The 55,531-nt window shown below is 64.4% G+C and carries 58 protein-coding genes and 1 tRNA gene (2 of these 59 running past the window's edge); 38 read left to right on the plus strand and 21 right to left on the minus strand.

Annotated elements, in window-relative coordinates:
- The 26 genes from KHO41_RS23840 to KHO41_RS23965 all read left to right on the plus strand — a co-directional run.
- Positions 1–481: the 3' portion of an ABC transporter ATP-binding protein gene (locus tag KHO41_RS23840; RefSeq protein WP_211955733.1), read on the plus strand. It extends 341 nt beyond the left edge of the window; the window shows 481 of its 822 coding nt (coding positions 342–822); its start codon lies off the left edge, out of view; the stop codon is at positions 479–481.
- Positions 478–1,254, plus strand: coding sequence for a lipid asymmetry maintenance ABC transporter permease subunit MlaE (gene mlaE, locus KHO41_RS23845; RefSeq protein WP_211955734.1), 777 nt, complete (start codon positions 478–480; stop codon positions 1,252–1,254). Before KHO41_RS23840 ends, mlaE begins: the two co-directional genes overlap by 4 nt.
- A gap of 52 nt (positions 1,255–1,306) precedes the next feature.
- Positions 1,307–1,828 carry an outer membrane lipid asymmetry maintenance protein MlaD gene (mlaD, locus tag KHO41_RS23850; RefSeq protein ID WP_211955735.1) on the plus strand — a complete coding sequence of 174 codons (522 nt, stop codon included), beginning with the start codon at positions 1,307–1,309 and terminating at the stop codon, positions 1,826–1,828.
- Positions 1,825–2,736 carry an MlaA family lipoprotein gene (locus KHO41_RS23855; protein ID WP_211955736.1) on the plus strand — a complete coding sequence of 304 codons (912 nt, stop codon included), beginning with the start codon at positions 1,825–1,827 and terminating at the stop codon, positions 2,734–2,736. Before mlaD ends, KHO41_RS23855 begins: the two co-directional genes overlap by 4 nt.
- Before the next feature lie 213 nt (positions 2,737–2,949).
- Positions 2,950–3,579: an MlaC/ttg2D family ABC transporter substrate-binding protein gene (locus KHO41_RS23860; RefSeq protein ID WP_211955737.1), complete on the plus strand. Its 630-nt coding sequence runs from the start codon at positions 2,950–2,952 to the stop codon at positions 3,577–3,579.
- A 140-nt stretch (positions 3,580–3,719) separates the two neighbouring features.
- Complete coding sequence (locus tag KHO41_RS23865; RefSeq protein ID WP_211955779.1) at positions 3,720–4,004, plus strand: STAS domain-containing protein; 285 nt, start codon at positions 3,720–3,722, stop codon at positions 4,002–4,004.
- Positions 4,005–4,232: 228 nt separating this feature from the next.
- Entirely contained in the window at positions 4,233–5,183 is a 951-nt protein-coding gene (locus KHO41_RS23870) for an ABC transporter ATP-binding protein (RefSeq protein WP_211955738.1), read from the plus strand.
- Positions 5,180–6,001, plus strand: a complete 822-nt coding sequence (locus KHO41_RS23875) for an ABC transporter permease (protein WP_211955739.1) — start codon at positions 5,180–5,182, stop codon at positions 5,999–6,001. Before KHO41_RS23870 ends, KHO41_RS23875 begins: the two co-directional genes overlap by 4 nt.
- Before the next feature lie 32 nt (positions 6,002–6,033).
- Positions 6,034–6,282 (plus strand): BolA family protein, encoded by a 249-nt coding sequence (locus KHO41_RS23880; RefSeq protein WP_211955740.1) that lies wholly within the window; start codon positions 6,034–6,036, stop codon positions 6,280–6,282.
- A gap of 110 nt (positions 6,283–6,392) precedes the next feature.
- Complete coding sequence (gene murA / locus KHO41_RS23885) at positions 6,393–7,643, plus strand: UDP-N-acetylglucosamine 1-carboxyvinyltransferase (protein ID WP_211955741.1); 1,251 nt, start codon at positions 6,393–6,395, stop codon at positions 7,641–7,643.
- A gap of 8 nt (positions 7,644–7,651) precedes the next feature.
- Positions 7,652–8,326, plus strand: a complete 675-nt coding sequence (hisG, locus tag KHO41_RS23890; RefSeq protein WP_011299255.1) for an ATP phosphoribosyltransferase — start codon at positions 7,652–7,654, stop codon at positions 8,324–8,326.
- A 28-nt stretch (positions 8,327–8,354) separates the two neighbouring features.
- Positions 8,355–9,692 (plus strand): histidinol dehydrogenase, encoded by a 1,338-nt coding sequence (gene hisD, locus KHO41_RS23895; RefSeq protein ID WP_211955742.1) that lies wholly within the window; start codon positions 8,355–8,357, stop codon positions 9,690–9,692.
- A gap of 45 nt (positions 9,693–9,737) precedes the next feature.
- Positions 9,738–10,838, plus strand: a complete 1,101-nt coding sequence (hisC, locus tag KHO41_RS23900) for a histidinol-phosphate transaminase (protein ID WP_211955743.1) — start codon at positions 9,738–9,740, stop codon at positions 10,836–10,838.
- 4 nt (positions 10,839–10,842) lie between these two features.
- Positions 10,843–11,430, plus strand: a complete 588-nt coding sequence (hisB, locus tag KHO41_RS23905) for an imidazoleglycerol-phosphate dehydratase HisB (RefSeq protein WP_011299252.1) — start codon at positions 10,843–10,845, stop codon at positions 11,428–11,430.
- Between the two features lie 92 nt (positions 11,431–11,522).
- Complete coding sequence (locus KHO41_RS23910; protein ID WP_011299251.1) at positions 11,523–12,146, plus strand: YchE family NAAT transporter; 624 nt, start codon at positions 11,523–11,525, stop codon at positions 12,144–12,146.
- Positions 12,143–12,796 carry an imidazole glycerol phosphate synthase subunit HisH gene (gene hisH / locus KHO41_RS23915; protein WP_211955744.1) on the plus strand — a complete coding sequence of 218 codons (654 nt, stop codon included), beginning with the start codon at positions 12,143–12,145 and terminating at the stop codon, positions 12,794–12,796. The genes KHO41_RS23910 and hisH overlap by 4 nt, the downstream gene beginning before the upstream one ends.
- 120 nt (positions 12,797–12,916) lie before the next feature.
- Entirely contained in the window at positions 12,917–13,663 is a 747-nt protein-coding gene (gene hisA / locus KHO41_RS23920; protein ID WP_011299249.1) for a 1-(5-phosphoribosyl)-5-[(5-phosphoribosylamino)methylideneamino]imidazole-4-carboxamide isomerase, read from the plus strand.
- A 68-nt stretch (positions 13,664–13,731) separates the two neighbouring features.
- Entirely contained in the window at positions 13,732–14,502 is a 771-nt protein-coding gene (hisF, locus tag KHO41_RS23925) for an imidazole glycerol phosphate synthase subunit HisF (protein ID WP_211955745.1), read from the plus strand.
- A 2-nt stretch (positions 14,503–14,504) separates the two neighbouring features.
- The gene (hisI, locus tag KHO41_RS23930; RefSeq protein WP_011299247.1) at positions 14,505–14,912 is read left to right on the plus strand and encodes a phosphoribosyl-AMP cyclohydrolase; all 408 of its coding nucleotides are present in this window, start codon (positions 14,505–14,507) and stop codon (positions 14,910–14,912) included.
- Positions 14,909–15,286, plus strand: a complete 378-nt coding sequence (locus KHO41_RS23935) for a phosphoribosyl-ATP diphosphatase (protein ID WP_211955746.1) — start codon at positions 14,909–14,911, stop codon at positions 15,284–15,286. The genes hisI and KHO41_RS23935 overlap by 4 nt, the downstream gene beginning before the upstream one ends.
- A 56-nt stretch (positions 15,287–15,342) precedes the next feature.
- The gene (locus KHO41_RS23940) at positions 15,343–15,732 is read left to right on the plus strand and encodes a DUF4870 family protein (protein WP_211955747.1); all 390 of its coding nucleotides are present in this window, start codon (positions 15,343–15,345) and stop codon (positions 15,730–15,732) included.
- A 51-nt stretch (positions 15,733–15,783) separates the two neighbouring features.
- Complete coding sequence (locus KHO41_RS23945) at positions 15,784–16,140, plus strand: histidine triad nucleotide-binding protein (RefSeq protein ID WP_211955748.1); 357 nt, start codon at positions 15,784–15,786, stop codon at positions 16,138–16,140.
- 146 nt (positions 16,141–16,286) lie between these two features.
- A complete protein-coding gene (tatA, locus tag KHO41_RS23950) occupies positions 16,287–16,508 on the plus strand; it encodes a Sec-independent protein translocase subunit TatA (RefSeq protein ID WP_011299243.1) in 222 nt (73 codons plus the stop codon).
- A gap of 102 nt (positions 16,509–16,610) precedes the next feature.
- Complete coding sequence (gene tatB, locus KHO41_RS23955) at positions 16,611–17,117, plus strand: Sec-independent protein translocase protein TatB (RefSeq protein ID WP_211955749.1); 507 nt, start codon at positions 16,611–16,613, stop codon at positions 17,115–17,117.
- A gap of 108 nt (positions 17,118–17,225) precedes the next feature.
- A complete protein-coding gene (gene tatC / locus KHO41_RS23960; RefSeq protein WP_211955750.1) occupies positions 17,226–18,014 on the plus strand; it encodes a twin-arginine translocase subunit TatC in 789 nt (262 codons plus the stop codon).
- 230 nt (positions 18,015–18,244) lie between these two features.
- The gene (locus KHO41_RS23965; protein WP_244873999.1) at positions 18,245–19,390 is read left to right on the plus strand and encodes a porin; all 1,146 of its coding nucleotides are present in this window, start codon (positions 18,245–18,247) and stop codon (positions 19,388–19,390) included.
- Positions 19,391–19,839: 449 nt separating this feature from the next.
- On the opposite strand, the gene KHO41_RS23970 is transcribed toward KHO41_RS23965, so the two are convergent.
- Positions 19,840–21,036 (minus strand): Do family serine endopeptidase, encoded by a 1,197-nt coding sequence (locus KHO41_RS23970; protein WP_211955752.1) that lies wholly within the window; start codon positions 21,034–21,036, stop codon positions 19,840–19,842.
- A gap of 19 nt (positions 21,037–21,055) precedes the next feature.
- Here KHO41_RS23970 and KHO41_RS23975 point away from each other — a divergent pair, with 19 nt between their 5' ends.
- On the plus strand, positions 21,056–21,802 hold the full coding sequence (locus KHO41_RS23975; RefSeq protein WP_211955753.1) for a Nif3-like dinuclear metal center hexameric protein: 747 nt from the start codon (positions 21,056–21,058) through the stop codon (positions 21,800–21,802).
- 72 nt (positions 21,803–21,874) lie between these two features.
- Here the strand turns inward: KHO41_RS23975 and mscL are convergent, their stop codons facing one another.
- A complete protein-coding gene (gene mscL, locus KHO41_RS23980) occupies positions 21,875–22,312 on the minus strand; it encodes a large conductance mechanosensitive channel protein MscL (RefSeq protein ID WP_211955754.1) in 438 nt (145 codons plus the stop codon).
- 214 nt (positions 22,313–22,526) lie between these two features.
- Here mscL and petA point away from each other — a divergent pair, with 214 nt between their 5' ends.
- The 6 genes from petA (at position 22,527) to KHO41_RS24010 (ending at position 26,834) form a co-directional block, all read left to right on the plus strand.
- The gene (gene petA / locus KHO41_RS23985; protein WP_211955755.1) at positions 22,527–23,144 is read left to right on the plus strand and encodes a ubiquinol-cytochrome c reductase iron-sulfur subunit; all 618 of its coding nucleotides are present in this window, start codon (positions 22,527–22,529) and stop codon (positions 23,142–23,144) included.
- A 2-nt stretch (positions 23,145–23,146) separates the two neighbouring features.
- On the plus strand, positions 23,147–24,550 hold the full coding sequence (locus tag KHO41_RS23990) for a cytochrome b (protein ID WP_211955756.1): 1,404 nt from the start codon (positions 23,147–23,149) through the stop codon (positions 24,548–24,550).
- Positions 24,551–24,589: 39 nt separating this feature from the next.
- Entirely contained in the window at positions 24,590–25,333 is a 744-nt protein-coding gene (locus tag KHO41_RS23995) for a cytochrome c1 (RefSeq protein WP_011299234.1), read from the plus strand.
- A 207-nt stretch (positions 25,334–25,540) separates the two neighbouring features.
- On the plus strand, positions 25,541–26,152 hold the full coding sequence (locus KHO41_RS24000) for a glutathione S-transferase N-terminal domain-containing protein (protein ID WP_008643086.1): 612 nt from the start codon (positions 25,541–25,543) through the stop codon (positions 26,150–26,152).
- A gap of 56 nt (positions 26,153–26,208) precedes the next feature.
- A complete protein-coding gene (locus tag KHO41_RS24005) occupies positions 26,209–26,697 on the plus strand; it encodes a ClpXP protease specificity-enhancing factor (protein WP_211955757.1) in 489 nt (162 codons plus the stop codon).
- A gap of 61 nt (positions 26,698–26,758) precedes the next feature.
- A tRNA-Thr gene (locus KHO41_RS24010) sits at positions 26,759–26,834 on the plus strand.
- A 138-nt stretch (positions 26,835–26,972) separates the two neighbouring features.
- On the opposite strand, the gene KHO41_RS24015 is transcribed toward KHO41_RS24010, so the two are convergent.
- The 4 genes from KHO41_RS24015 to KHO41_RS24030 form a co-directional block, all read right to left on the minus strand.
- Positions 26,973–29,174 (minus strand): TonB-dependent siderophore receptor, encoded by a 2,202-nt coding sequence (locus KHO41_RS24015; RefSeq protein ID WP_211955758.1) that lies wholly within the window; start codon positions 29,172–29,174, stop codon positions 26,973–26,975.
- Between the two features lie 206 nt (positions 29,175–29,380).
- Entirely contained in the window at positions 29,381–30,151 is a 771-nt protein-coding gene (locus KHO41_RS24020; protein ID WP_211955759.1) for an enoyl-CoA hydratase/isomerase family protein, read from the minus strand.
- Between the two features lie 14 nt (positions 30,152–30,165).
- A complete protein-coding gene (locus tag KHO41_RS24025) occupies positions 30,166–31,404 on the minus strand; it encodes a CaiB/BaiF CoA transferase family protein (protein ID WP_211955760.1) in 1,239 nt (412 codons plus the stop codon).
- A 45-nt stretch (positions 31,405–31,449) separates the two neighbouring features.
- The gene (locus tag KHO41_RS24030) at positions 31,450–32,424 is read right to left on the minus strand and encodes a Bug family tripartite tricarboxylate transporter substrate binding protein (protein ID WP_211955761.1); all 975 of its coding nucleotides are present in this window, start codon (positions 32,422–32,424) and stop codon (positions 31,450–31,452) included.
- 162 nt (positions 32,425–32,586) lie between these two features.
- Here KHO41_RS24030 and KHO41_RS24035 point away from each other — a divergent pair, with 162 nt between their 5' ends.
- A complete protein-coding gene (locus KHO41_RS24035) occupies positions 32,587–33,612 on the plus strand; it encodes a LysR family transcriptional regulator (RefSeq protein WP_211955762.1) in 1,026 nt (341 codons plus the stop codon).
- On the opposite strand, the gene KHO41_RS24040 is transcribed toward KHO41_RS24035, so the two are convergent.
- Both KHO41_RS24040 and KHO41_RS24045 read right to left on the minus strand, forming a co-directional pair.
- Positions 33,539–34,591 carry a phytoene/squalene synthase family protein gene (locus KHO41_RS24040; RefSeq protein ID WP_211955763.1) on the minus strand — a complete coding sequence of 351 codons (1,053 nt, stop codon included), beginning with the start codon at positions 34,589–34,591 and terminating at the stop codon, positions 33,539–33,541. The genes KHO41_RS24035 and KHO41_RS24040 overlap by 74 nt on opposite strands.
- A 76-nt stretch (positions 34,592–34,667) precedes the next feature.
- Positions 34,668–36,497 (minus strand): DEAD/DEAH box helicase, encoded by a 1,830-nt coding sequence (locus KHO41_RS24045; protein WP_211955764.1) that lies wholly within the window; start codon positions 36,495–36,497, stop codon positions 34,668–34,670.
- A gap of 361 nt (positions 36,498–36,858) precedes the next feature.
- Between KHO41_RS24045 and sorA the strand changes: the two genes are divergently transcribed.
- A complete protein-coding gene (gene sorA / locus KHO41_RS24050) occupies positions 36,859–38,097 on the plus strand; it encodes a SorA family sulfite dehydrogenase catalytic subunit (protein ID WP_376989639.1) in 1,239 nt (412 codons plus the stop codon).
- Positions 38,098–38,108: 11 nt separating this feature from the next.
- A complete protein-coding gene (sorB, locus tag KHO41_RS24055) occupies positions 38,109–38,738 on the plus strand; it encodes a SorB family sulfite dehydrogenase c-type cytochrome subunit (RefSeq protein WP_244874000.1) in 630 nt (209 codons plus the stop codon).
- A 55-nt stretch (positions 38,739–38,793) separates the two neighbouring features.
- Here the strand turns inward: sorB and KHO41_RS24060 are convergent, their stop codons facing one another.
- On the minus strand, positions 38,794–40,188 hold the full coding sequence (locus KHO41_RS24060; protein ID WP_211955766.1) for an amidohydrolase family protein: 1,395 nt from the start codon (positions 40,186–40,188) through the stop codon (positions 38,794–38,796).
- A gap of 2 nt (positions 40,189–40,190) precedes the next feature.
- On the minus strand, positions 40,191–41,540 hold the full coding sequence (locus KHO41_RS24065) for a nucleobase:cation symporter-2 family protein (RefSeq protein WP_211955767.1): 1,350 nt from the start codon (positions 41,538–41,540) through the stop codon (positions 40,191–40,193).
- Positions 41,541–41,791: 251 nt separating this feature from the next.
- Here KHO41_RS24065 and KHO41_RS24070 point away from each other — a divergent pair, with 251 nt between their 5' ends.
- Complete coding sequence (locus KHO41_RS24070; RefSeq protein WP_211955768.1) at positions 41,792–42,784, plus strand: helix-turn-helix transcriptional regulator; 993 nt, start codon at positions 41,792–41,794, stop codon at positions 42,782–42,784.
- Positions 42,785–42,835: 51 nt separating this feature from the next.
- Here the strand turns inward: KHO41_RS24070 and KHO41_RS24075 are convergent, their stop codons facing one another.
- From KHO41_RS24075 to KHO41_RS24095, 5 genes are all read right to left on the minus strand, one after another.
- On the minus strand, positions 42,836–43,918 hold the full coding sequence (locus KHO41_RS24075) for a CobW family GTP-binding protein (protein ID WP_211955769.1): 1,083 nt from the start codon (positions 43,916–43,918) through the stop codon (positions 42,836–42,838).
- A 65-nt stretch (positions 43,919–43,983) separates the two neighbouring features.
- Positions 43,984–44,574, minus strand: coding sequence for a UbiX family flavin prenyltransferase (locus KHO41_RS24080; RefSeq protein WP_211955770.1), 591 nt, complete (start codon positions 44,572–44,574; stop codon positions 43,984–43,986).
- Positions 44,571–46,844, minus strand: coding sequence for a xanthine dehydrogenase family protein molybdopterin-binding subunit (locus KHO41_RS24085; RefSeq protein ID WP_211955781.1), 2,274 nt, complete (start codon positions 46,842–46,844; stop codon positions 44,571–44,573). The genes KHO41_RS24080 and KHO41_RS24085 overlap by 4 nt, the downstream gene beginning before the upstream one ends.
- The gene (locus KHO41_RS24090; RefSeq protein ID WP_211955771.1) at positions 46,844–47,326 is read right to left on the minus strand and encodes a (2Fe-2S)-binding protein; all 483 of its coding nucleotides are present in this window, start codon (positions 47,324–47,326) and stop codon (positions 46,844–46,846) included. Before KHO41_RS24090 ends, KHO41_RS24085 begins: the two co-directional genes overlap by 1 nt.
- Positions 47,314–48,198 (minus strand): FAD binding domain-containing protein, encoded by an 885-nt coding sequence (locus KHO41_RS24095; protein ID WP_211955772.1) that lies wholly within the window; start codon positions 48,196–48,198, stop codon positions 47,314–47,316. The genes KHO41_RS24090 and KHO41_RS24095 overlap by 13 nt, the downstream gene beginning before the upstream one ends.
- 177 nt (positions 48,199–48,375) lie before the next feature.
- On the opposite strand from KHO41_RS24095, the gene KHO41_RS24100 reads away from it, so the two are divergent.
- The gene (locus tag KHO41_RS24100; RefSeq protein WP_244874001.1) at positions 48,376–49,308 is read left to right on the plus strand and encodes a LysR family transcriptional regulator; all 933 of its coding nucleotides are present in this window, start codon (positions 48,376–48,378) and stop codon (positions 49,306–49,308) included.
- On the opposite strand, the gene KHO41_RS24105 is transcribed toward KHO41_RS24100, so the two are convergent.
- The 6 genes from KHO41_RS24105 to KHO41_RS24130 form a co-directional block, all read right to left on the minus strand.
- Positions 49,309–50,700, minus strand: a complete 1,392-nt coding sequence (locus KHO41_RS24105) for a nucleobase:cation symporter-2 family protein (protein WP_211955773.1) — start codon at positions 50,698–50,700, stop codon at positions 49,309–49,311.
- Between the two features lie 385 nt (positions 50,701–51,085).
- Complete coding sequence (locus KHO41_RS24110) at positions 51,086–52,525, minus strand: UbiD family decarboxylase (protein ID WP_211955774.1); 1,440 nt, start codon at positions 52,523–52,525, stop codon at positions 51,086–51,088.
- Between the two features lie 98 nt (positions 52,526–52,623).
- Entirely contained in the window at positions 52,624–53,538 is a 915-nt protein-coding gene (locus KHO41_RS24115) for an amidohydrolase family protein (RefSeq protein WP_011299214.1), read from the minus strand.
- Between the two features lie 37 nt (positions 53,539–53,575).
- The gene (locus KHO41_RS24120) at positions 53,576–54,478 is read right to left on the minus strand and encodes an amidohydrolase family protein (RefSeq protein ID WP_011299213.1); all 903 of its coding nucleotides are present in this window, start codon (positions 54,476–54,478) and stop codon (positions 53,576–53,578) included.
- Between the two features lie 312 nt (positions 54,479–54,790).
- A complete protein-coding gene (locus tag KHO41_RS24125; protein ID WP_211955783.1) occupies positions 54,791–55,288 on the minus strand; it encodes a M48 metallopeptidase family protein in 498 nt (165 codons plus the stop codon).
- 49 nt (positions 55,289–55,337) lie between these two features.
- Positions 55,338–55,531 carry the 3' portion of a hypothetical protein gene (locus KHO41_RS24130; RefSeq protein WP_010812270.1) on the minus strand. 31 nt of this gene lie beyond the right edge of the window, so 194 of the gene's 225 nt are visible here — the last part of the coding sequence; its start codon lies beyond the right edge, outside the window; it ends in the stop codon at positions 55,338–55,340.

The following is a 55,531-nucleotide window of genomic DNA, read 5'->3' on the forward strand; positions in this document are numbered from 1 at the left end:
GCATACGGACCTGCCAGAGTCGATGATCCGCGATCTCGTGCTCATGAAGCTCAATGCGGTGGGGCTGCGCGGCGCGCGCGAGCTGATGCCGTCGCAGATCTCCGGCGGCATGGCGCGCCGGGTGGCGCTCGCACGCGCGATTGCGCTCGATCCGTCGCTGCTGATGTACGACGAGCCGTTTGCCGGACTCGACCCGATCTCGCTGGGGCTGACCGCGCGGCTGATCCGCAGCCTCAATGATGCGCTCGGCGCCACCACCATCATCGTCTCGCACGACGTGCACGAGACGTTCCAGATCGCGGACTACGTGTATTTCATTGCCAACGGCCGCATCGCCGCACAGGGCGAGCCCGAAGCGCTGCGCGCCTCGACCGATCCGTTCGTGCGTCAGTTCGTGCATGCCGAGGCCGATGGTCCCGTGCCTTTCCACTATCCGGGCCCGTCGCTGGTCGAGGACTTTGCCGGCGGGGGTGTGCAATGACAGGCTTCTTCGTCTCCATCGGCTCAGCGGTGCGGCAAGGTGTCATCGGCCTTGGCCAGGCTGCACGCATGTTCTTCACCGTGCTGGGTTTGTCCCCGGCGCTGCTGCGGCGCTTCCGCCTGGTGACCGACCAGATCTTCTTTGTCGGCAACCTGTCGCTCGTGATCATCGCCGTGTCCGGCCTGTTCGTCGGCTTTGTGCTCGGCCTGCAGGGCTACTACACGCTGAACCGCTACGGCTCGGAACAGGCGCTCGGCCTGCTGGTCGCGCTGTCGCTCGTGCGCGAACTCGGCCCGGTGGTGACGGCGCTGCTGTTCGCGGGACGCGCGGGCACGTCACTGACCGCGGAAATCGGCCTGATGAAGGCGGGCGAACAGTTGACCGCCATGGAAATGATGGCCGTCAACCCGCTGCAGCGCGTGATTGCGCCGCGCTTCTGGGCGGGCGTGGTGGCCATGCCGGTGCTGGCGGCGATCTTCAGTGCCGTCGGCATTCTCGGCGGCTATCTGGTCGGTGTGCAGTTGATCGGCGTGGATGCCGGGGCTTTCTGGTCGCAGATGCAGGGCGGCGTGGATGTGCGTGCAGACGTGCTCAACGGCGTCATCAAGAGCTTTATCTTCGGCATCGCCGTGACGTTCATCGCGCTGTATCAGGGCTTCGAGGCCAAGCCTACGCCGGAAGGCGTGTCGCGCGCCACGACGCGTACCGTGGTGATCGCGTCGCTGGCCGTGCTGGGGCTGGATTTCCTGCTGACCGCGCTGATGTTCAGCTGATTGGCGGCGTCACCGGGGCAACTGACAGGACAACGGGTAAAAAGAGATCCCAATGAAAAAAAGTGCACTCGATTTCTGGGTGGGGCTGTTCGTGGTGCTGGGCTTCGTTGCCCTGCTGTTCCTGGCCCTGAAGGCTGGCAACATGAGCGCGTTCACGTTCCAGGAAACCTACGCAGTCGAAGCCCGCTTCGACAATATCGGCGGCCTGAAGCCGCGCGCGCCGGTCAAGAGCGCCGGCGTGGTGGTAGGGCGTGTGGCCGCGATCCGGTTCGATGACAAGACCTACCAGGCCACCGTGGTCATGAACCTGGAAAAGCAGTACCAGTTTCCGAAGGACACCTCGGCCAAGATCCTGACCTCGGGCCTGCTGGGCGAGCAGTACATCGGCCTGGAGGCCGGTGGCGATACCGCCATGCTGGCGCAGGGCTCGCGCATCACCATGACGCAGTCGGCCGTGGTGCTGGAAAACCTGATCGGGCAGTTCCTGTACAACAAGGCAGCCGACGCCGGAGCCGGCGGGGGCAGCGGCGGTGGCGCGGCAAGCGCGCCGGCCCTGGGCGGAGCCGGCAAATGACCGTTCCTTCCTGCAAGCTGGCGGCCAGGCACGCTATCCTGGCGTTGGCAGCTGGTACCCTGATGGGGCTGGCGGGTTGCGCCACTGGCCCGACCGCGAACCCGAAGGATCCGCTCGAGCCGTTCAATCGCGAGGTCTCGCGCATCAATGAAGACTTCGACAAGGGCGTGCTGAGGCCTGTTGCCCAGCTTTATGCGGACTACATTCCGTCGCCTGTCCAGACCGCGGTGGACAACTTCTTCTCGAATGTCAGCGACGTCTATTCGGCGGTGAACAACCTGCTGCAGGGCAAGCCCAGCCGTGCCGCCGAGGACACCATGCGGGTGGCGATCAACACCGTGCTGGGTATTGGCGGCTTGATCGACATTGCCACGCCGGGCGGCCTGCCCAAGTACAAGGAAGATTTCGGCCAGACGCTTGGCGTCTGGGGCGTGCCGGCGGGACCATACCTCGTGTTGCCGCTGTTCGGGCCGAGCACAGTGCGTGACACCGCGGGCATGCTGGTGGACCGGCAGATCGATCCGTCAGCCTATTTTTATCCCGTTTCGCTGCGCAACTCGATGATCGGCGTGCGCATTGTGGCGGGCCGCGCGCAACTGCTTGGCGCGACCAACCTGCTCGAGCAGGCTGCGCTGGACAAGTATGCGTTCCTGCGCGACTCCTATCTGCAACGGCGCGAGTATCTGATCTACGACGGCAATCCTCCTGGTCAGGACAACGATGAATCGGAGAGCGATGGTGCGCCGGCGCAGCCTTCCTCGTCGCCTTCCCAGCCGTCGTCCGAGCAGCCGTCTCAGCCGGCTGCACCCGCCGAAGGTGCCACCCAGCCGGAGGGCCAGAACCTGCCGGTGCCGCCTGCGTCGCCGATGCAGCGCATCGTTCCGGGTGGCGGCCTGCGCATCCGCTGAAGTGGGCGGGTAAAGCTGTAAATGCGCTGTAAGACGGCTGTGAATGCGCTGTGAGCGCTGAAACAATTTGTTTTGAAGTGGCGGGCAATGCGCTGGGACCGGCAACTCGCCGCCACGGACTGTGTTCCAATGTGCGCAACGCTTGGGGATTGCAGGCTTCGCAAGCCGATCCTGCCCCGGGCGGCGAATGAATCTGACTGAGAAGGAAAATCCATGATCAAGCGACTGTTGCTCCCCCTCCTCGCTGTAGCTGCCTTTACCGGCGCCGCCCATGCGCAGGTCTCGGCGCAGGATGCCGCCAGCCCCGAAGCGCTGGTCAAGACCGTGGTCAACGATGTGATGGCCAGCGTCAAGAGCGACAAGGACATGCAGGCCGGGAATATCGCCAAGATCTCCGCCCTGGTCGAGCAGAAGATCCTGCCGAACGCGAACTTCCAGAAGACCACGCAGATCGCCATGGGGCGCAACTGGTCGAAGGCCACGCCCGAACAGCAGAAGGTCATCACCGACGAGTTCAAGACGCTGCTGATCCGTACCTACGCGGGTGCGATCGCGCAGATCCGCGACCAGACCGTGCAGTACAAGCCGTACCGTGGTTCGCCGGACGACACCGATGCGACCATCCGCACGCAGGTGATCAACAAGGGCGAGCCGATCCAGCTCGACTACCGTCTCGAGAAGACGGCGCAGGGCTGGAAGGTCTATGACATCAACGTGCTGGGCGCGTGGCTGACCGAGGCCTACAAGGGCAGCTTCAACACCATCGTCGGCCAGCAGGGCGTGGACGGCGTGATCAAGACGCTGCAGGACCGCAACCGCCAGCTGGCCAACGCCAAGAGCTGACGTCGCACTGCCTTTGCGGCGCTGCATTGCAGCACGCAGCGGCAATCTGCTCTACAATCGCTGTACGCATGCAAGCTCCCGCCTTTGTGCGGGAGCTTGTGTTTCCGGAACCCACTGGCTTCGCCGATCCGACTTTCCCGATGCTTTCACTTGGCACTTCGCTGACCAACCAGAACGCCGCCGCCGTGCTGCGTGACGGCCTGTCGCGCGTGACCCAGGGCGAAACGCAGATCGATTGCGCAGCGCTGGAACAGGTCGATTCGTCGGCCGTAGCCGTGCTGCTGGCCTGGCAGCGTGCCGCTGCCGCCCGCCAGGGCAAGCTGGCGCTGAGCGGCGTGCCACGGCAACTCGCCGAACTGGCCTCGCTGTACGGGGTCGACAGCCTGCTGGGCCTGGCCCCGCAGGCGGCTGCCCATCGACATTGAACCGGCATCCCTGACCGCGCGCCACACAGCGGTCATCCGGATGCCCCGGCCGCTGCCTGAGGCGGTGGCCGCGCCCCAAGCGGGACTGTCCCCGCATCCCCTATAATTCCGGGTTGTTCGCCCATTCCCCCGCGGCACTTCAGGCCGGGTCAGGGTAGCCCCGGGCACCAGTTGGTCCCCATTTCCAGACGGCCAGTCCCCAACCGGGACAGCCCCAGACATTTGGCCATGAAAGCCATCGAACTCACCGACGTTCGCAAGCGCTACGGCAACCTGCAGGCGCTCAAGGGCGTCAGCTTCACCGTCGAGCGCGGCGAATTCTTCGGTCTGCTCGGTCCCAACGGTGCCGGCAAGACCACGCTGATCTCCATCCTGGCGGGACTGAACCGTGCGGATTCCGGCCGTGTCAGTGTGCTCGGGCACGATGTCGTGTCCGATTACCGCATGGCGCGGCGTATGCTCGGTGTGGTGCCGCAGGAACTTGTGTTCGATCCCTTCTTCACCGTGCGCGAGACGCTGCGGCTGCAGTCCGGCTACTTCGGCCTGACGCGCAATGACGACTGGATCGACGAGATCATGGCCAACCTCGATCTCACCAACAAGGCCGACGCCAACATGCGCCAGCTCTCGGGCGGCATGAAGCGGCGCGTGCTGGTGGCGCAGGCGCTGGTGCACCGTCCGCCCGTGATCGTGCTGGATGAGCCCACCGCCGGCGTGGACGTGGAGTTGCGCCAGACGCTGTGGAAGTTCATTTCGCGGCTGAACCGGGAAGGGCACACCATCATCCTGACCACGCACTACCTCGAAGAGGCCGAAGCGCTGTGCGATCGCATCGCCATGCTGAAGTTTGGCGAGGTCGTGGCGCTGGACCGCACCAGCAACCTGCTGACGCAGTTCGCCGGCCTGCAGCTCGTGCTGACGTTCTCGCGCGGTGCGCTGCCGACGGCGCTCGAGCCGCTGCGCATGCCGGCCAACCCGGGCGAGCGCGCGGTGCGCCTGCGCTTGTCGGGCTACCCGGCGGTGGAACCTATCCTGGCCGCCTGCCGAGAGGCCGGCTGCGAAATCGAAGACATGGAAATCAACAAGGCCGATCTCGAGGACGTGTTCGTCCAGATCATGCGGCGCGAGGGGCACATGCCCGGCGCGCTGCCCGACCAGGCCATGGAGGCAGCGGCATGAAACAGCCCGGCGATATCGAAGTGCTCGACGGCACGCGGCTCGCGTCGATGGCCGTCGGCGGGCTGGTTGGCTTCCGCACGCTGCTTTACAAGGAAGTACTGCGCTTCTGGAAGGTCAGCTTCCAGACCGTGGCCGCACCGGTGCTGACCGCCGTGCTGTACCTGCTGATCTTCGGCCACGTGCTGGAAGACCGCGTCAAGGTCTACGACCAGATCAGCTACACCGCGTTCCTCGTGCCGGGCCTGGTGATGATGAGCGTGCTGCAGAATGCATTCGCCAACAGTTCATCGTCGCTGATCCAGTCCAAGATCACCGGCAACCTGGTGTTCGTGCTGCTGCCGCCGCTGTCGCACTGGGAGATGTTCGGCGCGTATGTGGTCGCGTCGGTGATCCGCGGGCTGACCGTCGGGCTCGGCGTGCTGATCGTGACCGCATGGTTCGCCAATCTGCATTTCGCCAACGTCGGCTGGATTCTTGTATTCGCGCTGCTTGGCGCCGGCATTCTCGGCACGCTTGGGCTCATCGCCGGCATCTGGGCCGAGAAGTTCGACCAGCTCGCCGCATTCCAGAATTTCCTGATCATGCCCGCGACCTTCCTGTCGGGCGTGTTCTATTCCATCCATTCGCTGCCGGCCTTCTGGCAGGCGGTGTCCCATGCCAACCCGTTCTTCTACATGATCGACGGCTTCCGCTATGGCTTCTTCGGCGTCTCGGACGTGTCGCCGTTGTTCAGCCTGACGGTGGTCGGCGCGGCCTTCGTGCTGCTCGCGGCGCTGGCGCTGCGCCTGTTGAAGTCGGGTTACAAGCTGCGCCACTGAAGCGCGGCCCTCCACACAGAAGAGAAGAAAACATGCTGCCTACTCCGGAACAAGTCAGGGATTACATTGCCCAAGGTTTGCCCTGCGAACACCTGGAAGTCGAAGGTGACGGCCAGCACTTCTTTGCCACCATCGTGAGCGCCGAATTCGACGGCAAGCGGTTGATCCAGCGCCACCAGCGTGTGTACGCCGCGCTTGGCGACCGCATGCGCGCCGAGATCCACGCGCTGTCGATGAAGACGCTGACGCCAGCCGAATGGCAGGCGGGTGCCGGCAAGTAAAGGGCTAAGGGGCGGCAGCTTCACCGAACCGAGCCGCGCGCCAGGTGCGCGTGGCTCCCGCGAAATCGATGCCGGACGTGATGACCCCGTCCGGCCGCAACTGACAGAACATGGACAAATTCCAGATCCAGGGCAATGGCCCGCTCAAAGGCGAGATCCGTGTTTCCGGCGCCAAGAACGCGGCGCTGCCGATCCTGTGCGCGGGCCTGCTGACGGCCGATACCGTCACCATCGACAACGTGCCGAATCTGCAGGACACGCGCACCATGCTCAAGCTGCTGCGGCAGATGGGCATGCATGCCGAGATGAATGGCAGCACCGCCACGCTCACAGGCACCGACATCAATTCGCCCGAGGCACCGTATGAACTGGTGAAGACCATGCGCGCGTCGATCCTGGTGCTCGGCCCGCTGGTCGCGCGCTTCGGCGAGGCGCGTGTGTCGTTGCCCGGCGGCTGCGGCATCGGCGCGCGTCCGGTGGATCAGCACATCAAGGGCCTGCAGGCCATGGGCGCGGAGATCAGTATCGAGCATGGTTTCATCCACGCTCGTGCGTCGCGCCTGAAGGGCGCACGCGTGGTGACGGACATGATTACCGTGACCGGCACCGAAAACCTGCTGATGGCCGCGACGCTCGCCGATGGCGAGACGGTGCTCGAAAACGCCGCGCGCGAACCCGAGGTGACGGACCTTGCCAACCTGCTCGTCAAGATGGGCGCGAAGATTGACGGCATCGGTACTGACCGCCTGATCGTGCAGGGCGTCGACAAGCTGCATGGCGCGACGCACTCGGTCGTCGCCGACCGCATCGAGGCCGGCACCTTCCTGTGCGCAGCTGCGGCCACGCTCGGGGACCTGGTCCTGCGCGACATTCCGCCGCTGATCCTCGACGCCGTGCTGATCAAGCTGCGCGAGGCCGGTGCCAACATCGAAACCGGCGAGGACTGGATCCGCCTGTCCATGCCGCAACGCGCGCAGGCCGTGAGCTTCCGCACCTCGGAATACCCGGCGTTCCCGACCGACATGCAGGCCCAGTTCATGGCGCTCAATGCCGTGGCCGAAGGCACCGCCCGCATTACCGAGACGATCTTCGAAAACCGCTTCATGCACGTGCAGGAGCTGAACCGCCTGGGCGCCAACATCACCGCCGAAGGCAACACGGCCGTGGTGACCGGCGTGCCGCGCCTGTCCGGCGCCAGCGTGATGGCGACCGACCTGCGCGCATCGGCGAGCCTGGTCATCGCTGGCCTGGTCGCAGATGGCGATACCGTGATCGATCGCATCTACCACCTGGACCGCGGTTACGACCGCATGGAAGACAAGCTGTCGGCAGTCGGCGCCAAGATCCGCCGCATCGCCTGAGGAACCCGATGAGCCCCGCATTCAACGCTTCGCCCAACCAGCTCACGCTGGCGCTTTCCAAGGGCCGCATCTTCAAGGAAACGCTGCCGCTGCTCGAAGCCGCCGGTATCCGTGTCATGGAAGATCCGGAGACTTCGCGCAAGCTGATCCTGCCCACGTCCGATCCGGCCGTGCGCGTGATCATCGTGCGCGCGTCGGACGTGCCGACCTACGTGCAATACGGCGCGGCTGATTTCGGCGTGGCTGGCAAGGACGTGCTGATGGAGCACGGCATGACCGGCCTGTACGCGCCGATCGACCTGAACATCGCCCGCTGCCGCATGTCGGTGGCGGTGCCGGCCGGGTTTGACTATGCCAACGCCGTGCGCCAGGGCGCGCGCCTGTCGGTGGCGACCAAGTATGTGCAGACCGCGCGCGAGCACTTCGCCAAGAAGGGCGTGCACGTCGACCTGATCAAGCTGTACGGCTCGATGGAACTCGGCCCGCTGGTGGGCCTGTCGGATGCCATCGTCGACCTGGTCAGCACGGGCGGCACGCTGCGCGCGAACAACCTGGTGGAAGTCGAAGAGATCGTGCAGATTTCGTCGCGGCTGGTGGTGAACCAGGCTGCGCTGAAGCTCAAGCGCGAACGGCTGACGCCGATTCTCGACGCGTTCGAGAAGGCATCGGCGGCGCTGGCCTGAGGCCTGCGTCCCAGATAGGAATGGAGTCATGAACGCAACCGAAATGGAAAACGTGTCGATCCGCCGGCTCGACTCCGCCGAGCCGGGCTTTGCCCAGGCGCTGCGCGAGGTGCTGGCCTTCGAGGCCGCCGAGGATGAGGCCATCGACCGCGCCGTGGCGCAGATCCTGGCCGACGTGAAGGATCGCGGCGACGCTGCGGTACTCGAATACACGCAGCGGTTTGACCGGGTCGAAGCGGCGTCGATGAGCGCGCTGGAAATCTCGCAAAGCGAACTCGAAGCTGCGCTCGAAGACCTGGAACCGAAGCGCCGCGCCGCGCTGGAAGCCGCCGCCGCGCGCGTGCGTGCCTATCACGAGAAGCAGAAGATCGAATGCGGCAGCCATAGCTGGGAATACACCGAGGCCGACGGCACCATGCTGGGCCAGAAGGTGACGCCGCTGGACCGCGTCGGCATCTACGTGCCGGGTGGCAAGGCTGCGTACCCGTCATCGGTGCTGATGAATGCGATCCCGGCGCGCGTGGCGGGCGTCAAGGAAATCATCATGGTCGTGCCCACGCCGGGCGGCGTGCGCAATGAACTGGTGCTGGCGGCCGCGCAGATCGCGGGTGTCGACCGCGTGTTCACGATCGGCGGCGCGCAAGCCGTTGGCGCGCTGGCCTACGGCACGGCGACGCTGCCGCAGGTCGACAAGATCGTCGGCCCCGGCAATGCCTACGTGGCTGCGGCCAAGCGTCGCGTGTTCGGCACGGTCGGCATCGACATGATCGCCGGCCCGTCGGAGATCCTGGTGATCTGCGACGGCACGACCGATCCGGACTGGGTGGCGATGGACCTGTTTTCGCAGGCCGAGCACGATGAGCTCGCGCAATCGATCCTGCTGTGCCCGGACGCCGATTACATCGCGCAGGTCGAGGCGAGCATCCAGCGCCAGCTCGACAGCATGCCGCGCCGCGAGGTGATCGCCGCATCGATCTCGGGCCGTGGGGCGCTGATCAAGGTGCGCGACATGGAAGAGGCGTGCGAAATCGCCAACGCGATCGCGCCCGAGCACCTGGAGATCTCCGCCGAAAATCCGCGCCAGTGGAGCGAGAAGATCCGCCACGCGGGCGCCATCTTCCTGGGCCGCTATACCAGCGAGTCGCTCGGCGACTACTGTGCCGGCCCGAACCACGTGCTGCCGACCTCGCGCACCGCGCGCTTCTCGTCGCCGCTGGGCGTCTATGACTTCCAGAAGCGTTCGAGCCTGATCGAGGTCAGCGAGGGCGGGGCGCAGATGCTGGGCCAGATCGCGGCCGAACTTGCATATGGCGAAGGTTTGCAGGCTCACGCACGCAGCGCCGAGTACCGTTTCAAGCGTAGTTGAACCCATTGCTGCCGCGGCGTTGCGGCAGCCCATACAGGAGCATCCATGTCAGTCGTAGACCCTTCCCTGATCGAGCGAATCATCCGTGACGACGTGCGCGCCATGGGCGCCTACCACGTGCCGGATTCGCATGGTCTGGTGAAGCTCGATGCCATGGAGAACCCGTACCGCCTGCCGCCCGCACTGCGCAGCGAGCTGGCGGCGCGGCTTGGCGAGGTCGCGCTGAACCGCTACCCGGTGCCCAGCAGCGAGGCCTTGCGCGCCAAGCTCAAGGAAGTCATGCAGGTGCCGGCCGGCATGGAAGTGCTGCTCGGCAACGGCTCGGACGAAATCATCAGCATGCTTGCGCTGGCCGCGGCGCGGCCGGGAGCGAAGGTGATGGCGCCCGTGCCCGGTTTCGTGATGTATGCGATGTCGGCGCAGTTCGCGGGCCTGGAGTTCGTGGGCGTGCCGCTGCGCGCGGACTTCACGCTGGACCGCGATGCGATGCTGGCCGCCATGGCCGAGCACCAGCCCGCCATCGTCTATCTCGCTTATCCGAACAATCCGACCGGCAACCTGTTCGATGCCTCCGACATGGAAGCCATCGTCCGCGCCGCGCAGGGTAGCGTCTGCCGCAGCCTGGTAGTCGTGGACGAGGCTTACCAGCCGTTTGCGCAGGAAAGCTGGATGCCGCGCCTGACGGATTTCGGCAACCTGCTGGTCATGCGCACGGTGTCCAAGCTGGGCCTGGCCGGTATCCGCCTTGGCTATGTGGCGGGCGACCCGAAGTGGCTCGAGCAGCTCGACAAGGTGCGTCCGCCGTACAACGTCAACGTGCTGACCGAGGCGACCGCGCTGTTCGCGCTCGAGCACGTCGCGGTGCTCGACGAGCAGGCGGCCGAGTTGCGCGCCGAACGTGCGCGCGTGGCGGAAGGCATGGCGGCCCATGGCGGCGTGACCGTGTTCCCGAGCGCGGCCAATTTCGTGCTCGCACGCGTGCCGGATGCGGCACAGACGTTCGATCGGCTCCTTGCGCGCAAGGTACTGATCAAGAACGTGAGTAAAATGCACCCATTGCTGGCCAACTGTCTGCGCGTGACGGTCAGCACTCCCGAAGAAAACGCGCAGTTCCTTGAGGCATTCGCAGCGTCGCTGCAGGATTAACACCATGCGTGTTGCAGAGGTCACCCGCAATACATCGGAAACGCAAATCCGCGTTTCCCTGAATCTCGACGGCACCGGCCGCCAGAAACTGGCGTCGGGCGTGCCGTTCCTCGACCACATGCTCGACCAGATCGCCCGGCATGGCATGTTCGACCTTGAAGTCGAAGCCACCGGTGACACGCATATCGACGACCACCATACGGTGGAAGACGTAGGCATCACCCTGGGCCAGGCCGTGGCGAAGGCCATCGGCGACAAGAAGGGCATCACCCGCTACGGCCACAGCTACGTGCCGCTCGACGAATGCCTGTCGCGCGTGGTGATCGACTTCTCGGGCCGTCCCGGCCTGGAATTCCACGTGCCGTTCACGCGGGCCCGCGTGGGCAGTTTCGACGTCGACCTGACCATCGAGTTCTTCCGTGGCTTTGTCAATCATGCCGGCGTCACGCTGCATATCGACAACCTGCGCGGCATCAATGCCCACCATCAGTGCGAAACCGTGTTCAAGGCCTTCGGCCGGGCACTGCGCATGGCGGTGGAGCTGGACCCGCGCGCGGCCAACACCATTCCATCGACCAAGGGCACGCTCTGACCGGCTGCTGAACCGAAGGCGTGCCGGCTGGTTGCGGCGCCCGCTGACCGAACTTCGCGAACCCGGGCCGGGACACCGGCCATCCGCAACCGATGGATACGCTCAAGTCGTTTATTTCGCTGCTGGCGCTGATCAATCCGATCGGCGCCATTCCGTTTTTCATCAGCCTGACCAGTCAGCAGTCGGAAGCGGAAAAGCTGCGTACCATCAAGACTGCATCGGTTTCGGTGGCGATCGTGGTGGCGGTGTCGGCGCTGCTGGGCCAGCAGATCATCGAGTTCTTCAATATCTCGGTGGCGTCGCTGCAGGTCGGCGGCGGGCTCATCATGATCATGATGGCCATGAACATGCTGAACGCCCAGACCAGCCGCACCAAGGCCACGCCCGAAGAAGAGGACGAGGCCGAGGCGCGGTCCAGCATTGCGGTGGTGCCGCTGGCGCTGCCGCTGCTGACCGGGCCGGGCTCGATCAGCACGGTGATCGTTTATGCGGGCAAGACGCAGCACTGGTACCAGTTGCTGATCCTGGTCGGAATCGGCGTGGTGCTTGGTGCGGTGGTGTATGGGGTGTTCCGTGCGGCCGATCCGATCGCCCGCGTGGTGGGGCGTACCGGCATCAATATCGGCACGCGCCTGATGGGGCTGATCCTGTCGGCGCTGGCCGTTGAATTCATTGTGGACGGGCTGAAGACATTATTGCCTGTTTTGAAATCATGACTACCATAGCAATTGTGGATTACGGCATGGGCAACCTGCGCTCGGTGGCGCAGGCCCTGCGGGCCGCGGCACCGGAGGCGGATGTGCGCGTGGTGGATGCCCCGGAAGGCATTCGGAGCGCGGATCGCGTGGTGCTGCCGGGGCAGGGCGCCATGCCTGACTGCATGTCGGCGCTAGGCGCTTCGGGGCTGCAGGAGGCGGTGATCGAGGCGGCAGCCAGCAAGCCGATGTTCGGTGTGTGCGTTGGCGAACAGATGCTGTTCGAGTCCAGCAGCGAAGCCAGGCCCGGCACCGACAAGACGCTCTGCCTGGGGCTGATGCCGGGTGAAGTCACCCGCTTCGAACTGGAAGGGATGACCCAGCCGGACGGCTCGCGCTACAAGGTGCCGCAGATGGGCTGGAACCGTGTCAAACAGTCCAGGCCCCATCCGCTGTGGGATGGCATCCCGGACGAAAGCTGGTTTTACTTCGTGCACAGCTACTTCGTGCGCGCGCAGGATCCGGCCCACATTGCCGGCGAAACGGAGTATGGGGTCGTGTTTACCAGTGCGGTAGCACGCGATAATATTTTTGCCACGCAGTTCCACCCCGAAAAAAGCGCAGCCATGGGGTTGCAGCTTTACCGGAACTTCGTGCACTGGAATCCCTGAAGATCCGATCCGATCCGAGCCAGCCAACGCCATTCTGGAATACTTGCCTATTGACCCGGACTGACCGGCCACTGGCCGGGCTGGCTCTATCTCTCTCACTCAACCACGCTCGTCACGATTATGTTGCTCATTCCGGCCATCGACCTGAAGGACGGTCAGTGTGTACGCCTCAAACAAGGCGACATGGACCAGGCCACCGTCTTTTCCGAAGATCCCGCCGCCATGGCACGCCATTGGGTCAATCAGGGGGCGCGCCGCCTGCACCTGGTCGACCTCAACGGTGCATTTGTCGGCAAGCCCCGCAATGAAGCTGCCATCAAGGCCATCATCGCCGAAGTCGGCGATGAGATCCCGGTGCAGCTCGGCGGTGGTATCCGCGACCTGAACACCATCGAGCGGTGGCTGGACGACGGCCTGTCGTACGTCATCATCGGCACCGCCGCGGTGAAGAACCCCGGTTTCCTGAAGGACGCCTGCTCGGCGTTCGGCGGCCACATCATCGTCGGACTCGATGCCAAGGATGGCAAGGTGGCGACCGACGGCTGGAGCAAGCTGACCGGCCACGAGGTGGCGGACCTGGCACGCAAGTACGAAGACTACGGCGTGGAGGCCATCATCTATACCGACATCGGGCGCGACGGCATGCTGCAAGGGATCAATATCGATGCCACCGTCAAGCTGGCGCAGTCGATGTCGATTCCGGTGATTGCCAGCGGCGGCCTGTCCAACCTGGCCGATATCGACAACCTTTGCGCCGTGGAGAACGAAGGCGTGGAGGGCGTCATCTGCGGCCGTGCCATCTACTCCGGCGACCTCAACTTCACCGACGCGCAGGCGCGCGCGGACAAGCTGAGCAACGGGGAATAAGCCAACGCGCCCCGCGGGGCGCTGCCGCCGCAAGGCTACTACCAGTCTCGCGGCGGACAAGGAATCTCATGCTAGCCAAACGTATCATCCCCTGCCTCGATGTGACGAACGGGCGGGTGGTCAAGGGCGTCAACTTCGTCGAGCTGCGCGATGCGGGCGATCCCGTGGAAATCGCACGCCGCTACGATGAGCAGGGCGCCGATGAAATCACTTTCCTCGATATCACCGCGACCAGCGACGGGCGCGACCTGATCCTGCACATCATCGAGGCGGTGGCTTCGCAGGTGTTCATTCCGCTGACCGTTGGCGGCGGCGTGCGCGCCGTGGAAGACGTGCGGCGCCTGCTCAACGCCGGTGCGGACAAGATCAGCGTCAATTCGTCGGCGATCGCTAATCCGCAGCTCGTGTCGGACGCCACCGGCAAGTACGGCTCGCAGTGCATCGTGGTCGCCATCGACGCCAAGCGCAGCTCGGCGCCGGGCGAGCCCGCGCGCTGGGAAGTCTTTACGCACGGCGGGCGCAAGGCAACGGGGCTCGATGCGGTGGAGTGGGCCAAGGAAATGGCGGCGCGCGGCGCGGGCGAGATCCTGCTGACCAGCATGGATCGTGACGGTACCAAGAGCGGTTTCGACCTGGAACTCACGCGCGCGGTCAGCGACTCGGTGCCGGTGCCGGTGATCGCGTCGGGCGGCGTCGGCGGGCTGCAGGATCTGGCTGATGGCATCCGGCTCGGCCACGCGGATGCGGTGCTGGCCGCCAGCATCTTCCACTACGGCCAGCATACGGTTGGCGAGGCAAAGGCATTCATGGCCCGCGAGGGCATTCCTGTGCGGATCTGATCATGGCAAAGAAGTGGCTCAACAAGGTCAAGTGGGACGATAACGGCCTGGTGCCGGTGATCGTGCAGGAAGTCGGCACCAATGACGTGCTGATGTTCGCGTTCATGAACCGCGATGCGCTGCAGAAGACCGCGGAACTCGGCGAGGCTGTGTTCTGGTCGCGCTCGCGCAAGCGCCTGTGGCACAAGGGCGAAGAGTCCGGCCACGTGCAGAAGGTGCACGAGATGCGCCTCGACTGTGACGAAGACGTGGTACTGCTTAAGGTCACGCAGGTCGACAACATCGCCTGCCACACCGGGCGGCATTCGTGCTTCTTCCAGAAGTTCGAAGGCGACGCCGAGAGCGGCGACTGGCAGACTGTCGAGCCCGTGCTCAAGGACCCTTCCCAAATCTACACGGCCAAACCATGACCGAGTCCCACTCCGCCGGTGCTGACGTGCTGGCGCGCCTGGCCGCAGTGCTGGAGTCGCGCAAGCCCGAAAACGGCGGCGATCCCGAGAAATCGTACGTCGCGCGCCTGTTCCGCAAAGGCGACGACGCCATCCTCAAGAAGATCGGCGAGGAAGCCACCGAGACCGTGATGGCGGCCAAGGATGCGCGCGCCGCCGGCAAGACCGGCGCGGACGCCGACAAGGTCGTCTACGAGGTGGCCGACCTGTGGTTCCATACCATGGTCCTGCTGGCCAACTTCGGCCTGACGCCGGCCGATGTCGTCAACGAACTGGCGCGCCGCGAAGGCCTGTCCGGCATCGAGGAAAAGGCGAGCCGCAAGGACCAGGGCTGATACTGCAGCCCATCACCGGCCCATCGACCAGGGCGCACTGAATCGGGAGGGCGAGCATGGCGAACGACTACACCGGACAGGTCACCATCAGCGACAGCGAACGGGAGGGCAGCCTTCGCAAGCTGATGCATATTCTCTATGCGCTGTACGCGATCTTCTGGCTGACCGGCGGCGTGACGGCGCTGATCGCCATCATCGTCGACTACGTCAAGCGCGACGATGCGCGCGGCACGCTGTATGCATCGCACTTCGCTTGGCAGATCCGCTCGTTCTGGTGGTCGGTGGCGTGGGGGATCCTCGGTGGCGTGTTTTTCGTCAGCGTAGTGCTGATTCCGCTGGCCTTCGCGGTGTGGGGCGTTCTGTCCCTGTGGATGCTGTATCGTATCGTCAAGGGTTGGCTTTACCTTAACGACAGCAAGCCGATGTATCCGGAGCAGTCCTTCTAGCCGGGATATGGCGGCGCGCTGGTGTGCGCCCGACATCGCAATGAAAACTTCATGAATTCCCAGGATAATTGCATCTTCTGCAAGATTGTGGCTGGCCAGATCCCGTCGCGGAAAGTCTATGAAGACGACGACATGGTGGCTTTCCACGATATCCACCCGAAGGCCCCCGTACACTTCCTGCTGATCCCCAAGTCACACGTCGACTCGCTGGCGGAGTGCGGTCCAGCCGAAGGGGAGGTGCTTGCTAGAATGATGTTGAAGGTGCCAGAACTGGCGCGCGCGGCAGGCTGTGGCAACGGCTTCCGGACGGTGATCAATACCGGCCCGGATGGCGGCCAGGAGGTCTACCACCTGCACGTGCATGTGCTCGGTGGGCCGCGCCATCAATGGAAGGTGGCGCTGCCCTGAACAGGCAGCTCTTGGCATGAGGAGCCGGACCGCGTGTGCGGGCCGGACGCTGCGCCGGCAACCGTCGCCCGGCGCGGCCAAATTCGGACGGAACAACGGGTCCGGGCGGCAACAGGTATCGCCCGCGGCTTCATCAGGAGCAAGAAATGGGTTCGTTTAGCATTTGGCATTGGCTGATCGTTCTGGTGATCGTCATGCTCGTTTTCGGCACCAAGAAGCTGCGCAATATCGGTCAGGACCTGGGCGGCGCGGTCAAGGGCTTCAAGGATGGCATGAAGGAAGGCGACGACAAGGCGGCACCGGCCAAGGAACTGCGCGATTCCACCACGATCGACGTGGACGCCAAGGAAAAGACCCGCCAGCAATAAGCCCGGCACTCCGGCTTTTCCCCGTTCTCGTCCAGTCTCTTTGCACCGAGTGGTTGCTCGCCCGATGAATCTCGCCCCGGCTGTTGTCCGCCTCACGCCCGCATGATTGACCTTGGCATTTCGAAGCTGGCGCTGATCGGCGCCGTGGCGCTGATCGTGATCGGCCCGGAGCGCCTGCCGCGCGTCGCGCGCACGGTGGGTGCGCTGGTCGGCCGCGCGCAGCGCTATATCAATGACGTCAAGGCTGAAGTGAGCCGCGAGGTGGAACTCGAAGAACTGCGCAAGATGCGCACGGAATTCGAAGACGCCGCGCGCGATGTCGAGCGCACCATCCACAAGGAAGTCAGCGAGCAGACGCAGGCGCTGAACGAAGCGCTGGGCGGTATCGACGACACCGCGAACCTGGGCGGAGGCGCCGCGGACATCGTGCCGAGCTGGCACTCGGCCCACAAGGCGCACAACGGCCGCAAGAGCTGGCGCGTCAAGCAGGGCGCGCGCCCGCTCTGGTTCAAGCGCCAGAACAACGTGCGCGTCTGGGTGCAGTCGGGGGCCGCGCGCGTCAAGCGCCACCGCCCGGCTGTCGGCCAAGCCCGTTCCTTCTTCGAATGAGCACGACCGGGCAGCAGCACGCTTGCTGCCCGAGCCGTCGCATGCCTGCCGCGCAAGCGGTGCCACCGAAATTCAAATGCCAGCCACCTCGGCTGAGCGGTCCACGCCATGAGCGACAACCCGTCCAACGATCCTCAAGACGAATCGCAGCAGGAAACCTTCATTTCCCACCTGATCGAGCTGCGCGAGCGGCTGGTCAAGGCGGTGGCCGGCATCATCCTGGTGTTCGTGGGGCTGGTGTACTGGGCCCCCGTTATCTTCAACCTGTTTGCGCGGCCACTGATGGAGTCGCTGCCCAAGGGCGGCAAGATGATCGTGACCGATGTGACCGGCTCTTTCTTTGTGCCGATGAAGGTCACGCTGCTGGTCGCGTTCCTGATTGCGCTGCCGTGGGTGCTGTATCAGGTCTGGCAGTTCGTCGCGCCAGGCCTGTACCAGCATGAGAAGCGGCTGATCGTGCCGCTCGTGAGCAGCAGCTACGTGCTGTTCCTGTGCGGCGTGGCATTTGCGTACTTTCTTGTCTTCCCGACCGTGTTCCACTTCATGGCGCACTACAACGCGCCGCTGGGTGCGGACATGTCGACGGACATCGACAAGTACCTGAGCTTTGCGATGACCACATTCCTCGCGTTCGGCATCACTTTCGAAGTGCCGGTGGTGGTGATCGTGCTGGTGCGCTTTGGCGTGGTCGAGCTGGAAAAGCTCAAGCAGATCCGCCCGTATGTGATTGTCGGAGCCTTCATCATTGCGGCCGTTGTCACGCCACCAGACGTGCTTTCCCAGCTCCTTCTCGCGGTGCCGCTGATTGCCCTGTACGAGCTCGGGTTGCTTATGGCGCGCTTCGTCGGCCGGCCGGTAGCGAGCCCGGATGCCGCAGGAGAAACCCAGGCGGATTGAGCGTCCCGAGCACCGGGAGCAGACGTTTTGCACCATTTTGGGGAATTACCCCTCCCCATTTCTGTTGTTCAGTCACAACAAAAAACGGCCGTATACCCGGTTTACGCCGAAAAAGCCTTCTGACGGCCGGGGACGCTGGCCCATAATACGCAGCAGACGTGAAGAAGATGCGTCGCCCAAGCACTTGGGCAACCAAGATTTCCCAATCAGTTGACAAGGAAAGTGTCGATATGAAGATGAAACTGTTTGCTGCTGCCGTTGCCGCTCTGGCCGCCGGTGGCGCGTATGCCCAGTCGAGCGTGACCCTGTACGGTGTGGTTGACGCTGGTATCGAATATCAAAACAACCAGCCGGCCAACGTGTCGCAGGGCGTCGGCTCTGGCCACAGCGTGACCCGCATGATCTCGGGCGGCCAGTCGGGCAGCCGTTGGGGCCTGCGTGGCGTGGAAGACCTGGGCGGTGGCCTGAAGGGTATTTTCGTCCTGGAAAGCGGCTTCACCGTTGACGATGGCAAGCTGGGCAATGACGGTCGTCTGTTCGGTCGCCAGGCTTTCGTTGGTGTGGGCAGCCAGTACGGTCAGCTGACCCTGGGTCGTCATCAGACCCCGTTCTATGACTTCGGTCTGCAGTTCGACCCGATGGCCATTGCTTCGAACTACTCGATCACCGCAATGGACGGCGCCTTCTCGAGCCGTGCTGACAACTCGATCAAGTACATCGGCACGTTCGGTGGCCTGACCGCCAACGCTCTGTACAGCTTCGGCTCGAACACTGGCGGCGCCGCTTCGGTGTTCCAAGGTAACGCCGGTGAAGTCCCGGGTACCTGGAAGATCGGCCGCGAGTACAGCCTGAGCCTGACCTACGCTGGCGGTCCGTTCGCCGTGGGTGCTGTGTATGACGAAACCAACCTGGGCTTCACCGCTCAGCCGGATTCGACGGTTCGCCGCGCTTCGCTGGCTGGTTCGTACGCCTTCGGCCCGGCCAAGGTGTTTGCCGGCTATCGTTGGGCCAAGGGCGTTGACCTGGGCGTGATTCCGTTCCTGGGCAACACCAGCCTGCAAGCCATCAGCGGCGCGAAGGCTTCGTCGAACCTGTACTGGCTGGGCGCTGGCTACCAGATCACCCCGGCATTCTCGCTGACCGGTTCGGCTTACTACCAAGACTTCCGCGGCGCCAAGGCTGATCCGTGGCTGTTCGTTGCTACGGCTGACTACGCACTGTCGAAGCGCACCGACGCTTACCTGAGCCTGGCCTACGCCTACAACCGCGACAACTCGAATCTGGGTGTTAGCGGCTTCGGCAAGACCAACGTCGACTCGACGGGCAAGGGCGACAGCCAGTTCGGCGCTACCGTTGGTATCCGCCACAAGTTCTAATCTGAAGCGGGCCTGAGCCCGCTGTAGATCGGCTTGAAGAAACGCCGGCATCCGAAAGGATGCCGGCGTTTTGTTTTGTCCTCATCCTCATGCGTCTGCATGGGTGTGCGAGTCCATAACGTGTGCGCATGTGCCGAGCACAGCTTCGCATCGTTCCTGTCCGCGATGGTCATCAAGGTTGTTCTGGTGCCGCAGTGATGACTCAGCGACCATCCGAGGGTTTACTGCCTTGCGTCGCTGGTGCCTGGACCGAATCGCCAGTTTGCGGCGTGTAGGGTGCAGGCCCAAAAGTATCTCCCTGGCTTGTCGGGATGCCTGCGCGAAGCGCTGTCGATCCCAACACTCCCCAGACTCAATTATGTTCTGGAGGAGGCGGCCCGAGCAGGACAACAAAAAACCCCGCCATGCTGAGCGGGGTTTTTCGGTTGTGCAACCAGCAACCAGCTGGACTACTGTTCCTCATCATCGAACGGCAGCGAACGCCGCGGAGGCGGAGGCCGTTTGCCAATCGTCACCGTCAGCTCGGCAGGCTTGCCGCGGCGAATCACCTTCATCTTGATATCCACGCCAGGCTTGAGCTGGGCAATGGCATTGAGCAGGGCGGTGGTATCGGTAATGGGCTGCCCATCGACCGAAGCCAGCACGTCACCTGGCTTCACGCCTGCCTTGTCGGCGGGGCCCCCCTGCACCACGGCCGCAATCAGCGCGCCTTCCTTGGCGTCGAGCCCGAACGATTCCGCGATCTCGGGTGTCATGTCCTGCGGCTCCACGCCAATCCAGCCGCGCGTCACGCTGCCAGTCGAGATGATCGATTCCATCACCTGCTTGGCCGTCGAGACCGGGATCGCGAAGCCGATGCCAAGCGACCCGCCCGACCGCGAATAGATCGCGGTGTTGATGCCCAACAAGTTGCCCTGTGCATCCACAAGCGCGCCGCCGGAGTTGCCGGGGTTGATGGCCGCATCCGTCTGGATGAAGTTCTCGAACGTGTTGATACCCAGGTGGCTGCGGCCCAGTGCGGAGACGATACCCATCGTTACGGTCTGGCCGACGCCGAACGGGTTGCCGATCGCCAGCACCACGTCGCCCACCTTGACGTTCTCGAGGCGGCCAAGTGTGATGGCGGGCAGATCCTTCAGCGAAACCTTCAACACCGCCAGGTCGGTCTCGGGGTCGGAGCCCACTACCTTGGCGTTGGCTTTGCGGCCATCGGTCAGCGCGACCTCGATTTCATCGGCGCCGTCCACCACATGGTGGTTGGTTAGAATGTAACCCTCGGCACTGACGATGACGCCCGAGCCCAGGCTGGATACCGGTTCCTGGCGCTCAGGCAGCCGGTCGCCGAAGAAGAAGCGGAACCACGGATCCTCAGCCTGCGGATGGGGCGAGCGCCGGGAGCCGTTCTTGCTGGTAAAGATATTCACCACGGCAGGCATGGCTTGCCGTGCAGCTTCGCTATAAGACCCTTCCGCGGCGGCGCCGGCCACGTTGGGCACGACTTCCTTCAGCGCCACGATAGGCGACCCCGACTGCACCGCGACGCGGCCCCTCTGCAGCCACTCTGGCTTGAGCGTGGCCACGACGAACCAGACTGCCAGCACGACGGTGACAGCCTGGGCAAAGAACAGCCAAAAGCGCCGCAACATATTGGAGTTTGAGCAAAAAATGAAGACGAAAGAGCTGGAATTGTACTTGAACGACCTGTTGCAGGTTTCCCGCTACAAGGACTATTGTCCCAATGGCCTCCAAGTGCAAGGCAACGCCGAGGTCACACACATCGTGACCGGGGTGACGGCCAGCCTGGCTTTGGTCGAGGCCGCCATCGAGGCCGGTGCGCAGGCCATCCTCGTGCATCACGGCTACTTCTGGAAGAGCGAGGACGCGCGCGTAGTCGGCCAGAAGCATGCGCGTCTCAAGCGGTTGCTGGGTGCCGATGTGAACCTGTTCGCCTATCACCTGCCGCTCGACAATCATCCCGAATTCGGCAACAACGCGCAGCTCGCGCTGCAGCTTGGCTTTGCGCCAACCGGGCGCTTCAGCGACGACCAGCTCGGCTGGACCGGCACGCTGCCTGCGCCGATGCCGCTGCAGGCGCTCGCCGCGCACGTTGGTGGTGTGCTCGGGCGCGAGCCGCTCGCTATCGGCGACCCCGGCCAGATGATCCGCACGGTCGGGTGGTGCACCGGTGGTGCGCAGGGATATTTCGATGCTGCCGTCTCAGCCGGCGTCGACGCCTATCTGAGTGGCGAGGTCTCCGAGCAGACCACGCACCTTGCGCGCGAAAGCGGCGTGGCTTATCTCGCGGCCGGGCATCATGCGACCGAGCGCTACGGCATTCGCTCGCTAGGCGAGCATGTGGCCCAGCGCTTCGGCCTGCAGCACACCTTCATCGATATTCCCAATCCTGTTTGATGCATGTCAAAAAAAACGGCCCCCATCGGGGCCGTTGTCTTGTCAGAATCCTGCTTCCGACTTTTTGCCGGTTCAGGCCTGGCGGGTTTTCAGGCTGTCGCGGATTTCACGCAGCAGGACGATATCTTCCGGCGTCGGCGGCGGTTCTGCCGGGGCGGCCGGCTCTTCCGCGCGCATCTTATTGAATGCCCGCACCATCAGGAAAATGATGAAGGCCAAAATTACGAAGTTGACAACGATAGTCAGAAAATTCCCGTAAGCAAACACGGGCACACCGGCTTTTTTCAACGCGTCAAGCGTCATGGGCGTACCCGGAGGCGGTTCGGCCAAGGTAACGAACATATTCGAGAAATCCAGCTTGCCGACGATACGCCCGATGACCGGCATGATCAGGTCATTGACCACCGAATCCACGATTTTTCCGAATGCCGCGCCAATGATCACGCCGACCGCAAGGTCGATCACGTTGCCGCGCATTGCGAAGGTCTTGAACTCCGACATCATGCTCATGGGGCATTCTCCTTCTTGTTGCAAGCAATGAACGTTTCAAGGTCAGAAGCCTGCCGCATCAATGCGCGGAAAGCAAGCTTGCATGCGGCTATCGGGCTTGTACGACCGATAATCGTACATTCCCATTGGGTTTTTCGCCTATCTCGTGCCGAGGTGCCTCATGTACAATTTATGGTTGACGCAAAATCTAAATTGACTTCCCCTGGGGTTTGGAATGAGTGACCAGCAAGACGTGAAGAGCGTGGATAAAGGTCGCCGCAATTGGTTGATCGCGACATCCGTCGCTGGCGGCGTCGGAGGCGTAGCAGTAGCGGTTCCTTTCGTCAGTACCTTTGCACCATCCGAGAAGGCCAAGGCGGCCGGCGCGCCAGTGGAAGCCGATATCGGCGCCCTCAAGCCCGGCGAGATGATGACAGTCGAATGGCGCGGCAAGCCGGTCTGGATCCTGCGCCGCACAGACGAGATGCTGGCCTCGCTCAAGAAGACCGACGGCGAAGTCGCCGATCCCAACTCCGACGTTCCGTTCACCATGCCGACGCCGGAGTACTGCAAGAACGAAACCCGCTCCCGCGCGGACCACAAGGATCTCCTGGTCGTCGTGGGCATCTGCTCCCACCTTGGCTGCTCGCCTTCGGGTCCTTTCGCCGCCGGCTCCAATCCTCAGCTGGGCACCGATCCCGGTTTCCTCTGCCCCTGCCACGGCTCCACCTTCGACCTGGCTGGCCGCGTGTTCAAGAACAAGCCGGCGCCGCAGAATCTCGATGTTCCCCCGTACCAGTTCCTTACCGACACCAAGATCGTGATCGGCAAGGACGAAAAAGGAGAAGCTTGATCATGGCGGCCGAAAAGCAAGTCAAGACAACCGGTCTGCTGGGCTGGATCGACGCCCGCTTCCCCGCCACACAGCTTTGGGAAGACCATCTCTCCAAGTACTACGCGCCGAAGAACTTCAACTTCTGGTACTTCTTCGGTTCGCTCGCGCTGCTGGTGCTCGTCATCCAGATCGTCACCGGCATCTTCCTGGTGATGAACTACAAGCCGGACGGCACGCTGAACGCCGCCGGCATTCCCGTGGCCTTCGCCAGCGTGGAATACATCATGCGCGAAGTCCCCTGGGGCTGGCTGGTGCGCTACATGCACTCGACCGGCGCCTCGGCGTTCTTCGTCGTGGTGTACCTGCACATGTTCCGCGGACTGCTGTACGGTTCGTACCGCAAGCCGCGTGAGCTGGTCTGGATCTTCGGCTGCCTGATCTTCCTGTGCCTGATGGCCGAAGCGTTCATGGGCTATCTGCTGCCATGGGGCCAGATGTCGTACTGGGGCGCGCAGGTGATCGTGAACCTGTTCTCGGCGATCCCCGTGATCGGCCAGGACCTGTCGCTGTTTATCCGCGGCGACTACGTCGTGAGCGATGCGACGCTGAACCGCTTCTTCTCGTTCCACGTCATCGCGGTGCCGCTGGTGCTGCTGGCACTGGTGGTCGCGCACATCATCGCGCTGCACGAAGTGGGCTCCAACAACCCGGACGGCGTCGAGATCAAGGCGAAGAAGGACGAGAATGGCATCCCGCTGGATGGCATTCCGTTCCACCCGTACTACTCGGTCCATGACACGCTCGGTGTGGCCGGCTTCCTGGTGATCTTCTCGGCCGTGATCTTCTTCTTCCCGGAAGTGGGCGGCTATTTCCTGGAAGCGAACAACTTCTTCCCGGCTGACCCGCTCAAGACTCCGCCGCACATCGCGCCGGTGTGGTATTTCACGCCGTTCTACTCGATGCTGCGTGCGACCACGTCGAACTTCCTGCCGATCCTGTGGGTGTTCTTCGCACTGGTGCTGGGCATGCTGTTCGTGCGCAGCAAGGACGCGCGCATCAAGGCTGCTTCGGTCGCCATCGCCGTGATCCTCGCGGTCGGTTTCTACTTCATCGACGCCAAGTTCTGGGGCGTGCTGGTGATGGGTGGCTCGGTGATCGTGCTGTTCTTCATGCCGTGGCTCGACTGCTCGCCGGTCAAGTCCATCCGCTATCGTCCCGCTTTCCACAAGACGATCCTGATCGTCTTCGTGGTGGTGTTCCTGGTCCTCGGCTACCTCGGCGTGCAACCGCCGTCGCCGGTGGGCGAGAAGGTGTCGCAGCTCGGTACGCTGCTGTACTTCGCCTTCTTCCTGACCATGCCGCTGTGGAGCCGCGCCGGCGAGTTCAAGCCGGTGCCGGAGCGCGTCACGTTCCATCCGCACTGAGCGAACGCGCGAACCCCGACAAGAGGACAAGGACACACGATGAAAAAGCTGCTTTCCATCATTGCGCTGGCAGGCGCCTGCTTTGCCGCCGCGCCCGTCATGGCCAGCGAAGGGGGCTATCCCCTGGAGCCCGCGCCGGTGAACACCGCCGACCTGTCGTCGCTGCAGCGAGGCGCCAAGCTGTTCGTCAACTACTGCCTGAACTGCCACAGCGCATCGATGATGCGCTACAACCGGCTCAAGGACATCGGCCTGACCGATGACCAGATCCGCGAGAACCTGCTGTTCTCGGCAGACAAGGTTGGCGAGACCATGACCATCGCCATGCAGCCGAAGGAAGCCAAGGCCTTCTTCGGTGCGCAGCCGCCCGACCTGTCCGTGATCGCGCGCGCGCGCGGCGACGACTGGCTCTACACCTACCTGCGTACCTTCTACCGCGACGATAGCCGCGCCACGGGCTGGAACAACCTGGTGTTCCCGAGCGTCGGCATGCCGCACGTGCTGTGGGAACTGCAGGGCCAGCGCGCCGCCAAGTTCGCCGAAGCGGAAGTGCACGGCGAGAAGGTCCACAAGTTTGCCGGCTTCGAGCAACTGAGCCCGGGCAAGATGAGCAAGGTCGAGTATGACCAGGCCACCGCCGACCTGGTCGGCTTCCTGGACTGGATGGCCGAGCCCGCGCAGAACCACCGCAAGCGCCTCGGCGTCTGGGTGCTGCTGTTCCTGGGCATGTTCACGGTCTTTGCATGGCGCCTGAACGCCGCCTTCTGGAAGGACGTGAAGTAACGCGTCAGGCCGGCCCGGCAGGAAAGAAGGGCCAAAGCGGAAGTTGCTGTTGCAGCACCGCTCTGGCCCTTTTTCTATGGGATCCGGCCAAATTGGCACTCAAAAAGTGGATCATATTTAACTTATTTGCTTTTCGATGCCCGTTTTTGGCAGAATGTCAGACCTTACCGTCCGACCCAGCATCGGCTAAGCCCAAGGAATCCAACCATGATGGTGTTGTATTCGGGTACGACTTGCCCGTTTTCCCAACGTTGCCGCCTCGTCCTGTTCGAAAAGGGCATGGACTTCGAGATCCGCGACGTCGACCTGTTCAACAAGCCCGAAGATATTTCGGTGATGAACCCCTACGGCCAGGTGCCTATCCTGGTCGAGCGCGACCTCATCCTGTATGAGTCGAACATCATCAACGAGTATATCGACGAGCGCTTCCCGCACCCGCAGCTGATGCCGGCTGACCCCGTGCAGCGCGCGCGCGCCCGCCTGTTCCTGTTCAACTTTGAAAAGGAACTGTTCACGCACGTGTACGTGCTCGAGAACGAAAAGGGCAAGGCCGCCGAGAAGAACCACGAGCGTGCCCGCGCCGCGATCCGCGACCGCCTGACCCAGCTCGCGCCGATCTTCGTCAAGAACAAGTACATGCTTGGCGAAGAGTTCTCGATGCTCGACGTAGCCATCGCCCCGCTGCTGTGGCGCCTGGACCATTACGGCATCGAACTGTCGAAGAACGCTGCGCCGCTGCTCAAGTACGCCGAGCGTATCTTCAGCCGTCCGGCCTACATCGAGGCGCTGACGCCGTCGGAAAAGGTAATGCGCCGTTAAGCATGGCGGGCCCGATGCTTGCATCGGGCCAACCACCGGCGCCATGAAGAAGCACCATGCCTGAAACCTCCACCAAGCCCTATCTGATCCGCGCCATCTACGAGTGGTGCACGGACAACGGCTTCACGCCTTACGTCGCCGTTTTCGTCGACGCCAACACCAACGTGCCGCGCGAGTTCGTCAAGAACAACGAGATCGTGCTCAACGTGAGCTTCGACGCCACCAGCGGCCTGGACATGGGCAACGAGTGGATCACGTTCAGCGCGCGCTTCGGCGGCATCTCGCGCAAGATCGACGTGCCCGTGGAAAACGTACTTGCGATCTACGCGCGCGAGAACGGCCAGGGCATGGCATTCCCGGTCGAGCGCAGCGTGCCGGAAACGCAGGCCGCAACCGAGCGCGAGAACAACCCGCCGCCCAAGTTGGCACCCGTGGAATCCGAAACGGCCGAGACTCCCGCACAGGGCGGACCGGACGATGACGATACGCCGCCGCCTGTGCCGCGCATCGGCGGCAAGAAGCCGTCGCTGAAGGTGGTGAAGTAAGTCACAGGTGACTTACCAAAGCGGACCGTGATGCAGTAGAATCGCGGTCTGCATCAGATATGCCGGCTTAGCTCATCAGGTAGAGCAGTTGATTTGTAATCATCAGGTGGCGGGTTCGAGTCCTGCAGCCGGCACCAGATCATCGAGGGGTTACACGCCATTGGCCTGTAACCCCTTGTCGTTTCTGCGGACGATTCGGCGCCGCAGAACAAAAAGGGCAGGAGGCCAACGCCCCCCGCCCTTTTTGCTTTGGCGGAACTTCCGCTACGCGAAGATCAGAACTGCACCGTCGCGTTAACCAGATACGTACGTCCCGCAGTCGGCAGCACAAAGCCATCAAACGTCGTGCTCCAGTAGCGCTTGTCAAACACGTTGTTGATCGCCGCGCGCACGGTCGTCTCCTTGCCGGCCACGCGGAAGCTATAGCGCGCGCCAAGGTCAGCCGTGGTGTACGACGGCACATACTGCGTGTTAGTCGAGTTCACGTACATCGATCCGGTCACCTTGGCGCCCGCGGTCAGCGTCAGCCCTTGCAGGAACGGCGTGTCGTATTCGACGTAGCCGCTCACGATATAGTCCGGCGCGGCATAAACGTGTTTGCCATCCACGGTCGGGTCTTGTACATCCACGGTCTTCGTGTGCAGCCATAGCACGCCGCCCCTCACGCGCAGGCCGCGTGCCACGCGCGCCCAGGCGCTGGTGTCGAGGCCGGTGAAGCGCTGGATGCCGTCCTGGCGGTAGTTGCCTTCCGCATCGGTGTACTGATAGCCCTTGTCGACACGGAACAGCGCCACGCTCGTGCCCCAGGCGTCGCGATCCGTCTTGAAGCCGATCTCGTACTGCTTGCTGCGCATCGGGCCAAAGGTGGTGCCCGCATTGGTGTACGGGGCCGTGACCGATGCGCCGGGTTCCAGGCCCTGCACGTAACTGGCGTACAGCGTCGAGAACGGGTCCGTCTTGTACATCAGCGCCACGGTCGGCGTGATCGGGTTCGCGCTGTAGCCGGGCTGCGACGAGCCGTCCGGATTCCAGTTTTCCTGGCGGAAGAAGTTGTAGCGCACACCGACCAGCGCGGAGAAGCGGTCGGTGAATTCCACCGTGTCGCTCAGGAAGATCGACTTCTGCGAGATCGTGTTCTGCTTGAACGGCTGGTATTGCGTGCCCACGCCGGGCTGCTCCGGCAACAGCACCGGGTTGTACAGGTTGTTCATGCCGAGGAAGATGCCCGACTGGCCGCCGATGCCGTTGTCGCTCTCGAACGTCTGCGCCTGCCAGCCGGCGCCGGCCACGATGTTGTGCTTGATGCCGCCGGTGTAGAACTTGCCCTGCACCATCGCGTCGACGGCCTGGTAGTAGAACGCGGTTTTCCAGCGGTAGTTCGTGTCGTAGAAGTTGCCGGCCTGGTCGGCGACGAACAGGAAGCTGTCGTAGTTCAGGCGGTCTTCGCGTGCGAAGCGGTATTTGACGCTGGCCTTCCAGTCGTCGTTGATGCGGTAGTCGAGGCCGGTGCCGAACGTTCGGGTGCTGGTCTCATGCGCGGAGTACGGCTGGGCGATCGTGCGCGAGACCGACTTGGCCGACGGCACCGTCAGCGACGAATCGAACGACAGGCCAAAGATCGTGCCGGTGGTCTTGCGGTCCCAGTACATCGCGTCGGCGGTCCAGGTCAGGTCCGAGGTCAGGCGCGCATCAAACGCGGCCGACAGCACGTGGCGCCGCAAGTGGACGTTGGGCTCGCTGGTGTTACCCGCCTCGTTGACGAAGTTGAAGCGATAGCCCAGCGGCGCGTCCGCACCGCCCGAGCCGCCGGCACGCCCGCCAATATCGATCTTCTCGCTCCACACGTTGTTGGCCAGCCAGCCCACCGTCACCGCGGCGAACGGCGTCGGCGTGCCGCGCTTGGTCACGTAGTTGATGATGCCGCCCGGCGTGCCGAAGCCGTACATGAAGCCTGAAACGCCCTTCAACAGTTCGACCTGGTCGAACGGTTCGAGCGGCAGATCGGTATCCCACGAGACGAAATTCTGGCCGTCGACCTTGATGCCGTCGCGCATGTCCACGCGGATGCCGCGCACGGCGAAATACGAGTTCTCGGTACGCGCGTTGTCGCCGAGAACGGAGACGGAAGGGTCGTACTTGAAGACGTCGTTGGCAGTCTGCGCCATGCGATCCTGGATTTCCTCGCTGCTGACCGCGACCATCGAGAACGGCGTGTCGACGATCTTGCGGTCGCCGAGCGCACCGCCGCTGGTGCGTTCCGGGGCGCTGTCACCACGAGCCACGACGGTGGCCGCCGGCAAGGTCGTTTCCGTAGCGGCCGATGCCCTCTTCGCATCCTGTGCCGTCTGCGCAGTTTGCGCGTAGGCGGGCAGGGCGACGGACAGCGTCAGGGCGGCGGCGAGCGCGATCGGTGAGCGGCGGGTGCGGGCCGCGCATGCGGCGGCGCGCCCGGTGTGGGTCGAGCGGGTGGAGGGCATCGGAGAAATGGGCGGAGGAAGGTGGCTGCTGTCGCAGCCTGCAAAGACGGCAGCGCGCCGAAATTAAATGGAGTTGCAAATACGAATGATTTGCATTTATATCAAAACGGAAACGTTCTCTCAACGTTCCGTTGTATTTGTGCCACGATGCGCCGATGCCCGTTCGAGCGCTCGTCCTGCGTGGACACCAGTTTTTTAACTGGTGTTTAGTCCTGCCAGTACGGCTTGCGCTTCTCCACGAATGCGGCAATGCCTTCCCTGGCATCGTCGGTGGCAAAGACATTGCCGAACGATTCCACTGCCGTGGCGATGCCGCGGCGGTAGTCGCCATCATTGGCGCGCAGGAATGCCGTGCGTCCCATCCGCATTACCACTGGTGACTTCTCGCAGAACGTCTGCGCAAGGGCACGCGCTTCGCGCATGACGTCGGCTTCCGGGACGACGCGATTGACCAGCCCGAGCGACATGGCTTCATCGGCGCCGAACGAGCGGCCCGTGAACAGCAGATCGAATGCGCGATGGCGGCCGATGATGCGCGGCAGGTGCGTGTAGTGGATTGCCGGCGTGACGCCGACGTCGATCTCCGGATAGCCAAAAGTTGCGGTATCGGCGGCCACGATCATGTCGCAGTGAATCGCCAGCGTCATGCCGCCGCCGCGCGCCGTGCCGCCTACCGCCGCAATCGACGGTTTGCCCAGCTGGAACTGCGCTTCGTTCAAGCCGCTGTAAAGCTTGTCGACCAGCTGGTATGCGCGCTGTGGCGATGCACCGTGCAGCGCGTCGAGCTGCAGGCCCGCACAAAAGCGCCGTGGCACGGCGCTGCCGAGGATGACCGCGCGTACGGCATCGTCCTTCGCCGCACGGTGCAAGGCGTCCAGCAGCGCATCGATCATGCCTTCGTTCAGGGCGTTGACGGGCGGGCTGTCCAGCAGGATTTCCGCGACGCGGTCGCGGACTTCGTAGGTAACGGTGCTCATGTTGTCTCGCATGGTCATGCCGCGGCGCGCTGTTGCAGCGACGGGGTGTTGGATTCCGTGTGGCCGGCGGTTGCCACCACGCCGCTCGCATGCAGCGCGGCGATGGCGTCGTCGTCATAGCCGGCCTGGCGCAGTACCTCCTCGGTATGCTCGCCCAGCAATGGCGGTGCCCGGTGCGCGGTCCGGTCTTCCCCCTGGAAGCGGATCGGCAGGCCCATGTTCCGCACCTTGCCGAGCACCGGGTGTTCGGACTCGACGATCAGCCCGCGTGCCGCCAGTTGCGGGTGCGCGAGCGCCTGGTCGAGCGTGTGGATCGGCGCGCAGGCGACACCGGCGTTGCGCAGCGCGTCCAGCCAGAACGTGACCGGTTGGGTGGCAATGCGTGCCTGGACCAGCGCGACGACCTCGTCGAAGTTTGCAACGCGGTCGGCATTGGTGGCGAAGCGCGGATCATCGACATAGGCCTGCAGGTCGGCGACAGGGCAAAAGCGTCGCCATTGCGCATCGTTGCCGATGCCGATCATGACGGGCCCATCCGCGGCCTCGAACACCTGGTAGGGCGCCATGGCGGGATGCGCAGTGCCCATGGGGCGCGGCACCTTGCCGCTGCACCAGTAGTTCTGCGCGAGGTAGCCCATGAATCCCATCGCGGTGTCGAGCAGCGAGACTTCGAGCTGCATGCCGCGGCCGGTCTTCTGGCGTTCGATCAACGCGGCCAGGATGCCGCTGAACGCGTGCATGCCGGTACCGAGATCGACGGGGGAAAAGCTAGCGCGAGCCAGTTTGCCGCCGGGTTCCCCCATGGTGCTGACCATGCCGCTGAACGCTTGCAGCATGACGTCGTAACCGGGTTCCTGTCCGAGCGGACCGGTACGGCCGTAGCCGGAGATCTCGCAGTAGATCAGCGCGTGGTTCAGGGCCGACAGGGTGTCGTAGTCGACGCCGAGCCGAGCGGCCGCCCCGCTGCCGAATCCTTGCAGGACGACATCGGACTTGGCCGCCAGCGCGTGGACGATCTTCCGGCCCTCCGCCGTCTTCAGGTCGACCGCGATGCTGCGCTTGTTGTGGTTGACGGCCAGGAAAGTTGCGGACTGGCCATGGTCCTGCGGCAGCCACGCGCGCGTGTCATCGCCACGGCCGACCGGTTCGACCTTGATGACTTCGGCGCCAAGCTCGCCCAGATACTGGCCACATAGCGGGCCCGCCAGCACCTTGCTCAGGTCAAGCACCCGAATTCCCTGCAATGCAATCATGTGTCTATCCGTTGAAAGTCCGTGGGCGGGTCAGACCCGCCTGCCTTATTCAGGCTTGATGTCGATCGACCGCGCCAGCGCGGTCCAGCGCGCCGCGTCGCGGTTGACGAAGTCCTGCACCTCGCCCGGCGCGAGATGGAACGGCTCCGCGCCGCGCGCGACCAGCGCGTTGCCGTATGCGGCATTGCGCGCGGATTCGGCCACGGCTTCGCGCAGCAATCCGACAATGGCCGGGGGCGTGCGCGCGGAGATTTGCAGCGAAAGCCAGAATTTGAGGGCGACCGCCGGGTATCCCGCTTCAGCCAGCGTCGGCACGTCGGGCAGCAGCGGCGAACGCGCCGCCGAGGTGATGGCCAGCGCCTTGAGCTTGCCGCCCTGGATCTGGCCAACGCACGTGGTCATGCTGTCGAACAGGAAGTCGACGTTGCCCGCCATCACATCGCTGCTGGCCGGCGCGCTGCCTTTGTAGGGAATGGTGACTGCCGAGAACTTCGCAGCCTTGAGCAGCAGCGCGCCATAGATATGCGGCGAGCTGCCCGCGCCGTAGGTGGCATAGCTGAGGTTATCGGGCTTCTGCCTGCCAAGCCGGACGAGATCCGCGACGGTGTTGACGCCAAGCTTGGTCGGATGGACCACCAGCACGTTCGGCACAGTCGCCACCACCCCCAGTGCCAGCAGGTCGCGCTGCGGCTGAAAGCGCAGGTCCGGGAACATCAGCGGATTGACCGCGTGCATGCCGACTGTGTTGAGCAGGATCGTGTAGCCATCGGGGCTGGCGTCGAGCACGCTCTGCGTGCCCAGATTGCCGCCGGCGCCGGGCTTGTTTTCCACGACGACCGGCTGGCCGAGTTTCTGCGATAACGGCATGGCGATCTGGCGCGCGACGAAGTCGCCGGGACCACCCGCGGCGAACGGCACGACGAGCCTGACCGGCCGTGTGGGCCATGAATTGGCGAGCAGGGGCCGCGCCAACAGCGCGGCGCCTGCGCCAGCAAGAAAGGTGCGGCGACCAATGCTCATGTTGTCTCCAAGGAAGGTGTCCGCCGGATTCCGCGTGCGTTGCGCGGGGCTGGGTGTCACTATCCGGCGGGCCAGGCTATATGTCCAAGATATATTTTGGATGCCGGGTATCATGGCTTCTTATAGCCAGCGACGGGCAGATACTCGGGGTAGGAGACCGCAATGGGAATACCGGTGGACGTGCGCGGATTGCGCAGCTTTCTGGCTGTGGCGGCAGCCGGGTCGATTTCGCGCGCGGCGGAGACGCTGCACATCGCCCAGCCGGCGCTGAGCCTGCAGATCCGCCAGCTCGAAGACACGCTCGGCGTGGCTTTGTTCACGCGCAGCCATCGGGGCGTGTCGGTGACGGCCGCCGGCCAGCGCTTCGAGCAGCATGCGCGCGATATCCTGAAGCGGGTCGACCTGGCGTGCGAAGACGTGCGGGACCTCGTTACCGACCCGGAAGGCCGCGTCGCCATCGGGCTGCCGCAGTCCATGGCGAAGATCCTGACGGTGCCGCTGGTGCGGGAGACCATCCGGCGCTGGCCCAAGGTGCGCCTGCAGGTGATCGAGCTGAGCACGGGCTACATCCCCAACCATCTGCTGACCGGCCATATCGATATCGGCCTGACCTTCCAGGCGAATGCCGACCCCGGCCTCCAGTTCGATCACCTGGTCGATGAAGACCTGGTGCTCGTGGCGGAGCCCGGCAGGTTTGGCGCGGCGAGGCGGCGAGACGTCTTGCCGGCCAAGGCGATCCGCCTGCGCGACCTGAGCCGTTATCCGATCATCTTGCCCGCCGGCGAGCACGGCCTGCGCGCGCTGATCGACAGCCACCTGCGCGCGAACGAGATCGACCTCCACGTACTCGCGGAAGTGAATGCCATCCCGGAGCTGATCGCGCTGGCCGCTGCCGGCGTCGGCTGCACGGTGCTGTCCTACGCTTCAGTCTGCGCGGAGCTGCGCAAGGGTTTGTTGTCCGCCTCGCGCGTTGCGGAGCCCGCCATGTCACGGCCAGTCTTCCTGTGTCGTTCGGCCACCATGCCGCTGTCCGTGGCGGCCTCGGCGGTGCATGAACTGCTGACGGAAATCGTCAGCGAGCAGATCGCCGACGGCAGCTGGCCGGCGCGTGTCGCTATGCCGACAGGGCCCGCTCGATCCGCTCGATCTCGCTCTCCATCCAGCGCCGCAGCGTCCGGTCGGACATGACCCGCAACGTGCTGCGACCCAGGATGCGATAGACCGCTTTGCGATCGATCTTCGAGACCTGTGCGGGGTCAAGCCACGCATCGTTCTGCACGAGCAGCCACAAGGTTTCGAGGCCGATCAGGATCGGCCACAGGCAGGCCAGCCGCAACCGCACCGCGGTACGCGGGATTGCGAGCGTGTAGGCCATGGCTTCGCGGAAGTGGTCGAGCGCGAGACGCAAGAGTTCGAACAGCACCGGCCGCATGCGCTGCGAGTTCGCGGGCAGTAGCAGGTCGCGCGGCTGGGCACCGTGGCGGCCGAGCACATCCGTCGGCAGGTAACAGCGTCCGATGCGCAAATCATTGGCGCAGTCGCGCAGCACGTTGACCATCTGCAAGGCCTTGCCGAAGCGGATGCCCCGGCGCTGCATGATGGCCGCATCCTCCCTGAGCACACCTGGCTGGTGCCTGTAGGTCATTGCCGTCCAGAACTCGCCCACGCAGCCAGCGACGAGGTAGGTGTAGCGGTCCAGGTCGGACAGGTCCGGCAATGCGCCAAGCTCTCCCGAGCGCTCATCCGGAAAGGTGCGCAGGTCGAATTCCATGCCCTCGGTCAGCGTGGCGACGATGCCGCGCACGGCGTCACGGTCGGCGCCGTCGAGCTGGGCCAGCACGTCGAACGCGGGGCGGATCGACTCCAGCAGCGCTCTTTCCTTCGCTTGCGTCTGGTGTCCCGCGACTTCCTGTGCCAGTCGATCCGCAAGCCGAGCCGGATCGTCGCTGCCATTGACGCACCGCCGCAGCGACAGCAGCAGATCGAGGCGTTCGGTAGGGGAAATCAGCGTGGTATCCGCAATGGTGTCCGCCGCACGCGCGAGCAGGTAGGCGAGACCGACAGGATCGCGCATGCCCGCCGGCAGGATGCGCAGCGTCAGGTAGAACGAACGGGAAACTCCCTTCAGCAGCGGGCCGAGCAGGTAGGCCCGGTTCGGGTTTGGCATGGGTGCGGTCGTGGCGCGAGGGTAGGGCGCATTGTAGCCGTCATTGCGCGCACCTCCGCCGCCTGAAGCCATGACCTCAGGCGAGCCGCGCGATGGCTTCTCTGAGCTTTCCGGCAAACCTCGAGCTTTCTCCGCAGGTCATCACCAGTTGCCGAGTAGCCCGCGTCATCGCGACATAGAGCAGGCGCGCCTCATCCTCGAGCGATTCTTCGTACCTGTGCGGCATGCCCGTCGCCGGAATGCAGACGAGAGGAAACTCCAGACCCTTGCTGCTGTGCATCGTGACGACCTTGACGGTATCGGCACCGGGCATGAACCGCTTGCTCTTCTGCGGCATTTCAAACGGAATGCCTTTGCGTTCCAGGATGCCGACGAGCGGCTCCACCATATCGAGATGCCGGTACACGACTGCCATATCTTTCCAGGGCGTGCCTGTCCGGTTCTCATCGAGAAGAATCGTCGCGATCCGGTTTGCCTCGTCCTGCAGCGTCGGCAGTTCGAGCAATAGCGGCTTCGGACCCTGGCGCCCGGCGGCGACTGGCTGCACGGTGGGTGCTTCGTCTTCCGGGGCTTCCTTTGGCGCCAGCAGTTCATCGGCAAACTTGCGAGCAACCCGCAGGATTTCGCGCGTATTGCGGTAGTTGAGTTTGAGGATGGTCGTGCGGCCGCTTGCTTTGATGCCAACGCTCGCAAACGTGAATTTGCGCTTGCTGGTGCCTCCGTAGATCGATTGGGCGTCGTCATACAGGACCAGCAGCGAGTTGGTCTCGGGGTTCACCATCTGGACGATGAGCTTGAACCACTCTGGGCGGAAGTCGTGGCCTTCATCGATCAGTACGGCATCGTATTGCCCTGCAGGAATCGCCCGGGTGTCGACACCGCGGATGACGCGGTCAACCATGGCGTCGTAGAACGCCGCGTTTCTCGGACCTTTCGGCTCGTCGACATGGAAAGCCTTGAGCTGCCGCGAACACCAGGAATGGAAATTGTGGACGTGGACCTTGTTCCCGATGCCCTTGTCCTGCATGGTTCCGGCCAGTCGGGCTGCCAGTGTCCGGTTGAAGCAGAGTACGAGGATCGGACGATGGACGACCTTGGCGAGGTGTTCCGCCCGGTAGCCAAGGATGATCGTCTTGCCCGATCCCGCCACGCCGTGGATGATGCGGTGGCCCTCTCCGAGACTTCTGGCCAGTTGTTCCTGCTGCAGATCCATGACGCGCAGGATGTCAGGCATTTCCTGGGCGTCCGTCGCATCTTCGGGAAAAAGACTGCGCTGCTCGGGCATGCGGATCTGCGGAAAGAGATGCCAGCGAATCCGGTCGATCTGCGGCAGCGACAGCTTGAACGTGAACTTGACGGGGAACATCTCCCACATCCGTTTCTGGAAGGCCTCCGCATCAACGCTCTCGTACATCTCGTCCTGGCAGATCACCAGGTGAGGGGGCAGGACTTCGCCAAGATTGGTCTTGTCGAACTGGGCCCGCGTGATATTGGCGAGCACGACGCCGTGCCCGTACGGGAAGAATGGCTTGCCCTTCAGCGATCCCGTTGGCCAGACCAATTGCTCGTCGCGTTGCAGCAATTCGGTGACGAAGTACATGAACTGCCGCGCCTGCTCGAGCGGGTTCAGCTCATGCACGAGCCCGCGCTGGGTCAGCAGCGTGACGTTGCGCTGGTCGATCTCCCGGATCGTATCCAGGCGCCAGTCCTTGACTTCCAGGATCAGCAGGCCGCGGCTGGGGTGAAAGACGATGAAATCCGGATGCCGGGTCTTCTCGCCGATGGCGACGTCGTACCAGCACAGGTAGTCGTCCTCCAGCTTGGCCTCGAGCCGTTCGGCGAAGCGTCTTTCACCACCGGTCATGCGCGACGTGACCGAACCCAGCGCAGGAATTAGTGTGGCCATACCCTGTTGCTCTCGGCTTATCGATGCTGTGCCAGCGGTGGAGAAGCTGTCGCGGACCCGGTGCGACGACCGTCTGGCAGTGGGTTGCCTCAGGCAATTGTAAGCAGGATGCCTTAATTGTGGCTATTTCGTTTCTTCTTGTCGGCCCGCGGGCCGTCTCTTCGTTCGCCCATCCGTTTCCCCGATAACCCTTACCGAAATAACGCGTTATACGCGGCCCCCTCCTGCTGGGGAAAATCCGTCACCCGTCCTGAGAGCCCATTTCACATAAAGAGTAGGTCGACCCTTCCCCTTTATGAAACGGGTTCTAAAGTGGACTGCAGATTCAGAACAACAGGAGCAGACAATGAACTCGCCCCACATGCCTGGCAGCGGTCGCGCTTCGGGCCGCCGTAAGTTCCTGCAAGGCGCCGGCGCCCTGATGGCCCAGGCCACGCTCGGCGCCACCGCGTTCGACGCGTTCGCCGCCACGCCGGCCAAGGTCACCATGCCGTTTGCCAACGGCGAGCGTGAACTGGTCGCCTTCCCGCAGAAGCGCCCGCTGATCCTGCTGACGAACCGTCCGCCGCAGCTCGAAACGCCGTTCAGCGTGTTCAACGAGGGGGTTCTTACGCCGAATGACGCGTTCTTCGTGCGCTACCACTGGAGCGGGATTCCAACGTCGATCGATCCGCAGACCTATCGCCTGCGCGTCGGCGGCCATGTGAAGGCGCCGCTGGAACTGTCGCTGGCGGATTTGAAGACGCTCGCGGATCCGGTCGAGATCGTGGCCGTGAACCAGTGCTCGGGCAACAGCCGCGGCTTCTTTGACCCGCGCGTCAACGGCGGCCAGCTTGGCAATGGTGCGATGGGCAATGCGCGCTGGACCGGCGTGCCGCTCAGGAAGGTGCTGGAAAAGGCCGGGGTGCAGCCGGGTGCGGTACAGGTGACCTTCAACGGCATGGACAAGCCGCCGCTCGAAGGCGGCCCGGACTTCGTCAAGGCGCTGAACATCGACCACGCGCTCGACGGCGAGGTGATGCTGGCCTGGGCGATGAACGGCGCGGACCTGCCGATGCTCAACGGCTATCCGCTGCGGCTCGTGGTGCCCGGGCACTACGGCACGTACTGGGTGAAGCACCTGTCGGACATCCAGGTGGTGGACAAGGTCTTCGATGGCTTCTGGATGGCCTCTGCCTACCGCATCCCGGCGAACCCGTGTGCCTGCGTGGCGCCCGGCACGGCGCCTTCGGCCACCACGCCGATCGGGCGCTTCACCGTGCGTTCGTTCATCACCAGCCTGGCGGACGGCGCCAAGGTGCCGACGGGCCGCGAGACGGTGGTACGTGGCATTGCCTTCGACGGCGGCTACGGTATTAGCGAAGTCGGTTTCTCGGCGGATGGCGGCCGTTCCTGGCAATCGGCAAAGCTCGGACAGGACCTGGGCCGCTACTCGTTCCGCGAATGGACGGCCGTGCTGCGGCCGCCGCGTCGCGGCAATCTTGACTTGCGCGTGCGCGCCGTGAACCGCGCCGGCCAGAGCCAGCCGATGGAGGCGCTGTGGAATCCGCCCGGCTATATGCGCAACGTGGTCGAGACCACGCGCGTCACTGCGGTCTGAGGGAGGGCGACATGATGAATATGAAGCCTCTGATCGCCGCTGTGTTCGCGGCCTGTGCCGTCCCGGCCATGGCGCTGGAAGTCACCCTGCCGGCCGAGACCGCGGCCTATCGCCCCAGCGACCTGCCAGGCTACCGGCTGGTGCAGCAGAATTGCATGACCTGCCATTCGGCCCAGTACGCCGAGACCCAGCCGCTGACATCGTCACGCGCCTACTGGGACGCGACCGTCAAGAAGATGAAGAAGCCGTTCGGCGCGCCGCTGCGCGACGAAGACATCCCGCCGATCGTCGACTACCTGGTCAAGACCTACGGCGCCGAGCGCGGCAGTGCCACGCCGGTCGCGGCGGCAGCGCCCGCTGCACCTGCCGCGGCGGCGGCCGGCGGCGCGCCGCGTTCGGTGGACACGCTGCTCGGTGCCAACCAGTGCAGCGCGTGCCATGCGGTCGACAAGAAGGTGGTGGGCCCGGCGTTCCATGAGGTGGCAGCCAAATACGCAGGCAACGCCGACGCCACCGGCAAGCTGATGCAGAGCATCCGCAGCGGCGGCAGCGGCAAGTGGGGACAGGTGCCGATGCCGGCGTTCCCGCAACTCGACGATGCCGACCTGAAGACGCTGGCAACGTGGGTGTTGTCGCGATAGCCTTGCGCGCTCGCTGCGTGGCAGGTCGACCGACCGCGCAGCGAGCGTTTCCCACTCAGTCCAACAGCGCTGCCAGCGCGCGCTGAGCATCCTCGCGCAGTCTGCCGAGGTCTAGCCCGACAACCTCGCCATCGCGCACAACCTGCCTGCCGCGTACGAAGACATGCCGCACAGGCGTAGGTTCGCCGGCCGCCACCGGTGCGGTGGCGATGTCGTGGAAGCCGTGGAAGCGCAGGCCGCTCACATCGTAGATCGCAAGATCCGCTGACTGTCCCGGCGCAAGCGTGCCAATGCCGGGCAACCCCAATACGCGCGCGCCACCCGCCGTGCCCCAGTGGACGACTTCCTCCACGCGCGTTTGCGCGGCGCCGCCCGCCGCACGGTGCACCAGCCACGCGAAATTCGCTTCATGCACCATGCTGCCGGACTCGTTGGACGCCACGCCATCGACGCCCAGCGATATCGGCACGCCCGCATCGGCCATCTTGCGAACGGGCGCGATGCCGCTGCCCAGCCGCGCATTGCTCACGGGGCAATGCGCCATGCCGGTGTTGGTCACCGCGAGCATGCGGATCTCCTCGGGGGTGACCGTGACCAGATGCGCGAACCACACATCGGGCCCGAGCCAGTCGTGGTCGGCCACGAACTGCACCGGCGTGCACTGGTATTTCTCGCGGCAGAAGCGCACATAGTTATCGGTCTCGGACAGGTGCGAGTGCAGGCGCAGGTCCATGCCGCGGCCGAAGGCCGATAGTTCGCGCAGCAGCACCGGCGGCAGCGAGAACGTCGGCGTGGTTGGCGCGACCACCACGCGGCGCAGGCCGTCGGCGGAGGCATCGTGGTAGCGCGCCTTCAGGCGCTCGATGTCGGCCAGCATCTCGTCAAGCGTCTCGGGCACCAGCGCGGTCGCGGCCATGCCCGGATGGTCGGCGGCGGACTGGATGGCTCCGCCGCGGCATAGCACGAGGCGCATGCCGAGTTCTTCGGCGACCTGGAACAGCACATCGCCGGTTTCCGCGCCATGGCCGTGGTGGTACAGGTAGTGATGATCCGCGCAGGTTGTCGTGCCCGACAGCAGCAGTTCGGCCATGCCGAGGCGCACCGCCGTGCGGAAGATATCCGGCGTGAAGCGCGCGAGTCGCGGATAGGGCACAGCGGCAAGCCATTGCTGCAGGTCGGCGTTCATGCCGCCCGGCACGGCCTTCAGCAGGTTCTGGAATAGGTGGTGGTGCGTGTTGACCCACCCCGGGTAGATCACGCAGCCGGTGGCATCGAGCACATCTTCGCCTTCGTGACGGGGCAGGGCAGGACCGATTTCCGCGATGCGGCCCGCTTGCACGCGAATATCGGCAGCCCCTGCGCGCGCGGCGTCGCCAGCGCGCCCGGTCATCACGGCCGCGGCGTTGCGGATCAGCAGATTGCCCGTCGGGGCGGCAGCGGTGGACACCATGTTCAGACCTCCTGGATGTTATCGGTATGGATCGGGTGCTCGCTTTCGTCGCGCGCGGGCACGCCATTGAGCAGCAGGTTCAGCAGCACGGAGACCACGCACGCGATGATCACGCTGCTGTGCACGAACGGCTGCAGGAAGCCGGGTAGCTTCTCGAGCATCGACGGCAGCATCACGGGCATCATGGCGCAGGCCAGCGTGATGGAGACCACCGACAGGTTGGCCGGGTTGCGGTCGTATTCGACGCGGCCCAGGGTCTTGATGCCCGCTGCCACGACCACGCCGAACATCACCATGGCCGCACCGCCGAGCGCCGCGGGCGGGATCGACGCGAACAGCGAGCCGATCTTCGGCACCAGCGCCACCGCGCATAGCATCACGCCGCAAGTCGCAACCACCCAGCGGCTGCGCACGCCGGTGACGATGACCAGCCCCACGTTCTCCATGAATGCAATATAGGGAAACGCCGCGAACATGCCGCCGATGGCGCTCGCCAGCCCGTTGGCGCGCAGGCCGCGCGTGGCATCCTGTTCGGTGATGGGGCGCTTCACGATCTCGCTGACGGCCACGAACAGGCCCATCGATTCCACCATCTGGACGACCATCACGATCACCATCGTTGTGATGGCGCCGATGTCGAAGACCGGCATGCCGAACGCGAATGGCGTCACCATTGTGAACCACGGCGCGCGCGACACTTCATCGAAGTTGCCCATGCCGAGCATCCACGCCACGGCACCTCCGACGAGCAGGCCGATCATCACCGCAAGGTTGCGCACCAGTTCGCTGCGGTGCCGGTTGATGAGCAGGATCAGCGCCACCACACCGAAGCCGACCGCGAAAAAGACGGGGCTGCCAAAATCCGGCGCACCCCTCCCACCGCCAAACCAGTGAAACGACACCGGGAACAGCGACAGCCCCACCGCGGTGATGGTGCAGCCGCTGACCACCGGCGGAAAGAAGCGCTTGAGCCGCCCGATCACCGGTGCCAGCAGCATCGTGATCACGCCTGCGCCGATGATGGCGCCGCACACGCCGTTGAAGCCCAGCGACGGGTCGCTGCCAATCGCAATCACCGGCGCGACGGAGCTGAATGCCACGCCTTGCATCAGCGGCAGCCGCACGCCGAACTTCCAGAAGCCTACGGTCTGGAGCAATGTGGCGATGCCCGAAGTGAACAGCGCCGTGCTGATCAGCATGGTCGTCTGCGCAGTGGTCATCTTCAGCGCGCTTGCGACGATCATCGGTACGGCGATTGCGCCGAGGTAGCTCACCAGCATGTGCTGGAAGCCCAGCGACGCCATGGCGCGCGCGGGCAATATCTGATCGACGGGGTGCACGGCAGTTGTCATGGTGGTGTCTCCTGCCGCTGTCGTTGGGGGGGCTCGCACCGTGCCGGCTGCGGCTGGCCGCCGGTGCATGCATGGACGATAGCGGCGTGCGCCGCGCGCTTATAGCGCAATTGCGAAGGCGATGGCATCCGTCCGCAATCGCACGTGAAAGCGGCATCAGGGGTTTCCCTTGGCTTGCGGTGATCGGGCACGGACCCTAGGATGGACACGATGCTTCCACGCGGCATTTCTTGCCTGCCCCCGCTCCCCGCATGCCAGCCATTCCAGCCCTTCCTGCTGCATCGAACAGCACCGGCCGCGCCAGTGATGCGCAACGCATCCAGTCCCTGTCCGGCCGTGTATTCGGGCCCACGCGGCTGCGCGCGGCCGAGGATGACGCTGCGCTCGACGCGTGCATCGATACGTGTGCGATTGGCCGCTTGACGCTGGTGACCATCGGCTACAACCAGGCCGTGGATATCGAGCCGCAGCAGGGCAAGGACGAGTTCGTGATCCAGACGTTGCTTGCGGGGCGCTGCCGCGTGCATACGCCGCACGGCATGGTTGAAATGCCGCCGGGCGCGACGTTCGTGTTCTCGCCCACGGTGCCGGCGAGCCTGTCGCTCGATCGCGGCTGCGAGCGCTTCAGCGTGGTGATTCGCCGACAGTTGATCGAGGAAGCGTTCCGCCAGCAGTTCGGCTTCGATCCGCCAACGCCGATCGAATTCGACATGCAGCCGGTCGCAGATGATGGCCGCGCCGAGCGCTGGCAGGCACTGGTGGCTTATCTGCGCGCAGAGACGCGCGTGCGGCGCGAAGGCACCGGCGCGCCTGCGATGGATGCAAGCATCGAACGCATCGTGCTGTCCACGCTGCTGCTGGATCGCTTTGCCGCGGACGGTGGCATGTTGCCGCGTCGTTTTGCGCCGACGTTGCCGGGCTATGTCCGCGGCGCGATCGCGTATCTCCGAACGCATCTGGATCAGCCGCTCACGCTGGAGCAGGTCGCGGTGCATTGCGGCGTGTCGGCGCGCACGCTGCAGCTCGGGTTCCGCAAGAGCAAGAACACGACGCCGATGGAATATCTGCGGCTGCTGCGCCTGCAGGCTGCCCGTGTGGACTTGCAGCACGCACCGCAGGCGAAGGGGATGGTCAGCGCCATCGCGTTGCGCCATGGCTTCACGCACCTGAGCCTGTTCTCGCGCGAGTACCGCAAGGCGTTCGGCGAACTGCCTTCGGATACCTTGCAGGTGCCGCGGGGCTGAAGCGGTCTCCACGACGGAGACGCGCTTCAGCCAGTTATCCCGCCAAGGACATCAAGCCGCTTCCGCTACGCGCACCGGCATGCAAACGTTCAGCAGTGTCTGCAGCCGCTGCTTGTCCAGGTTGCGGCCGATGAACACGAACTTGCTCTGCGGCACGTCGGTGCCCCATGGCGCATCCGCGTGGAAGTCCATCAGCCGGTGCACGGCTTGCAGCACATGGCGCTGCGTATCGCCGGCCACGGCGACGATGCCCTTCATGCGGAACACGTCGTCGCCCTGCGCGGCGAGCAGCGCCCGCAATCCGTGTTCCAGCCGCTGGCGATCGAATGGCTGGTCGAACACCAGCGAGACCGATGTCACCGATGGATCATGACGATGACCATGCTCGGCCTCATCATGCGCATGGTCGCAATGCTCGTCGCAGACATGGCCCGCATGATCGTGCTCGTGATGCGCATGTCCGTGATCCTCCATCTGCACCATGCCCGGCGTGAACCCGCCGATGCCGAGGATCTTGCCGAGATCGACCTGTGCATAGTTCGACCGCAGGATCTGCGCACCTTCGTTGAGCTTGTGGATGCGCGCTTCGAGCGCATCGAGCCGCGCGGCACTGACGAGATCGGTCTTGTTCAGGATGACGCGATCCGCCGCGACGATCTGGTCCACGGCCTGGTTGTCGAACCCCGTCAGTTGCGGATCATCGAGGTGATCTTCGATGTGCACCGCATCCACGAGCGTCAGGATGCCGTCGAGTCTTACCTGCTGCGCAACTTCATGGTCCATGAAAAAGGTCGCGGCCACCGGCGTCGGGTCGGCCAGTCCGCTGGTCTCCACGAGGATGTGGTCGAAGCGCTCGGGCCGCTCGAGCAGCTTCTGCAGGATGCGCACGAGGTCCGTGCGCACATCGACCACGCAGCAGATGCAGCCGTTGGTCATCTGGTAGATCTCCTCATCGGAGGTCATCACCAGATCGGAGTCGACATCGACCTCGCCGAACTCGTTCTCGATCACCGCGATGCGGTGCCCGTGCTTCTGCGTCAGGATATGGTTCAGCAGCGTGGTCTTGCCCGAGCCCAGGAAGCCGGTGAGGATGGTGACCGGTACGGGCGGCAGCTGGGTGGCGTGGTGCGTCATGTTGTCTCCTGATTCGGACTGCGTTCCCCGGTTGCCGGGGCGATAAGTGAAGCGTGATGCGGTGGCTATACGGCGCCGATGGCAGGGCGCAGGCCTTCCCAGCGCTGCACCAGCCCATCGTGCGGGACGTCGAACAGATCGAGCACGCGGCCCACGGTGTGGTTGACGATATCGTCGACGGTCTGCGGATGCGTGTAGAAGGCAGGTAGCGGCGGCAGCACGATGGCGCCCATCTCGGTGACCGTGGTCATGTTGCGCAGGTGCACGAGATGCAGCGGGGTTTCGCGCGCGAGCAGCACCAGCCGGCGCCGCTCCTTGAGCATCACGTCGGCGGCGCGCGTGACGAGGTTGTCGGCCATGCCCGTCGCGATCGCGGCCAGCGTGCGCATGGAGCAGGGCGCCACCACCATGCCGTCGCAGCGGAACGAGCCACTCGCGATCGCTGCGCCGATATCGCGCACGTTGTGCACGACATCGGCCATCGCCTCGATCTGCGGGCGCTGCAGGCCGAGTTCATGGTGTGCGGTCAGCAGGCCGGAGGGCGAGCACACCAGATGCGTCTCCCAGTCGGCCAGCGACGACAGCGCCTGGAGGACGCGCACCCCATAGACTGCGCCACTGGCTCCGGTGATGGCGACGACAAGGCGCTTCGTCATGCCACCGCCTTCCGGGCCAGCGCCTGCAGCACCTGTTCGGGCCGGATCGGGTAATGCCGGAAGCGCACGCCGATCGCATCGAACACGGCGTTGGAAATGGCCGGTCCGATCGCAACGATCGGGTCTTCGCCCACCCCCTTGGCACCGAACGGTCCACCGGGATCTGGCGCCGCCTCAAGGATGATGGTGTGGATCTCCGGCATGTCCATCGCGAGCGGCATCTTGTAGTCGACGAAGTTGGCATTGAGCGAGCGGCCCGTGCGCATGTCGATCTGGTAGTCCTCGTACAGCGTATGGCCGATGCCTTGCTGGATGCCGCCCTCGATCTGGCCGGCTGCCGCCACGGGGTGGATCACCTTGCCGACGTCATGCACGGGCACTACCTGCTTCACGGTGATGAAGCCCGTTTCCGTGTCGACTTCGACTTGCACGAAATGCGCGGCGAACGAGTACGACTTGGTCGGATGATACGTGGCGGTGCCTACGAGTTGCGCGGCCGGAATGCCCTTGCGCGGCATCACGGCCTCGCGCACCGTCAGCGTCGGGCCGTCGCGGTCGCGCACGGCGATCACGCCGGCGGTAAGCGTCAGTGCATCGGGCTCGCATTCGAGCAGCTTCGCCGTGCGGTCGAACAGTTGCCGCTTGATCTCGCCCGCCGCCATCTGCGCGGCCTTGCCGACCATGTAGGTCGTATGGCTCGCAAACGCGCCGATGTCCCAAGGCACCACATCGGTATCGCCATGGACGACAGACACCGACTCGAACGGCAGCGTGAGTTCCTCGGCCACGATTTGCGCGAGTGCCGTGTGCGCGCCGGTGCCCAGGCCCGCAGCGCCGGTCAGCAACACCACGGTGCCATCCTCGTTCATCTTGATGATCGCGTTGCCCTGTTCCTTGATGCCCGGATAGGCGCTGCTGCCGTGCATCTCGCAGCCGATGCCCCAGCCGGTGCGGATCGGGCCTTCGGTTTCGCGTGTGCGCTGCCGCAGTTCGGTCCAGCCGGTGGCTTCCATGCCCTTGCGGATGCATGCTTCCAGCCCGTGGCCGATCAGCGGGTGATTGGACGGTGCGATATCGCCTTCGCGCACGGCGTTCTTCAGTTTCAGCTCGGCGGGGTCCATACCGAGGTGTTCGGCTGCCTCGTCCATCTGCACGTCGAGCGCATAGTACGTCTGCACCACGCCATAGCCGCGAAACGCGCCAGCGATGGGACTGTTGGTGTAGACGCAGCGGCCTTCGAGCAGCACGTTGTCGCAGCGGTACAGCGAGACCATGGCTGCGGTGCCGACGTTGGTCACGCCGGGGCCATGTGAGCCATACGCGCCGGAGTTGAACACCACCTTTGCCTGGCGCGCGGTGATGGTGCCGTCGTTGCGGAAGCCCTGCCTGAGCCAGATCTTTGCCGGATGGCGTGTGCGTCCGCCGAGGAAGGTTTCCTCTCGCGTGTATTCCATGCGCACCGGCCGACGCGTCTCGCGCGCCATCAAGGCGCAAAGAAACTCATGCTGAAACAGATCCTGCTTCGCGCCGAAGCCGCCGCCCATATGGTCGACCAGTACGCGCACCTTGTGCAGCGGCAGGCCCAGCACCTCGGCCATGATGCCGCGCACCATGAATGCGGTCTGCGTGGAAATCCACACGGTCAGATTGCCGTTGCCGTCCCAGTTGCAGGTGCAGACGTTCGGCTCCATGTAGGCCGGGGTAGGGCGGCCGCCTTCATAGATGCCTTCGAGGATGAAATCCGCTTCGGCAAAGCCGGCTTCGACATCGCCGCGCTTGACGATCACAGGCGGCAGCACCAGGTTGCCGCCGGGTTCGCGGTCGTGGATGCGTGGCGCGTCGGAGCGCTCGGCATCTTCGGTGGTGAACACGGCGGGCAGCGTGTCGTATTCGACTTCGATCAGTTCGATCGCGCGCGCCGCGATGTTTTCGCTCGTCGCGGCCACGGCGGCCACGCCTTCTCCCCAGTAGCGCACCTTGTCGTCGAGGATGTACTGGTCACACGTCACCGACGCCGAGCGCGGATGCGGCGATCCCGCATGCAGCACGCGCGGCACGTTATCGTGCGTGAGCACCGCCTTGACGCCGGGCAGCGCGAGCGCGCGCGACGTGTCGATGCGACGGATCTTCGCGTGCGCAACTTCGCAGCGCTTGATCTTGCCGAACAGCAGTCCGGCGAATGGCATGTCGGCAACGTACTTCGCATTGCCGGTGACCTTGTCGAGCAGGTCGGTGCGCTTGACGCTGTGTCCGATCACGGCGTGGGTCATCATGCCTCCTCGTTCGCCATCGTGGCGGCGGTCCTTTCGATCGCCTCGATGATCTTGGTGTAGCCCGTGCAGCGGCAGATGTTGCCGGCAATCGCAAAGCGGATCTCGTCGCGCGTCGGGTGCGGGTTCGCTTCGAGTAGCGCCCTGGCCATCATCACGAAGCCTGGCGTGCAGAAGCCGCACTGCGCGGCGCCGCATTGCATGAACTGCTCCTGGATCGGATGCACCGTGTCGGGCGACGGCTGCACGCCTTCGATCGTGGTGAGCTGGCAGCCATGTGCCTCGGGGGCAAGCATCAGGCACGCATTCATCGGCCTGCCGTCGACGATGACGGTGCACGAGCCGCATTCGCCAACGTCACATCCTTTCTTGGTGCCGGTGAGGCCGGCGTCGTTGCGCAGCGCATCCAGCAGCGTCGCGTGCGGCTCGACCGCGAGTTCGCGCGGTTCGCTGTTGATGACGAGTTCGATCACTTTTCGCATGGCGTGGCCTCCAGGGCGCGTTTGTGGGCTTCCTCGAGCGCGCGGCGCGTGAGCACGCTGACCATCTGCCGGCGGTACGCTTCGCTCGCGCGCACGTCGCTGATCGGGCGCGCGTCGCGTGTGGCGGCGTGCGCGGCCTGCAGGATCAGTGCATCGGTGAGGTGGTGGTCGCGCAGCAGCGCCTCGGCGTGTTCGGCGCGCACCGGCGTGGGCCCCACCGCGGCGAGCACGATGCTGGCGTCTGTACAGCGGCCTTCCTCGATGGTCAGCGATACCGCCACGCCCACCGTTGCCAGTTCCATCTGCACGCGCCGGCCATGCTTGAGATAGACCTTGCCGGTATGCGCGCGCGGCGCGGGCACGGTGATGCGCGTCACGATCTCGTCCGGTGCGATCGCGGTCTTGCCGACGCCGGTGATGAAGTCCTCCACGCGCATTTCGCGTGAGCCGGACAGTCCGTAGAGATGCACCGATGCACGATCGGCAACCAGCGGCGCGATGGAGTCGGCCGACGGCGACGCGCGGCACACATTGCCGATCACGGTGGCGCGATGCCGCACCTGGATCGACGCGAAGTCCGTCACCGCCTTGGCGAGGCCAGCGTAGTGCCGCTGCACGAAGCCGCAGGTTTCCAGTTGCCGTGTCGTCACCAGCGCCCCGATGCGCAGCCCGTTCACCGGGTCGAACGTGAGCACGTCCATGCCGGGGATCTTCTTGATGTTGATGACCTGCTCGGGCTTGCGCACCGACTCCTTGATCTGCACGAGCAGGTCGGTGCCGCCAGCCAGCACGGTGGCCTTGCCGCCGGCGCGGTGCAGCATTGCCGAAGCATCGGCAAGCGTGGACGGCTCGAAGTATTCAAACGCTCTCATCGCTTCTCCTGAGGGGGCTTCGGCGGCCTGCAGCGCCATCCGTTGCAACCATCATGGTGCGAGGGCCATCATCGGTAAAGACCTCGAAACCTATTAATTGATCGTGTTACCCTCTGAATCAGATGCGCCGCGCGGACCTCCGCAGCAGGCGCGCACCTGACCACAGGAGGAAGACAAGTGGCCAACATCGGCAACATGAACGTGTCGCTGCGGCAACTGCGCGCCTTTATCGCGGTTGCGCAGGAGCGGCACTTCACGCGCGCGGCGGAGAAGCTGGACCTGTCGCAGTCTTCTGTCAGCGCGCTGATCCACGAGCTGGAAGACAATCTCGGCCTGAAGCTGTTCGATCGCCATACGCGCCAGCTCCACATCACGCAGGCGGGCGAGGAGTTGCTGCCGCTGGTGAAGAAGGCAGTGGCTGATATCGACAGCGCAATCGAGACATCGAGCGAGCTGCGTACGCTGGGCCGCGGGCGCGTATCGATTGCGGCCTCGTCGATCCAGGCGGCACTGATGCTGCCGCGCTTCATTCGCGAGTTCAGCCTTGGACATCCGGGCGTGAAGGTTGATATCCACGATGTGTCAGAGCACGAGGTGCCGAAGATGGTCAGCTCGGGCGAGGTCGACTTCGGCATCGGCACGATTCCGGAAGGGCAGCCCGACCTGACCGCGCACCGGCTATCGACGGATCCGTTCGTGATCGTGATGCCGCCGGACCATCCGCTGCTGCGGCGCAAAACTCTGCGCTGGGAGGATGTGGCACCCATTCCGTTGATCGGTCCGCACAAGGGCAATCCGATCCGCGACTGCCTCGATACCGCGCTTGCTGCGCGCGGCATCACGCTGTCGCGGCTGCATGAGGTGCTGCTGCCGCTGACGATGGTCGGCATGGTCGAGGCCGGCCTCGGCATCGCCGTGATGAGCGCCGCAGTGACCCGGCTGACCGAGGCGCTGGGACTGGCCACGGTCATGCCGACCGATCCGGTGATCCATCGCGAGATCTCGCTGCTGGTGCACGCGGACCGGTCGCTGTCGCCGCCGGCCCAGCGCTTCCGCGACCTGCTGATGCGCAATCGCGGCAATCTCGGCAATCTCGGCAATCTCGGCTAGTCAGGCGGGCTCTTTCGCAAGGCCGTGGGCCTGCGGCTGCGGCGAGCGCGCATTGAACAGCACGTTCAGCAGCACCGCGGACAGCGTGCCGAGCAGGATGCCGTTCTGGCAGAACTTGGCCAGCAGCTCGGGCAGTTGTGCGAAGAAGCGCTCCGACACCAGCGGGATCATGCCGAGCGCAATGCTGACCGCGACGATGTAGGCGTTCTTCTTGTTCTCGACGAAATCCACATGGCCCAGGATGCGTACGCCTGTGGCCGCCACCATGCCGAACATCACGAGCGCGGCGCCGCCCAGCACGTACTGTGGGATCGATGCTGCGAAGAATGCGAGCTTGGGCAGGCAGCCAAGTACGATCAGGATGGCGCCGGCCGTCGCGCAGACCCAGCGGCTGCGCACGCCGGTGACCTGCACCAGGCCGACGTTCTGCGCATACGACGTGTAGGTGAACGTGTTGAACACCGCACCGACGAGCGCGCCAACGCCGTCGGCACGCAGGCCGCGCGTCAGGTCGTCGCAGGTCACCGGCCGGCCGACGATTTCGCCAAGCGCCAGGAACTGCCCAACGCCTTCGATCATGATCACCACCATCACCACGCACAGCGTGACGGTTGTCATCGCATCGAAGGTGGGCCAGCCGAAGTGGAATGGCGTGATCAGTTCCACCCAGTGCGCGGCCGCAAGGCCGTCGAAACTGACCTTGCCGAGCGACAGTGCAATCGCGAAGCCGGTCAGGATGCCGATCAGCACGGCGACATTGCACAGGAAGCCTTTGGCGAACGCCACCAGCGCCAGCACAGTCAGCAGTACGACCGTCGCAATGGCGATGTTGACCGGCACGCCGAAGTTCGGATTCGGCATGGGGCCGTTGGGCGTGGAGATCATCGGGTTGCCGCCAGCGGCCCAGTTGATGCCCACACGCATCAGCGAGATGCCGATCACGAGCACCACGGTGCCCGTCACTACTGGCGGGAACCAGCGCACCATCTTGCCGACGTACGGCGCCACGATGAAGGTGAAAATGCCGGCGAGCATCACCGCGCCAAACACGGCGGGCAGGCCAAGCGCGGGATTGGAACCGGTCGCGATGATCGGCGCGATGGCCGTGAAGGTCACGCCCATCATGACGGGCAGGCGGATGCCGACTTTCCAGATGCCGATGCTCTGGATTATCGTCACCAGCCCGCAGCAGAACAGGTCGGCGGCGATCAGGAACGCGATCTGGTCCTTGGGCAGCTTGAGCGCGCCGCCAACGATCAGCGGCACGGCAATGGCGCCGGCGTACATCACCAGCACATGCTGCAGGCCCAGTGCGAGCAACCGCGGGGCGGGCAGGATTTCATCGACGGGATGCACGGGGACTGCCCCATGCGATTGCAGGTTGGGGGTCATGCTGTCTCCATTGGTCGGTACCACGCCGGTCGCGCTCGGTTGCGTCGGTGTCGCCCGAAGGTCGCCGGCGATCGTGTGCGGATGGTCAGTGCCATCCCTTGCATGCCCGCGCCTGTCCTGTTCTATCAATCCAGCATGCCAGCGGGGGCGGTCAGGAACAATGCTCGTGGCGGATTTATCGATCGGGTTGGACGATGAATCCGCCGGTTTCAGGGGTTATCCCTTACTGTCTACTGCCAATACATGAACTGTTTTCTCCCCTCTCCCGCGCGCGGGAGAGGGGCGGGGGAGAGGGCAGGAGCGTCCACGAAGCGAGGCGCATTGGTGATGCCTGCGCCTACCCTCTCCCCAACCCCTCTCCCGCAGGCGGGAGAGGGGAGCAACGTCACGGCTCCGGCGCTCCAAGGCGTTCAATACGCGCGAGTAGCGCTAGTGCCCGCTCCATCGCCGCTGCATCGATGCGCGCGCGCACCCCGTCGAAGTTAGGCCCGCGCGTGGCATCGAGTCCCATGCGCGATGTCGTACCGACGCCGGAGGCCGAAGGGTCCAGCGCGCTGCCGGGCAAGCCATCGACCACCACCACATCGAGATGCGGCTGCAGATGCGTGGCCATGGCCCACAGCACTTCCTCGTCGCGCGTGATGTCGACGTCTTCATCGACAGCTACCACCGTCTTGAGATACGGGTCCCAGCCGAGCAGCCCCAGCATCACCTGGCGCGCTTCGCCGGGGCGGCTCTGGCGCAGTGCGACGTAGGCATGGAAGTGCGTGCCAGAACTCGGATAGTGCACGGCGGTCACGCTCGGGAAGCGCTCCCTGAGCTTTTCCACCATCTCCGATTCGCGCGCGATTCGCCCGAGGTTCAGGTGCTCGGCCGAGTTGCCGCCGACCACATCGACGAGCCACGCGTCGGTGCGCCGCATCACGCTTTCCACGCGCAGCAGGTTGTTGGTCGAGCGGTCCGACGAATAGCCGGTGAACTCGCCGAACGGACCTTCCTCGACACGCGCCTCGGGATCGATCACGCCTTCGAGCACGATCTCGGCATGTGCGGGTACAAGAATGCCGTAGCGCGGCGTGCGTACCGCCTCCATCGGTGCGCCGAACAGGCCGCCGGCGACATAGCGCTCGTCGACGCCAAACGGCAGCCGCGCGGCGCCCGCAAGCATGAACAGCGGATGCGCGCCGATCACCATCGCCACCGGCAAGGGCTTGCCCAGTTCGGCTGCGCGCTGCTGCATGCGCCACAAGTGCCCGCGCGAATGCAGGCTCGTCGCGATGTCGGTCGGCGAATGCAGCATCGAGCGGTGGAAGCTTGCGTTGCCGATGCCGGTCTCCGGGTCTTCCGCGATCAGGATTGCATTGGTGATGTACGGGCCGCGGTCGCTCGCGAAGTGGCGGATGGCCGGGATGGTGCGCAAGTCGATGTTTCGCGTCTCGACATGGCCGGTGACTGCGCCGCTCTCCAGCACGCGCGGCGCGACCATGCGGCGGCTGCGCGCCTGATACTCGGCATGGATGGCTGCTGGAGCCACGCCGCCGAGCATGCGGCCCACACGCTCGCGCGAAGCGAACAGATTAGTGACCAGTGGCGTGCCGAGTCCTTCGACCTGCTCGAATACGAGCGCCGGATGGCGGCCCTGCGCGGCCAGTGCCCAGACCAGCGCGGTCGGGTCCTGATCGGTGCTGACCGGTTCGCGGATCTGCAGTACATCATTGGGAAACGCCTCGCGGTACGCGGCCAGGAACTGGTGGAAATCCTGCGAGGTGTCGTGGAAAGTCTTGTGCGCCGATGCGGAAGCGAAGGGCGCGGAAGGCGAGTTCATGAATGCCTCCTGTCGTCAGGGTTGGCACGGCGAAGGCTGCCCCGGCGGCCGCGCGTCGCGGCCGCCGTGCCATGCCCGCGGAACTTCAACGTGGTGGCTTAGCGCGTGCTGGCGTAGGTGTCCTTGAGCCGCGCCTGTGCCTCTTGCTGCGTCTTCGGCGGCGCAGTGGGTTCGATGCCGACCAGCCGGGCGATGTTGTTGCCCATGTAGTCCTCGAGCCCGTCCTCATCGAGATCCATGCCCTGCGGCGCAGGGCCGCACAGCATTTCCAGCTCGCGCAGCCACATGCCGGGCTCATTCGGCGGCGTGTCGGTGCCGAACACGATCTTGTTGCGCGGCAGCTCGCGCGCGAACTCGACGATGCGCGACTGGAAGCACCAGCCTGACTCGCAATACACGTTGGGCGTGTCCATCGCCATCCAGAACGCCTCGAACGAGTAGTTGCCGCCAGTCTGGATGCCGAAGTGCCCGATGATGAAATTGACCATCGGGAACTCGCGGATCACCGGGTAGAACATGGTCGGGATCGTGTACGGTCCGTCGCCGGTGTGGATCAGCACCACGGTGTTGTACTTGGCGCAGACCTTCATCGCGGGGCGCAGCCAGTCCAGGCAGCGGTCGGGCCGGTAGCCGTGCATGTTGGCGTGCAGCTTGACCATCTTGAAGCCGTATTCCTTGATATGGAATTCCAGCTCCTGCGCGCCTTCTTCCGGGCCCCAGCGCGGGTTGAACGTGAAGTTGCCGATAAAGCGGTCAGGGTACTTCTGGCACAGGCTCGCCACATAGGCCATATAGTCGCGGATGCCTTCGCGGCCGCGGCGGTTGCCATCGCGGTAGCCGGTATTGCCCGGCGGCGGCTGGATAAAGCCCATGTCGATGCGGCGCGGCTTGCCGTTGATCATGTAGGGGCCGTCCATCATCTTGAGCATGCGCTCGCCGTTGAAGGGCTCGCCCGTGTGGCGCCAGGCTTCGTCGACGAGGTTGGTCGGGTGCAGGTGGGTGTCGATGATCATGGTGTGTGCTCCGGAGTCCGTTGACAGTGCGTAGCGCTCATGCGGCCAGGCGCGCCCTGGCTTCCTCGAGGGTGCGCGGCACCGGTGTCGGCTCCAGGCCGATCATGCGGGCGACGTTGTTGCCGAGGTAGTCCTCGAGCGTGTCTTCGTCGAGGTTCAGGCCTTGCGGCGGCTCGAAGCACAGCACTTCCAGCAGGCGCAGCCACATGCCGGGCTCGTTGGGCGGGGTATCGGAGCCGAACAGGATCTTGTGTTTCGGCAGCACCTTGGCGAACTCGACGATGCGCGACTGCAGGCACCAGCCTGATTCGCAGTACACGTTGGGCATGTCCATGGCCATCTGGAACGGCTCGAAGCAATACACGCCGCCGGTCTGCACGCCGAAGTGGGCCATGATGAAGTTGACGGTCGGGAACTCCTTCATCATCGGCACCCATTCGGTCGGGATGCTGTACGGGCCGTCGCCGGTATGCAGCTTGACCAGCACGCCGAGTTCCGCGCATTTCTGCAGCGCGGGGCGCAGCCAGTCGAGCGCGCGGTCGGGCCGGTACGCGTGCATATTGGCCTGGAACTGGACCATCTTGAAGCCGAGCGTCTTCACGTAGTGCTCGATCGCGTTGACGCCGTTCTGCACGCCGCAGCGCGGGTTGTAGACGAAGCAGCCGATAAAGCGGTCCGGGTACTTCTTCACCATCTCGACCGTGTAGGCCATGTACGCGTCGATGGATTCGCTGCCCGACTTCTCGCCGTCGGTCCACGTGTAGATGGTGTTGCCTTGCGGCGGCTGGATAAAGGCCTTGTCGATGCGGCGCGGTTTACCGTTGATAGTGAACGGGCCGTCCATCATCTGGATCAGGCGCTCGCCCGAGAACGGCTCGCCATCGTGGCGCCAGGCCAGGTCCACCAGGTTCGTCGGATAACAGCTGGTGTCGATGATCATGGGAGATCCCCTAACAATGACTAGGTTGGACACGCATGCGGCGAACGCGCGCGTACAAACAGCGCCGCGGAGCGCCTTGCATGCTGTTTTCAGGAGTCTTTGTCAGGGGAACGTTGGACAACTGCGCCACCGACGAAACACTCCGTCAGTGAGCAATCTCCAGTTGGACCTCACGGCATTGCGCCGCTGCTGTCCAATCGACCGCTTCTACCCACGCGCTCGTTATACATAGCGGCGCGCGGGAGCGTCAAGCAGCTTGTGTGCTGCGGTGCACGAAGCAGGCGCGGCCGAGGTTGCCGCAACAACCTGCCTTTATGCCTTCGCTGCGCGGTCCAGTTCGCGCCATGCGAGCCACAGCCGCGTATCGAATTCGAGTTGGTGGTAGCGCGGCTCCATGTGTTCGCAGAGCCGGTAGAACGCCTTGTTGTGGTCGCTCTCCTTCAGGTGCGAGAGCTCGTGCACGACGATCATGCGCAGGAATTCCGGCGGCGCGTCCTTGAACAGCGACGCCACCCGGATTTCCTTCTTTGCCTTGAGCTTGCCGCCTTGCACGCGCGAGATCGCGGTATGCAGGCCCAGCGCCTTGTGCGCCGAGTCCAGCGTCGCATCGAAGCCGACCTTGTGCAGCGGCGGCGCACTGCGCAGGTATTCCTGCTTCAGTTCCGTGGCGTAGTCGTACAGCGCGCGGTCGGTCTGCACCGCGTGGCGCTGCGGGTAGCGCCGCGCCAAATGGTCGCCGAGTCGTCCGGCCGATGCGAGTTCGCGCACCTGGTCGAGCACTTCCGGTGGATAACCGCCGAGGAAGCGCATCGGGTCCTTGGCGCCGGGCTGCCAGGTGTTGCCGTTCACTGCGTGCGGATCAGTGGTGGTGGTGATGGTGGTGCATCCAGCTGTTGTCGAGCGAGTTCACGAACGACTCGACCGCGTCCTTATCGCCGGTAGCGTGGCGCATCATCTCGCCGCACTTGCAGAAGCCCTGGTACGGGGTGATGTGCGAGCAGGCCGACGTCTTCTGCAGGTACAGCGTGACGGGCTTCGTGCACTTCTTGCACT

It is taken from the genome of Cupriavidus numazuensis, from assembly GCF_905397435.1.
Classification (GTDB): domain Bacteria; phylum Pseudomonadota; class Gammaproteobacteria; order Burkholderiales; family Burkholderiaceae; genus Cupriavidus; species Cupriavidus numazuensis.

Coding starts and splice junctions, on each gene's coding strand:
- mlaE (WP_211955734.1), top strand. CDS start 478: ATGACAGGCTTCTTCGTCTCCATCGGCTCAGCGGTGCGGCAAGGTGTC.
- mlaD (WP_211955735.1), top strand. CDS start 1,307: ATGAAAAAAAGTGCACTCGATTTCTGGGTGGGGCTGTTCGTGGTGCTG.
- KHO41_RS23855 (WP_211955736.1), top strand. CDS start 1,825: ATGACCGTTCCTTCCTGCAAGCTGGCGGCCAGGCACGCTATCCTGGCG.
- KHO41_RS23860 (WP_211955737.1), top strand. CDS start 2,950: ATGATCAAGCGACTGTTGCTCCCCCTCCTCGCTGTAGCTGCCTTTACC.
- KHO41_RS23865 (WP_211955779.1), top strand. CDS start 3,720: ATGCTTTCACTTGGCACTTCGCTGACCAACCAGAACGCCGCCGCCGTG.
- KHO41_RS23870 (WP_211955738.1), top strand. CDS start 4,233: ATGAAAGCCATCGAACTCACCGACGTTCGCAAGCGCTACGGCAACCTG.
- KHO41_RS23875 (WP_211955739.1), top strand. CDS start 5,180: ATGAAACAGCCCGGCGATATCGAAGTGCTCGACGGCACGCGGCTCGCG.
- KHO41_RS23880 (WP_211955740.1), top strand. CDS start 6,034: ATGCTGCCTACTCCGGAACAAGTCAGGGATTACATTGCCCAAGGTTTG.
- murA (WP_211955741.1), top strand. CDS start 6,393: ATGGACAAATTCCAGATCCAGGGCAATGGCCCGCTCAAAGGCGAGATC.
- hisG (WP_011299255.1), top strand. CDS start 7,652: ATGAGCCCCGCATTCAACGCTTCGCCCAACCAGCTCACGCTGGCGCTT.
- hisD (WP_211955742.1), top strand. CDS start 8,355: ATGAACGCAACCGAAATGGAAAACGTGTCGATCCGCCGGCTCGACTCC.
- hisC (WP_211955743.1), top strand. CDS start 9,738: ATGTCAGTCGTAGACCCTTCCCTGATCGAGCGAATCATCCGTGACGAC.
- hisB (WP_011299252.1), top strand. CDS start 10,843: ATGCGTGTTGCAGAGGTCACCCGCAATACATCGGAAACGCAAATCCGC.
- KHO41_RS23910 (WP_011299251.1), top strand. CDS start 11,523: ATGGATACGCTCAAGTCGTTTATTTCGCTGCTGGCGCTGATCAATCCG.
- hisH (WP_211955744.1), top strand. CDS start 12,143: ATGACTACCATAGCAATTGTGGATTACGGCATGGGCAACCTGCGCTCG.
- hisA (WP_011299249.1), top strand. CDS start 12,917: ATGTTGCTCATTCCGGCCATCGACCTGAAGGACGGTCAGTGTGTACGC.
- hisF (WP_211955745.1), top strand. CDS start 13,732: ATGCTAGCCAAACGTATCATCCCCTGCCTCGATGTGACGAACGGGCGG.
- hisI (WP_011299247.1), top strand. CDS start 14,505: ATGGCAAAGAAGTGGCTCAACAAGGTCAAGTGGGACGATAACGGCCTG.
- KHO41_RS23935 (WP_211955746.1), top strand. CDS start 14,909: ATGACCGAGTCCCACTCCGCCGGTGCTGACGTGCTGGCGCGCCTGGCC.
- KHO41_RS23940 (WP_211955747.1), top strand. CDS start 15,343: ATGGCGAACGACTACACCGGACAGGTCACCATCAGCGACAGCGAACGG.
- KHO41_RS23945 (WP_211955748.1), top strand. CDS start 15,784: ATGAATTCCCAGGATAATTGCATCTTCTGCAAGATTGTGGCTGGCCAG.
- tatA (WP_011299243.1), top strand. CDS start 16,287: ATGGGTTCGTTTAGCATTTGGCATTGGCTGATCGTTCTGGTGATCGTC.
- tatB (WP_211955749.1), top strand. CDS start 16,611: ATGATTGACCTTGGCATTTCGAAGCTGGCGCTGATCGGCGCCGTGGCG.
- tatC (WP_211955750.1), top strand. CDS start 17,226: ATGAGCGACAACCCGTCCAACGATCCTCAAGACGAATCGCAGCAGGAA.
- KHO41_RS23965 (WP_244873999.1), top strand. CDS start 18,245: ATGAAGATGAAACTGTTTGCTGCTGCCGTTGCCGCTCTGGCCGCCGGT.
- KHO41_RS23970 (WP_211955752.1), bottom strand. CDS start 21,036: ATGTTGCGGCGCTTTTGGCTGTTCTTTGCCCAGGCTGTCACCGTCGTG.
- KHO41_RS23975 (WP_211955753.1), top strand. CDS start 21,056: ATGAAGACGAAAGAGCTGGAATTGTACTTGAACGACCTGTTGCAGGTT.
- mscL (WP_211955754.1), bottom strand. CDS start 22,312: ATGAGCATGATGTCGGAGTTCAAGACCTTCGCAATGCGCGGCAACGTG.
- petA (WP_211955755.1), top strand. CDS start 22,527: ATGAGTGACCAGCAAGACGTGAAGAGCGTGGATAAAGGTCGCCGCAAT.
- KHO41_RS23990 (WP_211955756.1), top strand. CDS start 23,147: ATGGCGGCCGAAAAGCAAGTCAAGACAACCGGTCTGCTGGGCTGGATC.
- KHO41_RS23995 (WP_011299234.1), top strand. CDS start 24,590: ATGAAAAAGCTGCTTTCCATCATTGCGCTGGCAGGCGCCTGCTTTGCC.
- KHO41_RS24000 (WP_008643086.1), top strand. CDS start 25,541: ATGATGGTGTTGTATTCGGGTACGACTTGCCCGTTTTCCCAACGTTGC.
- KHO41_RS24005 (WP_211955757.1), top strand. CDS start 26,209: ATGCCTGAAACCTCCACCAAGCCCTATCTGATCCGCGCCATCTACGAG.
- KHO41_RS24015 (WP_211955758.1), bottom strand. CDS start 29,174: ATGCCCTCCACCCGCTCGACCCACACCGGGCGCGCCGCCGCATGCGCG.
- KHO41_RS24020 (WP_211955759.1), bottom strand. CDS start 30,151: ATGAGCACCGTTACCTACGAAGTCCGCGACCGCGTCGCGGAAATCCTG.
- KHO41_RS24025 (WP_211955760.1), bottom strand. CDS start 31,404: ATGATTGCATTGCAGGGAATTCGGGTGCTTGACCTGAGCAAGGTGCTG.
- KHO41_RS24030 (WP_211955761.1), bottom strand. CDS start 32,424: ATGAGCATTGGTCGCCGCACCTTTCTTGCTGGCGCAGGCGCCGCGCTG.
- KHO41_RS24035 (WP_211955762.1), top strand. CDS start 32,587: ATGGGAATACCGGTGGACGTGCGCGGATTGCGCAGCTTTCTGGCTGTG.
- KHO41_RS24040 (WP_211955763.1), bottom strand. CDS start 34,591: ATGCCAAACCCGAACCGGGCCTACCTGCTCGGCCCGCTGCTGAAGGGA.
- KHO41_RS24045 (WP_211955764.1), bottom strand. CDS start 36,497: ATGGCCACACTAATTCCTGCGCTGGGTTCGGTCACGTCGCGCATGACC.
- sorA (WP_376989639.1), top strand. CDS start 36,859: ATGCCTGGCAGCGGTCGCGCTTCGGGCCGCCGTAAGTTCCTGCAAGGC.
- sorB (WP_244874000.1), top strand. CDS start 38,109: ATGATGAATATGAAGCCTCTGATCGCCGCTGTGTTCGCGGCCTGTGCC.
- KHO41_RS24060 (WP_211955766.1), bottom strand. CDS start 40,188: ATGGTGTCCACCGCTGCCGCCCCGACGGGCAATCTGCTGATCCGCAAC.
- KHO41_RS24065 (WP_211955767.1), bottom strand. CDS start 41,540: ATGACAACTGCCGTGCACCCCGTCGATCAGATATTGCCCGCGCGCGCC.
- KHO41_RS24070 (WP_211955768.1), top strand. CDS start 41,792: ATGCCAGCCATTCCAGCCCTTCCTGCTGCATCGAACAGCACCGGCCGC.
- KHO41_RS24075 (WP_211955769.1), bottom strand. CDS start 43,918: ATGACGCACCACGCCACCCAGCTGCCGCCCGTACCGGTCACCATCCTC.
- KHO41_RS24080 (WP_211955770.1), bottom strand. CDS start 44,574: ATGACGAAGCGCCTTGTCGTCGCCATCACCGGAGCCAGTGGCGCAGTC.
- KHO41_RS24085 (WP_211955781.1), bottom strand. CDS start 46,844: ATGACCCACGCCGTGATCGGACACAGCGTCAAGCGCACCGACCTGCTC.
- KHO41_RS24090 (WP_211955771.1), bottom strand. CDS start 47,326: ATGCGAAAAGTGATCGAACTCGTCATCAACAGCGAACCGCGCGAACTC.
- KHO41_RS24095 (WP_211955772.1), bottom strand. CDS start 48,198: ATGAGAGCGTTTGAATACTTCGAGCCGTCCACGCTTGCCGATGCTTCG.
- KHO41_RS24105 (WP_211955773.1), bottom strand. CDS start 50,700: ATGACCCCCAACCTGCAATCGCATGGGGCAGTCCCCGTGCATCCCGTC.
- KHO41_RS24110 (WP_211955774.1), bottom strand. CDS start 52,525: ATGAACTCGCCTTCCGCGCCCTTCGCTTCCGCATCGGCGCACAAGACT.
- KHO41_RS24115 (WP_011299214.1), bottom strand. CDS start 53,538: ATGATCATCGACACCCACCTGCACCCGACCAACCTCGTCGACGAAGCC.
- KHO41_RS24120 (WP_011299213.1), bottom strand. CDS start 54,478: ATGATCATCGACACCAGCTGTTATCCGACGAACCTGGTGGACCTGGCC.
- KHO41_RS24125 (WP_211955783.1), bottom strand. CDS start 55,288: ATGCGCTTCCTCGGCGGTTATCCACCGGAAGTGCTCGACCAGGTGCGC.